We start from the raw sequence: 57,671 nt of genomic DNA, 5'->3' as shown, positions 1-57,671 counted from the left end.
CAAATACTTTTTCGAACCCCAATCACCATAAGGGCCGGGCCACATGGTATAGCCTGCTTTCGAAGAAATTATCAGTTCATCACGATAGGGGCGCAGGTCTTGTTGCAGAATTCGGCCAAAATTCAACTCGGCAGCGCCGGGAGGGGGGCCATAGTTATTGGCTAAATCAAAATGGGTGATGCCATGATCGAACGCACGGTGAATCAGGTTACGGCTGTTTTCATACAGTGTGCTGTCACCAAAGTTGTGCCAGAGGCCCAGTGAGATAGCCGGAAGTTTTAATCCACTGCGACCACAACGATGATATTCCATCTCTTGATAGCGGGAGGGCGATGCTTGATAGACCATGATGACCCTTATTGGCGAGTGTCAATAACGCTTCTACTGTATGCGTTTTCACTCTCCATGCAAGATAGCGGGATCACAGTATTATCCCCCTAAATTAGCGCACGGTTTATGGAACCAACGTACGCGTCAGGAAATAGTGACAATATTAGCCAATTAGATATTTATAAAACATTAGATATATTGATTAACTGTTCAATACTTAATGAAATATAACCCTAATTAAGGCTGGTGTAATTATGAGCGGCAGCTACAAAGTGGCAGATTACCTACTGGATCGCTTGGCACAGGTGGGCATTCGCCATTTATTTGGTGTTCCGGGCGATTTCAACCTCCAGTTTTTAGACAGTGTTATTAGTCATCCGGTTATTCAATGGATGGGGTGTGCTAATGAACTTAATGCATCTTATGCCGCCGATGGTTATGCCCGAGTCATGCCTGCGGCAGCCTTGCTGACCACCGCGGGGGTTGGGGAGTTAAGTGCGATTAATGGTATTGCAGGTAGCTTCGCAGAATACCTTCCGGTAGTGCATATTATTGGGACTCCAGCATTACGCTCACAGAAAGCCGGTGAGCTACTGCACCATTCGTTGGGCGACGGTGATTTCAGTCATTTTTCGCGTATGGCAAAAGAAGTCACCTGCGCGCAAACCAGCTTAACTGCAGATAATGCAGCGGCGGAGATTGACCGCTTACTGGCGGCGGCGTTGAGTCAGCGTCGGCCTGTTTATCTGCAACTCCCCAGTGATGTCGCTGAGGCTGCGGTATCTGCCCCATCGGGTGTGCTGGCGCTTGCTCAACCGATGCTGTCACTGACATCACTTCAGGCGTTTATCGAGGCTGCGCGAGTAAAATTACAATCAGCTCATCGAGTTGCGCTATTGGCCGATTTTCTTGCTAGTAGGTTTGGCGCACAACAACCCTTGCAACTGTTACTGGCGGAGGTGGATATTCCGCATTCGACACTGATGATGGGAAAAGGATTATTAGATGAGACACATCCAATGTTTATCGGTACTTACGCGGGGGCTGCCAGTGATGCGTTCGTCAAAGAATATATTGAGGAAGCTGATGTTCTAATCACCGTCGGGGTATGGTTTGTTGATACCATTACCGCAGGATTTAGCCAGAATATTCTTCGGGATAAAGGTATTGATATTCAACCGGAGCAGGTGCGGATTGGGAACACTATTTTCAGTCAGATCCCAATGGCGGCAGCGGTCAGCGCCTTGCATCAGTTGGGTAAAGCCTTGCAAAGCGAATGGCAACAACCGCGGGTCACGCGCCTCCTGCCCGTATCCTTGCCTGATAATCCGCTTAATCAGCACGCATTTTGGTATCACATTCAGCATTTTCTGCGTGCAGGCGATATTGTTATTACTGATCAGGGGACTTCAAGCTTTGGGGCTGCAACATTAAGTTTACCTGCTGATTGTATCTTTATTAGCCAGTCTTTATGGGGTTCGATTGGTTTTAGTTTGCCTGCGGCCTATGGTGTACAGGCCGCGTTGCCTGAACGCCGGGTCATATTGATCGTGGGTGACGGTGCTGCTCAACTGACGATACAAGAACTGGGATCTTTGTTGCGCGATGGGTTAAAACCGGTGATTTTCCTATTGAATAATCAAGGCTATACGGTAGAACGGGCTATTCATGGGCCACAGCAGCCTTATAACGATATTGCCGTATGGGATTGGAGCCAAATACCGCGGGTATTCGGCATGAGGAACGCTATCTTAACACGCAGCGTCACTGAGGTTGATCAACTGCAACAAGTACTGGAACAGCTTGAAGAGTGTGATCAACTGGCCTTTATCGAGGTGGTGCTGCCGCCAATGGATGTCCCTGAGTTATTGGCTAATGTGGCAAAATCGATTCAGGCACGCAATGCAGCAATCTAAATTTAGCTGATATTGTTATTTCCACCGGTCAATTGATCCAACAGCCAATAGCCTGCCGGCCCCGGCGGGCTTTTTTTCGACCAAACGGCATCAATCGAAATCATTCTCGGCCAATCCGATACTGGCAGTGCGACCAATTTTTGATGCCCGAACTGTTCTACCAACCAGCGAGGCAAAATAGCCCAACCAAAACCTTGCTCCGCCATTTCCAGTAACATTAAGTAGCTCGGTGCAGACCAGATAAGGCCTCTTGATTGATTACGCTCAGTTCGGTTATAGGTATTCAGGCACAATTGTCGGGTGGTTGCCAGTTGCTCGGCGTGTACTCGTGGCAAATTTGTCAGCGGGTGATGACGCAATACGAATATCGCCATTTCAGTCTGCGCCGGTAAACGGCTGGCCGCAATATCAGGCGGATAGTGATGTTGGACTTCCACCACGCCGATATTGGCGCGCCGAAGCTGTAAAAGGTCGATAACATCATTATCTTCGGCGATCAGGCATTCAAATTCGATATCCGGGTATCGCTGTTCAAAACGACGCAGCAGGCTTTCATGGTGTGTCGGCTGATAAGTATCGGACAATACGAACGTCAGCCGCGTTTCAACCTGGCCGGCCAGACGGATGGAGAGATTATCCAAACGCTCGCTGGCAGCCAATATCTCTTGCACATGAGCCAGCACCCGGCGGCCGTTATCGGTTAACACCGGTTGACGGGCCTGCCGGTCAAACAGCGTCAAACCAAGGTCTGCTTCCAGATTGGCAATAGCCGTACTGATAGTTGACTGACTTTTACGCAGTTTGCGAGCTGCTGCTGAAAAAGAGCCAAGTGCGGCAGATTCGACAAATGCGACCAATGCTTCAGGGGAATAATGCATGATGTATCTATTTAATCGATGGGTTCTATTTTTAATCTATCTTAAAAAGCGATGATAATCACCTTCGACAATCTGTTATCAGTTAATTTAAGTGGGTGTTTTATGCAAGTTCATCACAGATCTTTCTTTGAGCGAGTTATCCATGCTATTGGTTTTGAAGCCATTGCTGTCGCTATTTGTGCACCTGTTGGCGCATGGCTGCTGGATCGTTCAATGCTGCAAATGGGGACTTTGGCGGTGATCCTCTCTTCGGTGGCGATGTTGTGGAATATTGTATACAACAGCCTGTTCGACCGCTTCTGGCCCGTCAGTCGGGTCGCGAAAACATTGCGGGTGCGGGTATTTCATGCATTAGGTTTTGAAGGCGGGTTTATTCTGATTGGTTTACCCATCGCGGCATTGGCCTTGGGTATTTCGTTGTTACAAGCATTTATGTTAGAGATTGGTTTCTTCCTGTTCTTCCTACCCTATACTCTGCTTTATAACTGGGCCTATGACAGCCTGCGTATGCGAATTATTCATGCTCGTCAGCCTGTGGCACTGAAACCTGCATCTGAAAACGGGCGCAGTTCACGCTAAGTATTTACCGGTTATTCACCTTTAGCCGCAGAGAACAGCGCGGCTGAAACGTTTTTATGTGACTGTCTTCACAAAGCGAAAGGGTTTAGTGCATTGGGATTGTTGTTTCTCTGGTGTGATTTTACAGTGGATATCGTTGACGTTAAGTATCGCTGTAATGGAGAAGTTTCTGATGACGACCTATGCCCTGGTGGGCGACGTTGGTGGCACGAATGCCCGTTTAGCGCTTTGCGCTGTAGCAACGGGCGAAATATCACAAGCAAAGATATATTCAGGATTGGAATACGACACACTGGAAGATGCAATCAAGCAATATCTGTCTGAGCACCCGGTTAATGTTGCGGATGCCTGTATTGCTATTGCCTGCCCGATTACCGGAGATTGGGTGGCGATGACTAACCATAGCTGGGCATTTTCTATTGCGGCCATGCAGCAAAGCTTGGGGCTGAATCATCTGGAAGTGATCAACGACTTCACTGCGGTATCGATGGCTATTCCTGTGTTGTCGGCGCACGACGTTCTGCAATTTGGTGGCACTGAACCCAAACCGGGCAAACCGGTGGCGGTATACGGCGCTGGTACTGGGCTGGGAGTGGCCCATTTAGTCAATGTGGCGCGTCGTTGGATAAGTTTGCCGGGAGAGGGCGGGCATGTGGATTTTGCGCCAAACAGTGAAGAGGAAGACCGAATTCTGGCGGTGCTGCGTAAAGAGCTAGGGCATGTCTCGGCTGAGCGGGTGTTATCCGGGCCGGGGCTGGTGAATTTATATCGTGCGATCGTGATTTCTGATGAGCGGCTGCCGGAGAATCTGGCACCGAAAGATATTACCGACCGTGCATTGGCGGATAATTGTACTGATTGCCGCCGCGCTTTATCGCTATTTTGCGTTGTTATGGGGCGTTTTGGTGGCAATTTAGCGCTTAATCTCAGCACGTTCGGCGGTGTTTATATCGCAGGCGGTATCGTGCCTCGCTTTATGGAATTCTTTAAAGCATCGGGTTTCCGTAGTGCTTTTGAAGATAAAGGTCGTTTCAAAGATTTCCTGCAAGATATTCCGGTCTATATGATCACTCATCAGCAACCAGGGTTACTGGGTGCAGGAGCCTACTTGCGTCAAAAGCTAGGGCATGAATTATAAGCTTTTTGTTCGCAACGGGAGAAACAAGAAAGCAGAGCCAAGGCTCTGCTTTTTGACTTAATAACATCACCCATTACGCATGGCTATTAGCCGTCACGCCCGCCGCAGCAGTTGGTGTGTTTTCAGCCTCAGTAGCAGCATCTTTTGGTGGTTTGATGATAAAGGTCAGAAGCAGAGAAAGCACTGACAGCACGGTGATGACGATAAAGGTGGCGTGATACCCGCCCAAGCGTGCGGCGATAAACGACCCTGCCAGCGCGCCCAGGCCGAATCCCTGATAGATAACACCGTAGTTCTTACTGTGATTTTTTAAACCAAAGAAATCGCCAACAATCGCTGGGAACACGGTGATATTGCCACCAAAACAGAAGGCAATGGCACCGACACACAGGAAGAATAGCGCGTGAGTCAGCGGCACAAAGGTCAATACTGATACCGCTAACGTAGTGACCAGCAAGGTAAAGCTGATTACGCGCAGGCGGCCCACTTTATCAGACAGCGCGCCAAGGATGATGCGCCCGGCGGTGTTGAAGATAGCAATAGCGGAAACGGTATTGGCTGCGGTGGCAAGATCCATTCCAGCCAGTTCTACGCCTAAGTCTTTCACGATACCAATCAGATACAAACCACCCATACATGCGGTGAAGAAGATCATAAACAGGAAGTAGGACTCTTTCACTGCCAACATCTCTTTGACACTGAAATCACGACCCGTTCCGGCAGGTTGCAGGCTATTTGCAACCTGTGGTGCGGCCACTTTTTCCCGTAACAGGAATGAACCGGCTCCCACCAGAGCCATCACAATAAGGCCCCAATAGAAGAACGCCAGCGATACGCCCTGATTGGCAATCAAACTGGTATTCACATATTTGAATAACAGGCTGCCAGTACCAAATGCCCCGACAGAAATACCAGAAATCAGCCCCTTACGTTCCGGGAACCATTTAATGAGATTCGACAACGTGGTGATGTAGGCTGTGCCATCAGCAAAACCAACCACAAAACCGGCCAACAGATAAATCATGCCCAGTGAGGTGGCAAAGGCGCTGGCAATCAGCCCCAAGCCAAGAATGATGCCAGAAATTAGCGTCAGTTTGCGGATACCGATACGCTCTTGCAGGCGGCCGGCAAATAAGGTGGCGAAGGCCAAAGAGAAGCTGGTGATGGAAAACGTGGTCGCAACGGCCCCGAGTGACCAACCGAATTGTTCCCCCAGAGGTTGGTTAAATAGGCTCCAAGTATAGATAGTGCCCAATCCCATCTGAACAATGATGGTACCCACAACAATTAGCCAACGATTAACCGGTTTACTGCTCATGCCGGACTCCTTAAACATCAACACAATGTGGCCCGAATAGTGGCTATTGATGACAATAGCGTCGGATGCCTAAAAATTACGTGCTGATAAATCACCGGAGATATTGCTGTGACGTGTTATCAGCCCGCCCAATGAAACCAGTATACGGGCGGGCTAACCAGGATAGATCAAAACGGGAATGAGCTGCATTGCAGCAGGAATGAAATGCCTCTAAAGGCGCATCAACTGCCTGAACTCTTTTATCTTGCTACGACTGACGGGGACTTCAAAATCCAAATCGCTGAGCCGTAAAATATAGGTGTTGTTAAACCACGGCACGATTTCACGGATTTTGGATAAGTTGACACAATAGGAGCGGTGGCAGCGGAAAAAGTATTCATCCGGTAAGCGGCTACAAAACTCGGTAATATTCATCGGCATGATAAATTCGGCTCGCCGGGTATAGACCAACGTCACTTTTTCTTGTGCTGCGGCATAATAAATATCATTGATATCCGTTACGATAATACGCTCATCTTTCATCAAATTGATGGTATGGGCGGCAGGACGGTGGCTGGCGTTATTATTCGCTTCACCCTTCTGGTTGTCACGCCGATGCAGTGCTTCCAGTTTTTGTAACATGGTGACGATACGTGATTCGTGATAAGGCTTCAAAATATAGTCAAATGCTTCAATTTCAAAAGCTTCGACCGCGTGCTCTTTGTAAGCAGTGATAAAGATAATATAAGGTTTATGGGTGAATTTACTGATGTTCTGCGCTAACAATACACCATCCAGCGAAGGGATATTGATATCGAGGAAGATAGCATCGACCTGATGGTTTTGCAGATATTTAAGGACATCCAACCCATCTTCAAAAGTTGCTTCAATCGTCATGCCGCTGTGCTGGCGAATAAGGTAACTTAGCTCTTCCTGAGCCAGAAACTCATCTTCAACAATAATTACTTTCACGGATTAAACTCCGGCTGAAATACGCGGTTCTGCATGGAGCTTGCCACCATTTTTACTGATATAAAAAGAGATCTCAGTTCCGGGTTCCATACGACGTATCTGTAAGCCCGTACCATATAATAATTGCACCCGGTGATGAACATTCAGTAAACCGATCTTATTGCCCGGCATCTCATTATTTGCCACGCTATCTATGGTTTCCTGATTAATTCCATTACCCGTATCTTTTACCGAAATTTTTATTTGATCGTCGTGGTCTTTCACCGCAATCACCACGACACCTTTACCGCGGCAGGGCTGAATACCGTGTACGATAGCGTTTTCCACCAAGGGCTGAATCAGCAGACTGGGGATCTTCAGCGAGATATCGTCGTCAATATCGTAAATCACGGTCAACTTGCTGCCAAAACGGGCCTGCTCAATGGCGATATAGTCCTGAATCTGATGTAGCTCTTTACGAATATCAATCTGCTCATCATTCAATTCCAAGTTGTAGCGTAAATAGCGCGATAAATTAATAATTAGCTGACGTGCGGTATCTGGATTAATGCGAATTGATGACGAGATAGCATTTAAGGCATTAAACAGAAAATGTGGATTTATTTTGCTTTGCAGCGCTCGCATTTCCGCTTTATTGGCCATTTCACGCAATTGTTCAATGCGCGAGACTTCCATTTGCGTTGAAATAATTTGCGATAGCCCCACAGCCATCACTTTCAAAGAATAAGTGATTTTATGGGCATGGCAGTAATAGATTTTTAGCGAGCCGGTTACTTCACCTTTCTCCCATAATGGGATAATGATCATCGAGTGAATCTGCGGGGTGCGATTCATTTCATCGTTGTTACGAATGGTTATTTTACCACGCTGAATACTCTTTTTGGTGATATCACTGATGATTTCATGACCGATATTATACTTTTCAGCGCCGACACCAACGTAAGCCAGAATATTTTGTGTATTGGTGATGGAGACGGCGTCAGCTTTAATATCGTTGCAAATAATCTCACATACGCTACGTAATGATTCGCCGTTGATATTACGAAAATAGGGCAGGGTTTTATTAGCAATATCCAGCGCCAGTTTTGCTTGCCGCGCCGCAATGCCTTCTTTTTCATCCTCGACACTTTGCACCAGCAGCACAATCAGCCCTATACAAACCGCACCTAAAATCATTGGAATCGCGATTTTAGACACAATATCAATGCCTAATGCTGTCGGTTTGGCCCAAAGTACCACCAATAGCATGGTGAGTGATTCACAAATCATGCCCGCCAGAATACCCATACTCCAGCGCCGCTCTTTCTTTACTTTTAGGTTGATATAACCGGACATCAGGCCAGCAATAATACTGGTTATTAAACAAGGGATTGATATTATACCATCTATATCAATAAGATAACGGTGGGAGCCAGCAATAATACCGGTAATAATCCCCACCCACGGGCCGAATAAAATCCCGCCCGACATCACCGCAATAACCCGAACGTTAACCAGAGAGCCTTCGACGTTAATCCCGGAATAGGTACCGAAAATAGCGAACAACGAGAAAATAGCTGTCACGGCAGCCAGTTCCAGCGGCGTGTGCTTCTCTTTTTGCAACAACTGACGGAACAGGTGGGTGCGGGTCAGGAAGAACAGGCAAATTAACATCAGTGCGGCGCGATCAAATACCGCCAGTAACATTTCAAATATTTGGTGCACGCGATTTTCTCTTGGCGATCGCCTTGACGTTTACACTGGGATCAATGGGAACCCTGTGCGAATAAGCGACTAACTAATTTATTCGGTTAACTATAAGGAAAATGGTGGCTGGCGGCTACTTTATCCGTGCGATTTGTCTGATGACGGGCGTGGATATCTGCCGTAGCGGAGGCTCCGGCAGTGTGGAAAGGTGTGATACGATTATTCGGCCATGCCCAGTTGTTGTTTACCGGTGGCCGTCAGGTTGTTGACTGTCGCTTTGCCGCTAAAATCAACTTCAAAATCATCGGCTGCAAAGTCTGGTGGGGAACGGGCGTCAAGAAAACTGGCAAGCTGGCGCGGCAGGTAAGCGGCATTTTTTTCACACCACGGTGCTGCGGCGATATACATCACGTTGCTATCAAACTCACCGTTATGTTCATTTTCCACGGAATGAATTACGTCGCAGTGCCAGAACACGGTGTCACCGGCCTCCAAATCAGGAATAGGGGAAATAGCTTCGAGTAAAAGAGGATGCCACTGTTCGGTGGCTGATAGCGCACGGCCCGGTGCCGCACCGCACAAATCATCATCAGCCACATCATCTTGCAAGGCGCGCAGCAGGATGTAAGCCATTGCATTAGCAATCGGAATGACATTTAGCGTACCCGCATGGGTGCGTTGTGGTGTCAATGCTGTCCAGCCTTGGAAGGTACGGAACATTGAACATACCGCCGGCGACGGGAACTCACGCACTTCTGGCCGGCCATCAGCGGCAAATGGGTCATATTTCTGCCACTCGCCGGAGAAAACATGGCGGTAGACATGACGAAAGTTTTCATCCAACCAGCGCTCAATCGATCCGCCATCGACATGCGGTGACAGGCCAAGTGATGACGATTTGGGTGGGCGGCGACGGGTACGATCAGCATAAGCCACCACGCGGTTAGGATCAAAATGTTGCTTGCCGTTGCTCTCGGTTTGCCACAAATTATTTAAGAATACCTGCACCGCATTCATGCGTTTATCCTGACGAGCCTCGACTTGTGGTGTCGACCAATAAATCCCGTAAATCTGTGGTTTACTGGCAGCCAGCGTGCCGAAGTAATTGTCTTCAGCGGCATTTTTCAGGCGCTCAACAAAGTTATTGCGATCCAGATAATCCCCGATTTCACGGTTCCAGGCCGCCGCTTTTCGGTTGGGAATACCCCGAGGATGGCACAGCAGCCTCGCTGTCTTATTTGTGCTTTTTGTTCCTCTGTCACTTTGCCATTGATAATATCATCGGCGTGAATACGCGGAACCGGGTTCTCACCCCGCGACAGGCTGCGGCGGATCTCCGCGACTTGCTGGCGAATATTATTTTCCACCGACTGGAAAACCTGCTGATAATCAGGCAGTTCCTGACGTAACTGTTGCTTCACCGCTTTGATTGCTGCGGGAATATCGTCTATGTGTAATGAAGCCATAATGCTGATTCTCCGATAGCTGTAGGGTTGAGGGCTGTCGTAAAAGTGAAGCTTTGCTGACCATTTGTGTGTTTTTTGTTATCTTGAAGTGAACATTATTTAGCTAAAATAGAGAACAATAAAGGGATGAGGTTAGGTGAAAATTTCCTCTTTAATTTCAATTCTTCTATTTATCACCAACCGCTGCATATTGAGGGAAGAATGGCACCAGTTATTCCGATGTTTAGCTGTCCCCCTATTTCATTACGGACGCCTCGATTGCGGTTAGATAGCCTTGTCGAGCAGGATTGGCCACTGTTTTTACAGCTATACCAAGACCCGGATGTCCAGCGGTATATTGCCGATAAGATGGATGTGGCTGAAATTCGCCGCCGTTTTGAAGCCCGCCTGATGCCTTGGGTGAAAACTTCAACTCATTGGTTATGTTTAACTATTAGGGAAAGAGAGAGCGGGCAGTCCATCGGACTTACCGGATTTTTACCTGAATGGCTGCCGTTACAACAAGCTGAAGTGGGATATGCCATGTTGCCACCATTTCAGCGAAAAGGATTTGGCAAAGAATCATTGATGGCCGTGTTGGCTTTTGGTTTTCAGCAATGCCAATTTCATAAAATGAAAGCCACTGTTACCGTCGGGAATGATGCGTCGCGGCATCTGCTGGAGCGCTGTGGTTTTCAACTGGAAGGTACTTTGCGTGATAACTTTCAGCTCGGCGGGCAGTGGTGCGATGACTGGGTGCTAGGAATGCTTGAGTGCGAGTTTGCGCTATAGCGCAGAACTCCGATGAGTTAGATAATTATGATCAGCCACTCGACACCGGTTCGGCGCTGGGATATGTTCATAAACAGACCTTTTGCGGGTCAGCGTCGCTCGGACGGTCCGGGCGCTTACGTATTCCGAGGAAATTATGGCTGAACACCCTGCTCGTCGTTTTACCCGTATTGACCGCCTTCCACCTTATGTTTTCAACATTACATCTGAGCTAAAGATGGCCGCGCGCCGTCGGGGTGAAGATATTATTGATTTCAGTATGGGTAACCCGGATGGCCCAACACCGCCGCATATTGTTGAGAAAATGTGCAGCGTCGCCCAACGTGAAGATACTCACGGTTATTCAACCTCTCGCGGGATACCACGCCTGCGCAGGGCGATTTCGCGCTGGTATGCTGATCGCTATCAAGTGGAGATCGATCCTGAAAGTGAAGCCATTGTCACCATCGGTTCGAAAGAGGGGCTGGCCCACCTGATGCTGGCAACCCTGGATCACGGCGATACTGTACTGGTGCCGAACCCGAGTTATCCGATTCATATTTATGGTGCGGTGATTGCCGGGGCACAGGTGCGATCCGTGCCGCTAACTGAAGGTATTGATTTCTTTGGTGAGTTGGAACGGGCTATTCGTGAAACTATCCCTAAGCCGAAAATGATGATCCTCGGATTCCCCTCCAACCCGACGGCACAATGTGTAGAGCTGGATTTTTTCGAGCGTGTAGTGGCACTGGCAAAACAGTATGACGTGCTGGTAGTGCATGATCTGGCCTATGCCGATATCGTTTATGATGGCTGGAAAGCACCGTCAATCATGCAGGTGCCGGGGGCGAAAGATATCGCGGTGGAGTTTTTCACTTTATCGAAAAGTTACAATATGGCGGGCTGGCGTATTGGGTTTATGGTCGGTAATCCGGAACTGGTCAATGCACTGGCGCGTATCAAAAGTTATCACGACTACGGCACATTTACTCCATTGCAGGTCGCTGCCATTGCTGCACTGGAAGGCGACCAACAGTGTGTCCGTGATATCGCTGAGCAATATCGCCAGCGGCGCAATGCATTGGTGCGCGGTTTGCATGAGGCAGGCTGGATGGTTGAAAACCCAAAAGCCTCAATGTATGTTTGGGCTAAAATTCCACAACCTTATGCGCATCTAGGTTCGCTCGAATTTGCTAAACGCCTGCTGGCTGAGGCGAAAGTCTGCGTCTCACCGGGGATTGGATTTGGTGATTATGGTGATACCCATGTGCGCTTTGCTCTGATTGAGAATCAGGATCGCATTCGTCAGGCAGTGCGCGGAATTAAAAATATGTTCCGCGCTGATGGCTTGCTGACATCGGGTAAGTGAGTGTCGCCAGCACCTATGTAGTTTGAAGTATGACGGGTATATTCTGGCCGGTGACTTAAGCTGCCGGTCAGAACAGAATACTTATTCTTCACCCGCGCTTAATGTTCTCTTCATCTGTTTGCACCATACTGACTTATTATGTGTGACTTATGCGGAGCACTGCCATGAAAAATCACTATTCCTTATCTCAAATAACCCTGCACTGGTTAACGTTGCTAATGATTTCTTTGACCTATTCAGCAATGTTACTCAGTGATTCTGTGCCGGATGAAGATCGAGCATTAGTGAAAAATCTGCATTTTAATTTTGGCATTTCGGTCTGGATATTGATGCTGGCGAGGCTTTGGCTACGTCATCGCAACCCTATTCCGCGGATCACACCACAATTACCTGACTGGCAGCTGTTAGGCGCTCAGATTCTGCATTGGGGTTTATATCTTATGTTTTTATCGCTGCCGGTACTGGGGGTTTTAGCGCAAGCTTATGGTGGAAAGACCTGGTTCTTGCTGGGATGGCAGGTGCCGCAGTGGGTGATACCCAATGATGAAGCGCGTTCTTATCTGAAACAGACACATGAGCTAATTGCCAATTTAGGTTATTTTGTGATTGGAATACATGGGGTGGCGGCGCTTTATCATCACTATATTCGCCGCGATGATACCTTACGTAGAATGATGCCAGGTAAATAATCTGCTCGCATAAAATGATAAAGGGCGCGAATGCGCCCTTTATACTATGTCAGGTGATCGATGATTTGAGCCATTATTACTCGACCATTATCATGAAGGTGCCAACCCAAACCACCAACATAATCGAGATACCCATAAAGAAATACTTCACTGAACAACTCCCTTTGGAGCTACTTCGCCAGTAACAATCCAAATTACTATGCTGAGTATCAAATGTGAATGAATGACTCTTCAATCAATTGCTGCTATTTCACCATAACCGGCTCGCTATCAATCTGAGATACATCCGAAATGTCGATCCAACCCAGTGAGGGGCTACGACAGGATCGCGCTAATGTAATCCCAATGGAGTAGAGATTTCAATACTGTAATTTTATGCATCAGATCACAATTTCATACAGAAACTGTAAATAATGTTAGCCAATATATTGAAGTGTGACGTTATTAACGTTTTTTTAAATTATCGTCAAATAACAATTTGTTACTCTATTGGCTAATCTTTATGCCAACCTCGCGGATATCCACCAAGTCAGCCGATTTTCCGTACGGTCACATCAGCCTCTAAACCCAGTAAATACAGGGCTTGTTCCAATGCTTCAACTTTAGATGCGTAGAAAATATCCAGCAGGCGATCCATTTGCGCTGCGTTCAAGCCAAGTTTGCGTGCCATATCAGCTTTACGGGTGTCAGTGCTTAACATGGCATTATGCAATTCGGCTTTCAGGCGCACCAGAATAGGTACATGGACGGCGATATCCTCGGGTTGCAGTGCTGATGGAGCCGGAACGGGGCGACGTTCTTCCATCTCAGCGGCGATACCGTTTTTAATGCCATCCTGCGCTTCCAGCTCAATGTCTTCGGAGGAGTAGGTCACCGATTCCAATTCAGGGAAATCGCGGTAGTGGATATGGTATTCTCCGCTGGTTTCATCAAAAGTATAACTGGCTGGATAACTGAACACGGCGCTCACTCCTGTGGGGAAAATACGATAAGTTGCGGCATTGTACTGGTATTTATCCAAATCAGGTGACTTATTTAGTGTGTTGATTTACCCATGCCGTAGAATATTGGCGTGTGATTTACCCTGTTAATTGTAGAAAAAACATCCAGAGGATGCTATCGAAATGTATTGAGCATATAACATGGCCTCATACGATTTATCCACAGTCAGAGGGTTATATAAAGTACAATGATAAATAATTTACTTTAAATAAAAATAATTTTCCTATGATTAATCTAAACGTTCATGAAACCATTGTGGTAAAAAATTCTAAATAGAATGCAGATCTGTTATTATTCCGCAACCAAAACCCTTTCAAATAAAAGATAAAAATTACCGTCGTCGCTAATAGTGACGTGTAGTTACTATCTATTTTATATCTGAAAAGAGATGTTTGTTGTGTTTAAGCTAAATTTAAAAACATTCATCTTATTTAATTGTGATTTTTAGTTTTTTATTGAGGAATTTCTGTCAATGATGAAAAGAATACTATTGAGTTCTACATTTATAGTCACATTATTATTGAGTGGTTGTGCTACGGAATCATCGCGAACGCTAGATGTTGCTAAAGTTGCTTCCTACGGCACGCAATATAGTGGTCCTCGCAGCCCTATTTCTGTGGGTAAATTTGATAATCGTTCAAGTTATATGAGCGGATTATTCTCTGATGGTGTAGATCGGTTGGGGAGCCAATCAAAAACTATTCTGGTGACACATTTACAGCAAACGGGTCGTTTTAATGTATTAGAACGCACCAATATGGAAGAGCTGAAAACAGAAGCCGCAATTTCAGGCCAGAGCCAGCAGCTAAAAGGTGCAACGTATGTGGTGACCGGGGATGTGACTGAGTTTGGCCGCAAAGAAGTGGGTGACCGCCAACTATGGGGCATCTTAGGTCGCGGTAAATCTCAGGTTGCTTACGCCAAGGTTAATCTGAATATCGTCAATGTGAAAACCTCTGAAGTGGTGTTCTCTTCACAAGGTGCGGGTGAATATACACTTTCTAACCGTGAAGTGATCGGTTTTGGTGGCACTGCCAGTTATGACTCAACGCTGAATGGCAAAGTATTGGATTTAGCCATACGTGAAGCCGTAAATAACTTGGTCGCTGGCATTGAATCGGGCACCTGGCAGCCTGCGAAATAACGCTAACTATAATGTGTATGGATACCGAAATATGAAATTAATACCCAAATTGTCTTTGTTGCTGGCTGCTGCTGTTTTAGCCGGTTGCGCTACCGCGCCGAAGCCTATTTATAACTGGGAGAACTACCAATCAACGATTTATGAATACTATAAATCTGATGCCAGCCCTGAGCAGCAAATTGCTGCCTTAAAAGAGAATATTGAGAAGTCTCGCGCTAAAGGTATACCGGTGCCTCCGGGCTTACATGCCCATTTGGGGATGTTGTATGCCAATACTGCCCACCCAGACCTGGCAATAGCTGAGTTTAATCGGGAGAAAGCGGCCTTCCCTGAGTCTGCGCCGTTTATGGATTTTCTCATGAGCAAGGATAAAGGGGCATTTAAATGAAATCTCTTTTTGCGTTATGCGCGGTTATGATGGCGCTACTACTGACCGGGTGTGCCAAGCCAATTCAGGACTATTCTGCCTTTAAACAGAGCAAACCTAAAAGTATTTTGGTGTTGTTGCCAGAGAACCAATCCCCTGAGGTTGAAGCCAGTCACGGCATGTTGTCGCAGGTGACTTATCCGTTATCTGAAGCCGGTTATTATGTGCTGCCCGTTGCGGTTGTTGAGGAAACATTCAAACAAAATGGAATGACTCATGCGGGCGACATCAGTGCTGTTAGCCCCGCGAAGCTGCACAAGATTTTTGGTGCTGATGCGGCGCTGTACATCACTGTAGTGCAATATGGGACGTCTTATCAGGTGATCACCAGCGACACCCGCGTCACAGCTAATGCCAAACTGATCGATCTAAAAACAGGCAAATTGTTGTGGAGTGGCAGTGCGACCGCTTCCAGCAATGAAGGGGATAATTCATCTGGCGGTATCATTGGTTTGCTGGTGCAGGCAGCGGTGACGCAGATTAGCAATACCATTGCGGATAAAAGCCATGATATTGCCGGTATTACCAGTACCCGGATGCTGTCCGCAGGAACGCCTAACGGGTTATTGTATGGCCCACGTTCACCACAATACGGCAAAGATGCTAAGTAAATATCTTTAGCTAATGACGCCCAAAATACCTGGGCGTCATCATCAGTTTATTCACCCGTGGCTGAGCTTTATTGTTGTTTCGCGTCACGTCACTTTGTGGCTAGAGTGACAACCTGACTGACAATATTAGTGCAATTCGGCGGGGAGCAGCCAAACACAAGATGTATGGGTGACCTGGTTGAAAGCAGTAATTACATCCTAATATGACTACTGAGTTGGTGAGTGATATTTGACTAATGTGGTGCTTTAACCTTCACCATTCAAGCTGTTATCCTATATTCAGTTGAGGGTTTCACCGACTGGCTTGTAGGAAATCAACGTTATGTTGAATATGAACGAGAGATTTGATGGTAAAAATAGCGCTGGTGAGCAGAATATCCACGCCGCTTTTGAGTTAAGTTTACTGCTCAAAGCGATACTGGCAGTGATAGAGATTATCACCGGTATTTTGACTTATTTTGTCACACCGCAGTTCCTGCTAAATATTTTGCATCGCATCACGCGGGTCGATTTTATCGAAGGTCATGGTGATGTGGTCGTCAATTACCTGCAACATGTGGCGCAAAGTCTTTCTATTAGCAGTTTACATTTTGCCGCATTCTATCTAATTATCCACGGTGTTGTTAAATTATGGATTATTATCGGATTATGGCATGAAAAATTGGGTTACTATCCCGCAGCCATTGTTATTTTTAGCTTATTTATCGTTTACCAACTCTACCGATATACCTTTACGCACTCAATGCTGCTACTACTGATCACCGCTTTGGATGTTATGGTTATTGTACTGACTTTGCTGGAGTATCGCAGGTTGCGGCATCAGTCTAAAAATCTCACCGAGACGCAATGAATTATTTCAAAAGGGATTAAACCGGCATAGCCTGGCTATCCTTCAATGGCGCTGCGTCAGCGAAAAATTAGCTACGAGATGGATAAAAGAGTCTCCTAAATTATAAAGCGAATGATATTTACCAGTAACAACATCATCGATTAGGGAATACATGTGCCTGACCAATAATGGTCAGATCAACCATCAAGCCAATATTAATACCTTCCCGGCTGACCGTTTTGATTTCTACGGTTTCGTCGCTGCCAACGATATGCAAGGTGAGTGTCGAGATAAACCCGGCAAAATCAATATTGATAACTTTTGCCAAACAATGGGGTGTGTATTGATGTCCGGTAGGCAAGGGCGTTATGGTAATTTGTTCTGGTCGCAGCATAATCCGCGTAAGACCACGACGTTGCATGTCGTCAACACTCACCTGACCCAATACGCAATCAGCCCAACCCGCGTCGATATGTGCTGAGAGAATCAGTGTCTCGCCAAGGAATGTTGCGGTCGGTTCATCAACGGGCCGCAGATACAGTTCCTGCGGCGGGCCAACATGTGCCAGCTTGCCAGCACGCATTACCGCAACTTGTGAAGCGAACGACAGGGCTTCTGTTTGATCATGAGTCACCAGAATTGAGGCGATATTGGCCTGCGCCAATAGTTCGGCCACGGCCTTACGGGTTGAGGCGCGTAACGCGGTATCCAGTGCTGAGAAGGGTTCATCCAGTAGCATTAGCACCGGGCGCTGAGCCAGCGCTCTGGCGAGAGCGACGCGTTGCTGCTGCCCACCAGAAAGCTCATGGGGCCACAGTGCGGATAATCGCCTATCCAGTGACACCATCTCCATCAGTTCACCAATCCGCTGTGTTTTTTCCTGTTTTGTCCCTTTCAAGCCGTAACCAATATTGCCTGCTACGGTGAAATGTGGGAACAGAGCACCATCTTGTGGCACAAAGCCAATGCCTCTTTTATGCGCGGGTACATGGGTTGAATTATCAAATACCGATTTTCCCTGTAAGATAACCTTGCCATGATCGGGGGTTTCAAACCCCGCAATGATCCGCAACAGCGTAGTTTTTCCTGAACCGGAAGGCCCGACAATAGCAGTACGGCTCCCCGCCGTTACGTGCAAATCAATGTGGTCCAAAACGGTAACAGATTGGTAAGACTTACCGATTCGCTGGAGTTCAAGCGTGCTCATAATCCTGCCGTACGTTGAGATTGAGAATAAAGAAGCCAGGTTAACGGCAGTGAAAGCGCCACCATCAACAGTGCATAAGGGGCTGCGGCGACGTAGTCAATTTCGCTGGTTAATGCCCAAAAACCCGTCGCCAGTGTGCGAGTACCGTTCGGTGATAAGAGTAATGTGGCCGTCAGTTCATTGGATATGGCGAGAAACACCAGTGCAGCGCCTGCTGCAGCACCGGGGGCCGCCAGCCGCATGGTGGTGCTCCATATCGCTTGAGTGGGTGTTTTCCCCAAGCTGCGGGCGACATTTTCCAGTTCGACCGGTGCTTGTGCAATACCGGCCCGCAAACTGATTAAGGCGCGTGGCGTAAACATCAATAAATACGCCAGCAAAATAGTAAACTCGGTTTGATACAACGGACGAGCAAGTCGGATGGTGATAGTGACCAGCGCCAGTGCCACGACAATGCCCGGTAACGAACTGGTCACATAGTTACACCCTTCCATCACACGATATAATCGGCTTGGATAACGTACTGACAGCCAGGCCATTGGCACCGCGCACAAGGTGATAATGGCCGCACCACTCAAGGCCAATATCAGGGTTTGCCTGACCGCAGGTAGCAATTCAGGATTTAACCAGACATCGATGCCCCCAATATAGAGCCAACGTATAAGGGTTATAAAGGGTACGCCGAGCGAGAGTGCTGACAGTGTCAGAGGCAATAGCAGGCACAGTAAGGTGGTAGCTCCCCTCATCGTGTAAGGCGTCTGGCTTCTGGCACTACCAGAACCGACCCGCGCATAGCGGTTGTAACCTCGGGTGGTGGCCTCCATTAACAATAGAGCCAGACAGCAAAGCGCCAGAACCCCGGCCAACATATTTGCCGCAGGGCCATTAAATGTGGATTGGAATTGGTCGAAAATCGCGGTGGTAAAGGTATCGAAACGGATCATGGCATACAGCCCATATTCCGCTAATAGGTGCAGAGCTATCAGTAGTGAACCGCCCCAAATCGCTAATTTTAACTGGGGCAGCACGACACGAAAGAAGACTGTCACGGGTTTACTGCCTAAGGATGCCGCGGCATCTTCAATCCCTGGATCGAGGCGGCGCAACACCGCCGCAGCAGGTAAGTAGATAAAGGGCACATAAGCAATGACTGAAATGAAGACGCCGGCGGCAAGCCCATGCATCGATGGTACCAGGCTAATCCATGCATAACTTTGTACGAACGCCGGTACTGCCAACGGTGCGATAGCCAGTAATGACCAGATACGCCTGCCGGGTAGGGTCGTTCGCTCGGTAAGCCAGGCTAGCGCAACGCCGAGCGTGGCACAAAGCGGTAAAGTGAAAACCACCAGTAAAGCGGTATTGGTCAATAGTTCGCCCACTCGAGGGCGAAAAACCAGAGCTTTGACCGTTGACCAGCCAGTATCAATTGCAATACCAATAACAAATACCAATGGCAGCAATGCTACTAATGAAAGCAGGATAGCAATAACTACCATCCCGGTTGCCGGGCGGTGGTTATGTTGCCGAAACGTTGTATTACGGCCTGAAAACGCAGCAGTATCGGTACTTATATTGGCCATAATAGGTGAAGACGCTCGGCTGGTTAAACGCCAGTCTGATCACAGAACCGGCGGATGTTTAAAAGTATTTTTATCAGTCAGTTGGCTGCCTTACAGCAAGCCCGCTTCAGTCATGAGTTCAACCACTTTTTTGCTGTTCAGATTTGATGCTTCTACTTTCGGAGCATCCAATTCTTTCAGTGGAACCAGTTTAGGATTCGATGCCGCATCAACGCCAACAGCATATTCAAAGGCATTGTTAGTACGTAAGACTTCCTGGCCCGATTTGCTGGTTATCCATTTTACGAATGCTTGAGCTTGCTGCGGGTGCTTACTAGAGGCTAATACACCGCCGCCAGAAACACTGACGAACGCGCCAGGATCCTGATGTTTGAAGTAATGCAGCTTAATTTTGTCGCTATTTTCGCCAGTTTTCGCCTGATCAACAAAAGGATAATAGTGATAGATAATGCCGCCATCAATTTGGCCCGCATTGACCGCTTTCATTACCGTGCTGTTACCTTTATAGGCGGTAAAGTTGTTTTTCATGGCTTTTAACCATTCTAACGTGGCTTTCTCGCCCTTCAACTCTAGCATGGCACTGACAATTGCCTGGAAGTCTGCACCTGATGGTGAAGCTGCCCAGCGGCCTTTCCACTCCGGTTTTGCCAGATCCATGATTGATTTAGGCAACTGCGCTGCGCTGATTTTTTCCGGATTATAGACAAACACGGTGCTACGCGCGGCAATACCGACCCAACGGCCATGTTCAGGCCGATACTCTTTAGCAATCTGCGCCTGCGTTGCCGCGTCCAGAGGGGCGAACAGTTTTGCATTATCCACCAGAACCATTGCCGGGGAGTTTTCGGTCAGGAAAACATCGGCAGGTGATGCGCTGCCTTCCTGAACCAGTTGGTTGCCTAACTCGCTGTCTCCGCCATTACGCAGAGTGACTTTGATGCCGGTATCTTTGGTGAAACCCTCAACCCAGGATTTTACCAGATTTTCATGCTGGGCATTATAAACCACAATGCCTTCATCGTTTGACGCAGCATTCACAGAAAATGCCAGCAATACGGAGGACGCCAGCAGAGCGATAGGGGCGAGAGAAAAGAAACGTAACTTCATAGCGACATCCTTTTAAAAGGTCAGAGAAGTAAACTGGGTTGCCAGGCAAAGACAAAACACCACAATTGTATAGAAAGAAATTCACAATGATAGTGAAAATGATTCCTATTATTGTCGTGGTGTTTCATTTTTAACGCGGTTATCTGAGGTGAATAGGACGTGGGAATGTACTGAGTCTTGGACAACACCACCGGTATTGCATCGCAGTATATTTGTAAAAAACTCATCATATCGCAGCATTTTCCTGTTTGTTCGCGCCAGACAATGACTTAACATAGCTATCACATTTTTGCATGGTTTATGGATATTCAATGCGCTATCTGGCTGTGGTTCTCCCCTTACTCATTTTGCTGTCAGCCTGTAGTAGCAAGCCGACGTCTCCTGTTGCGGCTACACCCTCGGGCGGCCTGGTTCAGAGCGGTTTTTTACTTGAGCCACAACATGTAGGTCATGTGAAAAACGGTGATTTTGCCTATAACGCGGATACCGCCCGTTTTGTGGATAAAATGGTGCGCGAACATGGCTTTGAACCTCAACAACTGCATGATGTATTGGCGCAGACTCAGAAGTTAGATTGGGTCATTCGCCTGATGGATAAACAAGCGCCATCGGCAGGGCGGCCTTCCGGCCCGAATGGGGCCTGGAACCGCTATCGTAAACAGTTTATTACTCCTGATAACGTGCAAAATGGCGTGAACTTCTGGAACCAGCATGAAGAGGCTTTGCAACGTGCGTATGAGGTATACGGCGTGCCGCCGGAGATTATTGTCGGTATCATCGGGGTTGAGACGCGTTGGGGTCGGGTTATGGGTAAAACCCGCATTATTGATGCACTGGCAACGCTCTCCTTCGCCTATCCACGCCGTGCGGAGTATTTTACCGGTGAGCTGGAAACCTTCCTGCTGATGGCCCGCGCTGAGGGTAATGATCCGCTCAGTTTGCGTGGTTCTTACGCCGGCGCGATGGGCTATGGCCAATTTATGCCATCGTCATTTAAAAGTTATGCCGTTGATTTCAATGGTAATGGTCATGTGAATTTATGGGATCCTGTGGATGCAATCGGCAGTGTTGCCAACTATTTCAAATCGCATGGCTGGACCAAAGGGGCTGTGGTCGCGGTGCCTGCCAATGGGCAAGCACTGTACCTTGATAACGGCTTTAAGACTAAATACCCTATATCAACATTATCAGCGGCAGGGTTAAGCCCAGCCAACTCGCTGGGGGATTATCAGGAAGCCAGCTTGCTGCGTCTGGATGTTGGCACGGGGTATCAGTATTGGTATGGTTTACCTAACTTCTACACCATCACCCGTTACAACCACAGCACCCATTATGCGATGGCAGTGTGGCAGTTAGGTGAGGCCGTCGGCAGCGCGCGCCGCGGTTAATACCTGTCATCTTTCAAGTTGCAGGTGTGTCGGCTGCTCTAGATAACCCGAATTACTTACTGGTTGTTGAACTTACAATAAATAGACTCATCGGGATTAATGAGCCTCATCCTTGAGGCTCACCCTGCGGGCTAGCATAAATGCTGTACAAATCGGTTCCCGACCAATTTGTATCTTGCTTGCTGCCTCCCTGCACCCTAAAACCTATAGGGTATTGCGGACAAAGTTAAAACCAAGTGGTCGCCTATCTAATCGGTTTATAAACTCTTTTTTTCATTACAATAGATGCGAAATATCATCCGGATTCACTGATGGCGGCGATTTTCGCCAGCCGCGCGTCAGCCACAGCAAGTAAATAAAGCCCGCCAGTAGCCACAGTAAGCCCACTTCAAGCGCGCGCTGCTCAAGATGGAGCCACAGCCAGACTGACATCACAAACCCCAGCATTGGCAGCAACCCGTATTTGAACATGGCAGCCGCGCCACGGCGTTTCTCATTGATAATAAAGTGTTTTATCACGCTCAGATTGACGAAGGTAAACGCACCCAGTGCACCAAAACTTATCATCGATACCACTAAATTCAGGTCAAGGAACAGTGCCAGCAATGAGATGGTTGCGACAAACAGGATGGCCCGCCACGGGGTATGAAACTTGCGATGCAGATGGAAGAACACTTTGCGCGGCAGCACCCCTTCACGGCCCATAGCATAGAAGATGCGCGAAACACTGGTCTGCGCGGTCATCGCCGAGGCATAAACACCGGTGAGGTAAGTGGCCATAAAGAAGTTATACATCCACTTGCCACCCACATGCTCTGAGATAATCAGGCTGGCCGTATCCTGATAGGGAATCAACGACTTCCAATCGGGATAAACCAAATGCGCGGCATAGGAAACGGCGATAAAGATGGCACCAGCGCTGATGACGGTAAACAGAATGGCGCGTGGCAGCGTTCGCTTAGCATCATGCGCTTCTTCTGCCATCGTAGCGATAGCATCAAAGCCAAGGAAGGCCAGACAGAGCACCGCCGCGCCAGACAGCAAGCCGGAGAAGTCACCGCCATTCACCAATAATGGCTGCATCAGTGCCTCAGGGCTTAAATCTGCCTGACTAAACGAGAGTGCAATAAACAGCACAATAAAGATCATCTGTGCGGCAATCAGGGTAAAATTCACTGAAGTGAGTAACCGCACCCCGAGAATATTGAGCAAACTGACACTGACGATAGAACCAATAATAAAGACCGGAGCGGGGATAGCCGGAAATGCCTCGTGCAAGAAAATGCCTAAAACCAGGTAATTAAGGATGGGCAGGAACAGATAATCCAAAATTTGCGCCCAACCCACCAGGAAACCGGTTTTCCACCAAAACTACGCTGAACGTAAGAATAGGCAGAACCTGATAACGGCATGGCGTTGGTCATCCGGCAATAACTGAGGGCGGTAAACAGAATGGTGACGACGGTCACCAGATAGGCAACGGGGAGGTGCCCCTGGCTTAATACGGTCACCTGTCCATAGGTAGTAAAGATGCCTAATGGCACCATGTAGGCAAGCCCGAAAGCGACCAGCGCGGGGGTTTTAAGCACTCTGCGCAACTGAATATTTTGTGGCATTACCGTATCATCTCCTGGCGAAAACAAGCACCGTTAAGTTGCATTTTTATGCAACTGTAAAATACAAAGGAGCGGATTTTGACACAAGGGCAGGCGCTTTGAAAGCCCATCCCCTTTATGGTTGGCGCCGCCACGTTATTGGCTACGGGCGCTCCCCCTAATCACTGACTTGTATCAATGATTAGGGGGGATTAACTGCCGTTTATTGAATCGAATCAGTGGCCTGATAAACCACTTTACCGCCAACCAACGTCGAGTTCACCTGAGTTTGGTAAATCGTTTCCGGTGACTGCGCAAACAGGTTATTTTCCAGAATAATGATATCGGCGAATTTACCGGCTTCCAATGAGCCGATGTATTGCTCTTTCGCAATCATATAAGCAGCATCAATAGTTGCTGAGCGTAATGTCTCAATTAGCGTCAGGTTCCGATCATTATCCAGCCGAGGGCCTGCCAGATTGCCGTCAAGATCCCATGCGCGGCGCGTCATACCGACTTGCAGGTTGTACCACTCATCAAGTCGGTCAATCGGCCAGTCACTGCCATAAGCTATACGCGCACCTGCATCGAGGAAACGAGCGGCTGGCTCCATATGCTCGAAACGTGCTTCGCCGAGCATTTCGCGCTCCTCATCAATCAGCACACCCGGCAATCCTCCCCACTGGAAAGAGAGTACGGCAGTCGCACCGAGCTTGGCAAAACGGCCATATTGATGCGCGGCCACCAGCTCGTTATGTGCCAACCCTGGGCGGATATCTTTACCGGGCAGTGCGGCACGCATCTGTTCCACCGCGTCCAGTACCATCTCGATAGCACCGTCCCCCACCGTATGGGTATGAGGATGAAGCCCCGCGCGGGCGCATTCCACAATCACTGCATTGACCACGGGTGCTGTAAAATAGAGGTCACCATAATGGTCGGTATTTTGCCAGTCAGGCTGTTGGGCGGTGCCACAATTGGCGCGGTAAGGCTCCAACAGCGCGGCGGTCATGGTCGGTGGCTGTAACACTCCGTCAATAAACAGTTTGAGATGGTCGACGGCAAAACCCGGTGCAGGAACCCATTCACGGCACCCCCATTGGCGGCCAAACTCAACTACGTCCTGAACCACGCGAGCCGCATCCTCTGGCCCTTGCAGGCTATCTGGCGTCACTTCTTTGGCGCCAAGCACCCGCAGCGTCAATTCATCGCGCTCATGCAACTTACTGAAAGCCAAAAGTTGTTCGGCAAAAACACGGGTATCCATTACGGTGGTGACACCCTGCGCGTTTAGCACTTGCTGTACATGGGCGGCGATCTGCACATTTTTTTCAGGCGTCGCGGAGGGAATGCTGTCAAAGGCGCGCATGGCGGGCGCATCTTCCAAAATACCGGTCAATTTACCGTTCGCATCGCGAGCAATTTTGCCATCGGGTGGCACTGGGGTATTTTCGTCAATACCCAGCAACTCCAGTGCACGGCTGTTGGCCGCCAGTGTGTGGCAGTCATTCGAGAACAGGGCGACCGGGCGGCGAGTATTGAGTGAGTCCAGCGCGGCGCGGCTCATATCGGCACCGACCGGTGTCATCGCCTGACGCTGCCAGGCGCGCACGGTCAGCCAGTCATTCTCGCCTTTGAAAGGATCGCCATCAAGGTGCTTTTGAATAATATCCAGTGTCTGTTCAACACCTAGCGCGGCATAATTTAGGTTACAACCAATCAGTTGTTTACCGCCCCAGAACGGGTGCATATGGCTGTCAATAAGACCGGGCATCATAAATTTGCCAGCCAGATCGATCAGTTGGGTTTCTGCTGCGGCGAATTGCTGTTTAATTTCATCCCCGCCGGTTGCCAGAATGTAGCCCTGACCTAGCGCAATTGCGCTGCAAACCGTGTTATTCGTATCTGCCGTGTAAATCGTGCCGTTGTAATAAATAACATCGGCGACAGGAGTCTGTTTAGTCATGTTATACACTTCGTAAAAAATAAGAGGAATCAAATAGCTATTATAGCCTGCTATACCCACTAAAACTCTCCGACGTTAACTTCTGGCCGGAATAGCTATTTTGTTGCCAACAATGCGCTTTCCATCATGGCTGTGAGGTGACGTAGAATTTCCGCTTCAGAAAAGCCTAATTCTATAAACTGGGTTAGTCCATCCAAACCACAAACCAGCCCAATCAATCGCCAGGAAATATCACTGGGGTTTATGTCTGAGCGAAATTCATTGCTGGCAATACCGGCATGGATCACCTCAACGGTGGCCGAATGCCAATCTGACATTGAAGCGGCGTAAGCCTCTTTTATTAGCTCATCCCGTTCGGCCAATATTGAGACTTCATTCCACAGGCGGGTTTCTCTTTTACCGGCTTCATCTTGCGGATAACCCAATACCTTTTGTAGCCGTTCAACTGCCGGCACATGTTTGCTGTTTTTTGCAAACGCGCTTAAGGATTGTTTTACCAATAGTTGAAAAGCATCTGCCCGTAAGCGTGAAACCGATGAAAAGTGATGATGGACTTGCCCGACCGCTACACCGGCTTCACTGGCAACGCGCCGGACAGTCGTTGCTGCCATGCCCTCAACCATTGCCACCCGCATCGCAGCCTGCAAAAGGGTGTCGTGGCGTTCTTCACGATTCAAATAGGCCAAAGCAACTCCTCTAATTTGGCGCAACAAGTTATTCACCATTATGTGACGAATTGGACGAGCGTTCAACTTTCCGCTATTATTGCCATATTGAACATCTGTTCAACATTAATTAGTACCTTATTGAGCACGACAGTATGTCTAAAAAGTGGATGATTTTTTACGTTATTATTCTGATGTATCTCCCTGTTTCTATTGATGCAACCGTATTGCATGTGGCCGCACCACGGCTGGGGATTGCATTGTCGGCTACCGGCAGCGAATTGCTGTGGATTATCGATATTTACTCACTGGTCATGGCGTGTCTGCTTTTGCCAATGGGAGCGCTGGGGGATCGCATTGGATTCAAACGGCTGGCTTTGCTGGGGTCGATACTGTTTGGCCTGGCTTCGTTGGCGGCAGCATTTGCGCCGTCCGTTGCCACACTTATTGCCGCGCGTGCGTTGCTGGCTATCGGGGCTGCGATGATTTTACCTGCAACACTCTCCGCCGTGCGCAATACTTTTACCGATGAGCGGGAAAGGGCGTTGGCGCTGGGCATATGGGTTGCGGTCGGGACTTCGGGTGCGGCGATGGGGCCGCTGGTGGGCGGGTTATTACTGGAATACTTCTATTGGGGATCAGTATTCCTGATCAATATTCCTATTATCATCGCTGTGGTGATTGCCACATTGGTGGTTATCCCCAAGCAACCTGTTCGCCGCGAACAAAGCTGGAAATTGGCACCGGCCTTGGTGCTGATTGTTGCTGTTCTGCTGTTGGTGTATGCCGCTAAAAGCGGGTTGCGCGGCGGGGGGATCCTGTTGTCACGTCACTGACCGCATTGATTGGCGGCGGGATGCTGTTTGCTTTTGTTCGGCATCAGCTATCAACAGCGGCACCGATGATTGATTTTCGACTGATCAGTCAGCGTGTTATTGCTATCGGTATGATGATGGCATTGACGGCGATGATAACGCTGGTGGGTTTCGAGCTATTGCTGACGCAAGAATTGCAGTTTGTCCTTGGGAAAAGCCCGCTTGAAGCCGGTATGTTCCTATTGCCATTGATGATTGCCAGTGGCGTCAGTGGGCCGATATCCGGCTGGCTGGTGTCTACATTGGGGCTGCGCACAGTAGCAAGCGCGGGTATTGCACTGAGTTCATTAAGTTTTCTTGGGCTGGCCTGGACCGATTTTGCCACTCAGACCTATGTGGCGTGGGCTTGGATGGCATTACTCGGTTTCAGCATCGAAGCTTCATTGTTGGCATCCACCGCCGCGATTATGAGCGCTGCACCGCCTGAGAAAGCCGGTGCAGCCGGTGCGGTTGAAGGGATGGCTTATGAGCTGGGGGCCGGGTTGGGTGTGGCAATATTTGGCCTGATGCTATCACGAGCGTATACCGCGTCTATTGTGCTGCCAGCGGATTTACCTGCCAGCTTGGTTGAGCAGGCGAGTGCCTCGATCAGCGAAGCTATTCAGGTGGTCAATAGCTTGGGTGGGAACGAATCGTTGCTGGCGAGTGCTAAGTTGGCGTTTTCTGCCTCACACAGTTTGGTGTTAGGCACGGCGAGCGGCTTATTAATTCTGCTCGCCGGTGTCGTGTGGTACACCATGCCGGGGAAGAATATGCGTCAATGGGGGAAACAGAGCGCCACACATCACTGATTAACGAGTTGTTGAAGTGTCATTCATTAAACAGCCATTACTCTTACTTAAGTGTGTGATATACCTATTTAGAGTTCGACACAGGTAAGGCTTATGCAATGACAGAGCAACCGTTCTCCGCGCAACTTGATATTGATAGCTCAGTTCAACCCCCTCGAGTTTATATCAGGGGGGAGTGGGTACTGGCGCATTACCGTTTTTTGGAGCCAAAGGTGGCTCAGTTGCGTGTGGATTTACCGGCGTCGGCCATGTTTGACTTCAGCCAGTTAGGTGGGTTGGATACTGCTGGCGCCACGCTGCTTGCCACACTTCTTGGGGAGCTGCGAGTCAGCAATTTGCGTGAATTGGCACCGCGCCTGCCTGATGAACGCCGGGTGTTATTGGAGACCGTCAGCCAGGTTTTACCTAATCTGGTTCCTCAATTAACGGTAAAACCTCAACCTTTCTGGATTGGTCTATTAGTACCTATCGGCCAGTCGGTGGACAATTTATGGCAAGATTTCAAGTCATTGCTCGGTTTTGTCGGCCTGACACTTGAAGCACTGCTGGGGACAGTTTTTCGCCCTGCTCGCTGGCGGGTCACTTCTCTTATCGCCAATATTCAGCAAATTGGCTTGAATGCCGTTCCTATCATTATGCTGCTGACTTTTCTGGTCGGCGCAGTTATCGCTTTTCTTGGTGCAACCGTTCTGACCACTTTCGGCGCGGGTATTTTTACCGTCGATTTAGTGGTGTTTTCTTTCCTACGAGAGTTTGCGGTTCTGCTTACGGCTATTTTGATGGCGGGGCGAACAGCCAGTGCGTTCACCGCTGAAATCGGGCTGATGAAAGCCAACGAAGAGATCGATGCCATTCAAACGCTGGGGCTTAACCCAGTTGAGTTACTGGTGCTCCCTCGTGTATTAGCGTTATTGATTTCACTGCCGATGCTCACGTTTATCGGTATGATTTGTGGCATTTTTGGCGGTATGGTGGTTTGTGCGTTAGCACTGGATATCTCCCCGACGATGTTTTTAACGATTATGCAAAACAGTAACGGGTTGCAGCATTTACTGGTGGGGATCAGTAAAGCGCCGATTTTCGCGTTCTTGATCGCCATTATTGGTTGTCTGGAAGGGTTTAAGGTCAGCGGCAGCGCTGAATCCGTCGGCATGCATACTACCACCAGTGTCGTACACTCAATCTTTGTTGTTATCTTGCTCGATGCTGTTGCAGCGCTGTTTTTCATGGAAATGGGGTGGTAAGTCAAGTGACAAAAAATGCGATCATCCAAATCCGTGAGCTGGTGAATTGCTTTGGTAAACAATGTGTTCACGATGGCCTTAATCTGGATGTACACCGAGGGGAGGTGCTCGGTGTGGTTGGTGGTTCGGGCACCGGCAAATCTGTTCTACTGCGCAGTATCGTTGGATTACGTCGCCCAACTGCGGGTGATATCCATGTTTTTGGTAATGATTTAATGACGTTATCCGGTAAGGAGCGTTCGATGGTGGAACGACGATTCGGAGTCTTGTTCCAACGGGGGGCGCTGTTTAGCTCGCTTACCGTGACTGAAAACGTGGCGTTGCCATTGATAGAAAACGCTGGTTTACCGCGGGCTGAGGCCGAACGGCTGGCGCAGGTTAAACTGGCCTTGGCTGGTTTACCACCTGACGCGGGCAGCAAGTATCCGGCATCGCTGTCTGGTGGCATGGTAAAACGGGTTGCTTTGGCGCGTGCACTGGCGTTGGATCCGGATATTCTTTTTCTTGATGAACCGACCGCAGGGCTTGATCCGATTGGGGCGGCGGCTTTTGACAGTTTAATCAGAACATTGCGTGATGCGTTGAATCTTACCGTGTTTCTGGTAACGCACGATTTGGATACGCTTTATACGCTTTGTGATCGCGTAGCAGTGCTTTCACAAAAGAAAGTGCTGGTGGTCGATACGCTAGATACCGTTGCGGCGACCGATGATGCCTGGATTCAGGCGTATTTTCATGGCCCTCGTGGCCGCGCGGCATCTCAGGCTGCAACGCACAGTGTAGAGAGGTCATAAGATGGAAACCCGTGCTCATCATGTCATCATTGGCTTGTTCACTCTTATTGTGGTCAGCGCCGCCTTGCTATTTTGCCTATGGCTGACAAACGCGGGTTCTAACCGCCAGTTCAGTCTATACGATATCGTGTTTAACGAAGCTGTCAGCGGGTTATCGCAGGGCAGCACTGTACAATACAGCGGAATTCGAGTCGGAGAGGTAATACAGTTACGGCTGGATAAAGATAACCCAAGCAAGGTCTGGGCGCGGGTCCGCGTGTCAGCTTCTACACCTATTCGCCAAGATACCCAAGCTCGCCTGACAGTTGCCGGTATCACCGGTATGTCGAATATTCAGTTCAGCAGCGGTAGTCAGGACAGCCCGTTACTGGAGGGGGAAGATGACGAGATCCCGGTCATTGTGGCAACCCCGTCGCCGATGAGCCAGTTGCTGGCTAATGGTGAGAATTTTATGAGTAATGCTAATGAAGTCCTGGTGCGGCTGAACCAGTTGTTGGCACCGGATAATCAACAGCGGCTGATAAAAACGTTAGAAAACCTGGAGCTGGTTACTCAGACGGTGGCAGACCAACGTGAGGATCTTCGCACAATGTTGCAGCAATTGGCACAGGCCAGCAAACAGGCTAATGACACATTGGCACAAACCGATCGTCTGCTGCGTAATGCCAATGGGCTAATGGAAGGGCAGGGGAAACAATTGGTTAGCGATGCAGCGAAGACGATGGTTTCATTGCAGAATACCAGTGTCATTCTCAATAAATTGGTGAATGAAAATAAAACATCCCTCAATAACGGTATGCAGGGTATGAATGAACTGGGGCCAGCTGTTGATGAACTACGCAGAACGTTGGCCACATTACGCGCCGCTGTTACTCGTCTGGAAGAAAATCCTGCGGCCCTACTGCGTGGTCGTGAAAGAACACAGGAGTTTACGCCTTAATGGTTTCTCTTAAATTGATTCGCTTTTCAGGCCGTCACGCGTGGCAGGTGTTATCACTGCTGCCACTGGCGTTGCTCTCAGCCTGCACTATTTTGCCCAGCGCACCGATATCGCAGGTCTACCTTTTACCCGCTCAGACAGCAACGGTTACGCCACGGGCGCAGACGGTTGACTGGTCGTTGCGGGTATCTCAACCGGCGACTAACCAGTTTATTAACAGCACACGTATGGCTGTACAACCACAGGGACAGGAAATTGCTGTCTACAAAGCCTCACGCTGGAGTGATTCAGCGCCTATTCTGCTGCGTAATCGTCTGATTCAGGAATTCCGTGCTGATGGCCGTGTCCGTGCAGTCAGCAGTGACGATGACAGTCTTCAGGCCGACGTCGAGTTGAGCGGTGATTTGTCCGCGTTCCAGGGGGTACATAGCAGTGATAACAGTTTGGTACTCATTCGGTTTGATGGCCGTTTGGTCAGAATTTCAGACCGACGGATTATTGCTACCCGCCAGTTTGAAATTCGCCAACCGATAAAAGGCACTGAGATGAATGAAGTGGTTCAGGCGTTTGGTGTCGCCAGCGATCAATTGGCAGCACAGGTGTTAAACTGGACGTTGCAGCAGGCACCACAGTAAGCGTAAATAATAGTGCATCAGCGATTGTAGCTAATTTTGTTGGGGCCGGTTTTTGATACGGAAATTTGAATTTTATCTGTTTTCCTCCGGCCTATCTTCCTGAATGGCGCTCCTGATTTTATCAGGAGTCGCTTTTCTCCTTCTTTATTAACGAATCGCTGACGTTTTTAATAAGAATATTGCACAATTAATGTGCAGCCACAATCCAGAGCATATAAATTCTTTATCCAGTAATTAGCGCATCTTTAATATGTGACTGAATCAGTATTGATGCTTAACAGCAAACATACGGCTTCGAGTTGCCCAGTTGTCAGATAGGATTACGATAGCGCGCCTGACATCTGCATTTTGTGTTGAAGGGGAAATTATTCTCTTTATTATTTTGTGACTAGCATCTCACTGGTAGTATATATTAAACAGTATCATGCAACTAACCATTTGATATAATTCATTTTTTATTTTAAATTCAGTGGATTTTTTATTTTATATAAAGAGAATTAAATTCTCCTTATATAGAAAACAAGAGTTAAGTATGAAAAGTATTTCTCTTAACAAATCTCTAAGATAAAAATAAGTAAAAATCATTAGTAAAAACATCAATGAAAAAAATAACACATCAACAATTTCTCAAATGGTTAAAAAAAGAAGTTAAACTTTCTTTAGGGTGTACAGAACCCGTTGCTATCGCTTTTGCCGCAGCTGTTGCAGCCAAATACCTCAATGCGCCAGTGTTAAAAATAACAGGGCAGATATCAGATAATCTTTATAAAAATGCGATGGGAGTCACCATCCCCGGAACCCATTATTCAGGGGTTACTCTGGCAGCAGCAATAGGGGCTATAGGTGGAAATGCCGAAGCAGGTCTGGAGGCATTAAAAGGAATTACTGCTGAACAAATTACCTGGGCTGTTACCTTTAATCAAAACGGTAATATCAGCCTACAACCTGTAAATTCGACTGACTTTATTTTTATTGATATGACTTTGCACAGTGTTAATGAGCAGTGTCGGGTCGTGATTCAAGGTAACCACACTAATGTCACGGAAGTTTATATTAATAATATTAAACAGGTCCACGTCAGTGGTCATATTGCGGGTTGCAGTGAGGAGGTATTGCCTAAGTTCTCTCTCCGAGATGCATTCGATTTTGTGAGCCATGTAGCGGCTGATGATATTGCTTTTATATTGGAAAGTGCTGAGGTGAATAGTGCGCTTTCTGATGAGGGAAAAAGGAAACACTATGGCTTAAATGTAAGCGGAGCACTATTGCTGGCTAGAAAAAATGGTTTTATGAGTAGGGATTTACTTAGCCAAATGCTGATCAATACGACCGCAGCATCAGATGCCCGCATGGGCGGAGCACCGCTTGCCGCCATGTCAAATTACGGTTCAGGTAATCAGGGTATTACGGTGACAATGCCGGTGGTAACGCTCGCAAAACATCTTGATAGCGATGATGAAACTCTGGCCAGGGCGTTGGCGTTGGCTCATTTGGTGGCAATTTCAATTCATGAGCGTTATACCCGCCTCTCTGCATTATGTGCAGTATCTACGGCGGCAATGGGGGCAGCTGCTGGGATGAGTTGGTTATTGACTCGAGATTATCTGACTGTTTCTTATGCTATAAATAATATGATCAGCGATATTAGCGGTATTATTTGTGACGGTGCGTCAAATAGCTGTGCCATGAAGGTTTCCACTGCGACGGCCTGTGCATTTAAATCGGTAGTAATGGCGCAACAACATAGTGTTGCGGGAGAGTATGACGGTATTGTTTCCTGCGACGTAGAAAGCTCAATAAATAATCTATGCAGACTCGTATTATCGCCAATGAGACAAACAGACAAAGAAATTATCGACATAATGACTCATAAATAAAATAAATCTCACTCTTTAGTTGAGATACGGAACATCATTCTTAACAATGATGGGACTTTTTACAGCCAAAATTTAAAGGAAAGACGAATGAAAAAGACAAAATCTATTGCAACTCTTGTTATTCATGCCGGAGATCAAGTTGATCGAGGTAATAATGCTATCTTTCCACCGATCACGACTGCCAGCTCATTTATTCAGCCCAATTTAGGTGAAGAGGGAGAATTCTGTTATTCCCGATGCAGCAATCCGACAAGATATGCCTATGAAACCGCGTTAGCAGAGTTGGAAGGGGGAACCTATGCGACGGCAACAGCTTCAGGTATGGCAGCGACCGCACTCATATTGGAATTACTACCTAAAGATTCTCATGTATTGGTCATGCACGGCGTCTATGGGGGGACGTATCGATTATTTGAGAGACTGCGTAAGCAGACATCAGGCACTACATTCAGTTATATTGACCTGAATGACCTTGAGGCAGTAAATAATCATATTCAAGAAAATACTCGCTTAATCTGGATTGAAACGCCCACCAATCCACTGTTGGAATTAGTTGATATTGAAGCAGTATGTCAGGTAGCTCGGGCCAGAAAGGTTATGACTTGCGTGGATAACACTTTTGCCAGTGCGTGGAATCAACGGCCTCTTATTCTTGGTGCAGATATAGTGATGCTTTCAACCAGTAAATATATTGGCGGGCATTCAGATTTAATTGGTGGTGCAGTTATTACTAATGTACATAATATTGCTGAACAATTGGATTTCTGTAAAACCACTGTGGGCGCGATAGCCTCTCCATTTGATGCCTATCTGGCTCTACGAGGCATGAAAACTCTTGATGTTCGTATGGATCGTCAATGCAGTAACGCTCTAAAGATTGCTCACTTTTTAGAGCAACATCCTAAAGTATTGGATGTTCATTATCCTGGGCTGGAATCACATCCTCAGCATCAATTATGTAAAAAGCAGATGCGTTCAGGTGGTGCTGTTGTCAGTATTCGCTTGAAAGGAGATATCACGGAGGTAAAAACTTTTATTAGCAAGCTGAATTATTTTGTTTTAGCAGAATCGTTGGGTGGGGTGGAAAGTATGGTTAACCATTCAGCATCAATGTCTCATGGTTCGATGAGTAAAGAGGAGAAAGAAAATATAGGTATATATGATACTACCCTGCGCCTTTCAATAGGCATTGAAGACATTAACGATTTAAAAGACGATTTAGATCAAGCCCTTTCCTTTATACAATAAATAATAGGGTGGTTATATGCATGATTATGGCGTATGGACGATTATAACTCCATTAGTAACCATTTGTTTGGCAATATTTACCCGCCAGGTCATTTTATCGTTACTTATGGGGATTGTTGTTGGATTTACGGTCATTAATGACCACAGTATAATCCAGGGAATCAGTGGTACGCTAAATGGCATTATTGATACATTTTCCTCACCGGGTAATACGCGAACGGTTATTTTTATGGTGATGATTGGTGGTATTATGCGCTTAATTGTCGTCACCGGAGGGGTGCGAAGTCTAGTCAGATTATTAACAGAAAAGACGCAGTTTGTTACTAATAAAAAAGCAGTGCAACTGCTGGCTATGGTTATTACCTCAATTATCTTTATTGAGAGTTCTATAAACCAACTCATTGCCGGCGCATCAACTAAAGACTTGGCAAAAAGATACGGTTTATCACCAGAAAAAATGTCTTACATTATTCAGACATCCTGTGTGTCGGTCTGTTCTTCGGCTATGATTAATGGCTGGGGGGCGGCAATGATGGGGGTTATCGGTGTCCAGATAGCTAAAGGCTATATTGAAGGGCAGCCGTTTGAAATATTAGCCAGTTCTATGGTGTGGAATCTCATGGCGTGGTTTTCACTGGCTTCGGTGCTATTCTATATCTTCTCTGGTGCGTCTTGGGGGCCAATGAAAAAAGCAGAGGTGAACTTCGTCGGTAAACAGGAACATCATGTTGAGGCAGTAAAAGATGAGGTTATTGATCATCCCGCAAGTAATTCAATACTGAATTTCCTCATCCCCATCCTCTCGACTGTACTGGCTGTACCTATTGCACTCTATGTTACCGGGGATGGTGATTTTACCAAAGGCAGTGGCTCTATGTCGGTTTATAGCGCTGTAATGTTTGGTACCACCGTTTCTTTTGTTTGGTTCTGTGGGCGGAGAATTCTGAATATAGAATCTTTCTTTAAAGAGCTATATATCGGCTATGCCAGTATGGTGAAAATAAGCTCCATTATGGTGTTGGCATTCCTGATGGGCAACGTATCAGCAGATCTTAATACCGGGCAATATATTGCGACAATTACCTCAGGTATTATTTCCCCCGGATTTTCCATTGGCTTTGTTTTTATTATCAGTGCCATTATGTCGTTGGCGACAGGAACATCTTGGGGAACCTTCGCTATTATGATCCCTATTGGCGTGCAACTCGGTGTCTCTGTCGGAATGCCTATCGAGTATATGATAGGTGCGGCAATTGCTGGTTCAATTTTTGGTGATATGACTTCGCCCATTTCTAGTGATGCAATTGTGGCATCTATGGCGACTGACTGTGATCATATTGAGCATATTCGAACACAGATGCCTTATGCGATTGTCACTGGCAGCATTGTGCTGGCTATCTATCTCTATCTTGGCTTTACCGTATAATGTAATAGCTAGTGGCATCTCTGATAAATGAACATGTCTAACTGATACCATCTCAATTAATACCATTATAAACTATTAATAATGGTATTAAATTTTCTGCTCGCGTCTTATGTTTATGTCAGGTTAAGTAAAGAACAACAATTAAACTGACTGAGTAATTGCTGACTTCCGCAAAATAACTGATAACTCTTACAAAGTTATATCTTATACTAAATAAGTGTTGATTTTATGTTTCATAATGTTTGACTATTGTTCTATCAGTTAAGCAAAAGGGAATAGTTATGCTTTGGAAGAATACCAAGGAGCAGTTTGGGCGAATTAGCATCAGTATCCACTGGTTAGTTGCATTAACAGTATATACATTATTTGCTTTGGGCTTATGGATGGTGACGCTCGGCTACTATGATGGTTGGTATCATCAGGCTCCTGAAGTTCACAAAAGCATCGGGTGTATACTCTTTGGTGTGATGTTATTTCGGGTGATATGGCGTTTTATTTCACCGCCGCCTAAGCCATTGCCAACGTATAGCCGTTTCACACGAATCAGTGCGATACTCGCTCATTTTGCTTTATACATTGTTCTATTTTGTATTATGTTCAGCGGTTATTTGATATCGACGGCTGACGGACAACCTATCAATATTTTTGGCTGGTTTACGGTACCTGCAACACTGACCGGGTTACCCGACCAGGCGGACACTGCTGGCACTGTACATCTTTATTTAGCTTGGGCCGTGGTCGTGCTTTCACTCTTGCATGGCTTGGCTGCACTTAAGCACCACTTTATTGATGGTGATATTACTCTTAAGCGGATGCTGGGACGTAGCACCGATTAACCAACTGTATTATGGAGAATTAAGTATGTTTAATAAGACCCTACTGGGCCTGACCGTAGGCGCACTGATGTTTACTGCCGGCAGCGCCGTAGCAGCCGACTATAAAATTGATAAAGAAGGTCAACATGCCTTTATCGAATTCCGGATTAAACACTTAGGCTATAGCTGGTTATATGGCAGTTTTAATGATTTCGATGGTTCTTTCACTTTTGATGAAAAAAATCCCGCCGCGGATAAAGTGAATGTCGTAATTAATACTAATAGCGTTGATACGAACCATGCAGAGCGTGATAAACATCTGCGTAGTAAAGAATTCCTAAACGTAGCAAAGTTCCCACAAGCGACATTTGAGTCAACTGAAGTGAAGAAAAATGCAGATGGCTATTCGGTTGTTGGTAATCTGACGTTAAATGGCGTCACTAAGCCAGTGACCTTGGAAAGCAAACTTACGGGGCAGGGTAATGACCCGTGGGGTGGCTATCGTGCTGGGTTCGAAGCTAACGGTAATATTAAGCTGAAAGACTTTAATATCACTACGGATCTGGGGCCAGCATCGCAAGAAGTTGAATTGATTCTGTCCGTCGAAGGTGTCCGAGCTAAATAGTATTACGAATCATCAAACTAAAGGGGCTTTTGGCTCCTTTTACTTTTTACCACTATTCAGTATCGTTTGGGCTAAACAGGCCGATAATTAACGGAATCCCAGATTATTAGCTCAGACTGAAATATGTTCTCTTTTGATAAATCTCCACCATCCAGAATATTTAACATCCAGAATAGAAATTAAGCGGTTTATCACTTCGTTTATTATTTCACTAACCAGATCTTTGACACTGGCCAGTGATGGGCCATGAAGGGAGGAAATAGGGATACCGTCTATAAAGATATCTTTGGTAGCATTATCAACAAGAGCGTGTTGCTACTTAGAACCCTCGTGTTGATTGTGAGTTGGACCTTTTTTCAGTTGGAACATAAAATCTTTAAACGATGTGCCTAACGAGGCAAAGAGTGGATGTTTGCGGTTTTCCATCATGGTTTCTGAAAACAGTTTTAAACCTAATGCAAATGCCGCGGTTTTCTCTTTACCAAAGTCCAGATCTTCGCGCGCCTGTAACCGTTCGATGATGCTGAGGATCTCATCGTGATTCTCCGCTTCGAATGTGACCGGCGCTTTATCTATGGCTGCCCCCTTGCGGTCAGTTAATGGTTCAATGGTGATTCGATAACGGTAACCGGGCATCAGTTTTGCTCCTGCTGAGTTTCGTCGGCTGCTGGTTGGATTGTGTTAGGCGCCAGTTCTTTCTCAATGGTTTCTACCGCTGACACTAATGCAGTATTAATGCGCACCACCTGCTCAGGAGTGACGTCTAAACGCATCATATTGCTACGTAAAATGTGGCGTAAACGGTGCATTGCATCGGAAATACCTTCAGCCATATTCCCCTCAGGGTGGCGATTTATCTGTGCCAACCGAGAAAAAATGATATCGACCATCTTCTGGTTCTGGTGCAATTCCGCCTTACCCGCATCGGTTATTTGGTAGCTTTTACGGCCATTGCCAGTGGCCACCGGTGTGACAAAATCCTGTTCTTCCAGTAGTGTTAGTGTTGGATAGATAACGCCAGGGCTTGGAACATACAGGCCCGATGATGCTTCTTCTATTGCTTTAATCAGTTCGTAGCCGTGACTCGTTTTTTTATCAAGCAGAGCGAGTAATACAATACGTAAATCACCGTGTTCGAACAAACGATGCATTTTCTCACCGCGCCCACGTTTACCGCCCCGTAGCGCTACGCCATCTTCGCCCATCATATGATGGCGGCCACCACGATGCATTCTATCGCTACAGCGGCGATGCCCTTCATGATGATTTTCATCATGGCAACGACTACGTTTTGAAAATCCAAACATAAGTACTCTCCATTAGATATATCGAAACAATTTAGATATATCTAATTTAGATCGATATATCTAAATTGGCAAGGGGAGTGTGTAAAAAGATATATCTAAATTCACAATGGTGACAAATTGCAGTTGATTTCGTTAGTGCCAACACTCTGAGACTATTAAAAAAGCCCTCTAATAGCGTTTTTGTGATGTATCGATATTTTATCTTAATTAAAGGCCTACTTTTAAATAATGAGCATTTTTTGTCGCTAAATATCAATATAAAATGTGGTTATACTCCACTATCTCTTCATCCGCAGGATAAATGTTATCCACAATTTACATTCATAAACTGCTTAAAAATCAGATAAAAATGAAAAGTTCTACGTTACTTGTATTGCTTTTGGCAGCACTCATATCGCCATTAACGTTGGCTAGCGTACCTGTTTCAGAAACTGCTACTCAGGAATTGATAGAACGCTCTGCTAAACCTGAGTTGGTGAATCAAGATACTCAAAGTAACACTCAACGTAAGGTCATCTCAGTTAAGGCTGTGCCCGTGCAGGAGTCTACATTTTTGCCTTTTTGGGGAGATGAGGCTCGGGCCCGCGGCTATGAATTACCCCTGCCGTTTGGTGTTAGCATCAGTCATATGAATATTCGCCAGAATATTGATGTAGATAGTATCAACTTTGATGGGTTGGGCTGGGACTCGTATCAGATGCCTTCCAGCCTATTTGATATCCAAGTGGATAAAACCCGTCAGAAAAGTAAAACCGATACATTGAAATTAGATTTGTGGTTGCTGCCATTTATGAATATTTATGGAGTTGTGGGTCAAACCAAAGGCAGTTCTTTATCGAAAGTTTCTGTTAACTCAGATCCATCTAATTATAAATTCGGCAGTATGAACTGGATTATTTCCAATATTATCAAAGGTATGCACGATAACGGTCAGCTAAAGGATCTTGATTTTAAATTGGATTTTAAAGGTACCACCTTAGGAGCAGGGACAACATTTGTCGGTGGTTATGAAAACTGGTTTGCGACGCTGGACATGAACTACACCCAAACACGTTTCGATATTTTGGAGGGGGAGATTGATGCATTTACTCTGTCGCCCCGTGTGGGCTACAGCTTTACGATTCCTGCGATTGATATGCTGAACATGTCACCCAGTAAGCTGAATGTATGGGTAGGGAGTATGTATCAGAATGTGCAGCAGGAGTTTAAAGGTAGTTTGTCTGACCTCAATATGCCGCCTGATTTAGCGGGATTAGTGAATATCGCGGATCCTGATGGTAAGGGGCGTTTTGATGTTAGACAGCATCTGGAATCGCCGTGGAATGTGCTGCTAGGTGCGCAATACGAAGTGACACGTAACTTTAATTTGATCACCGAGTTTGGTTTTGCTGAACGCAACAGCTTCTTTGTTTCCGCGGAGTATCGCTTCTAATGTGTTTTATATGCAGGCTAGGATTCGTCTGCTGGTTAGGTCTACCTTGTTTGGTGCAGGCAGTAGATATATTGCCTTCACATGAACATATTGATGGCTGGTTACAAGGGTTGGGTTCCGATAATAAATTTGATGCGAATAAAGGCATTGATTGGGGAGTGATGCCGGGGCCATTTTATACTCCAGAATTGGGCCTGGGGATTGGTGCGGCCATTGTCGGCATGTATCGCCCGGATAAAAAAGAGAAGATAAGCCAAAACTCTACGCTATCATTCAGCGGTTTTACCAGCTCGACAGGGGCTTTTGGTATCGGCATTGCTAATTACAGTTTTTTTGCTAATGAGCAGTGGCGCTTCTATCTCACCGGTGCCATGAATAATATGCCGACCTACTATTGGGGAACGGGCTTCACTGCGGGTCGCGACGACGCTAATAAGCAAGAATATACCTCGCAAGAATTCAGTGCCAAACCCGAGTTACTTTATCGCATCGCTCCTGACATTTACTTTGGTGTTGGCTGGTCATTCTCTTCTGTTAATGCCGCATCGATACAAGATAAAGACAACGGGATGTTGGCGCGAGAAAAGGCTGGCCCCTCGGTGTTAAGCTCTGGGGCGAGTGTGACGCTAACTTATGATACCCGCGATTTCGTGCCTAACCCTCGTAGTGGGCAGCTCGCGAATCTCACTTATACCCACTTCGCGCCAGAGCTGGGCAGTGATTTTCGTTTTGAATCAGTAGAAAGCCGCTATGCGCTGTACCATGCGCTGGATGAGAAAAACGTATTGGCATGGGAAATCGATGGGCGTTTTACCCAAGGTGATGTGCCGTGGAATATGTTGCCGCTACTTGGGGATAATCACCGTATGCGTGGTTATTATGAGGGCCGTTACCGTGATCGCAACGTCTTGAGTACTCAGCTTGAGTACCGCCGAAAACTGGACTGGCGGCATGGCGTCGTCGCCTGGATAGGGAGTGGAACGATGAGCCAGACCATCAATGAACTTGGCAAAAGTAGCTGGCTGCCCTCGGTGGGGGTGGGTTATCGATTTGAATTCAAACCACGAATGAATGTTCGGCTCGATTTTGGCGTGGGTAAAGACAGCACGGGGTTCTATTTCCAAGTTGGAGAAGCATTTTGAGCTTATTTTTCAAGTATGGTCTGGCTGGCCTAATATTGCTGGCATTACCCTGCCTGGCGGTGGTAAAGGTGCCCGTCACTCCTGATCTTTCGATAATGCCTCATCAGCAAGCAACCCGTGCCTGGCCGGTGACAAAAAAACTGTCTTCGCCAGATGGATTGCGCCCTTGCTGTGCGTTTGGCTATAACTTAAGCGTACAGGTTTTAGGTGTTCCGGTACCTTTTTACCATCTTGACAATGTGGTTGAGGCTGACTCGTTGGGTGAGCACCACTATAACGATACGCTATTAGGCGCAACGAAAAATTTACTGGGTGTCAGCAGTGAACATGATGGAATAATTTATTCCGCTCATGGTGGGTTTATCGATATTGCCCATGTCCGTGATTCAGCTGACATGACTTTTTTCCTGTTTAGCCACATAGTTCCACATCTGGGGCAGGCGCAGAACATAGCGCTGAGCGAAGAGCTGGCACAACGGCGGATTGCACTTTTTGCATTTATCCCACCGCAGAATGAGGCCGAGCACTATTCATTATCCGCTTACCTTGCGGGTTATTTGGCCTATCAGGTCGCGGCCTGGCATGAAATTGCTCAGTGGTATGGTTTCGAGTCGGTGGTGGGGTTTTCTGAAGGCATATCGGCATTTTCACCGGAGGATCTTTATTCCAACCTTTTAGGCACCCGGTTGGCTATTTCACTCATTCTTACGGGACATGCCGGTTCGGTAATGCAGTTTAATGTGGCAATGGATGAGATATTACCTCAGGCGCTACATCAATTAGGGGCTGTCTCGGCTGACGAAACACGTTTTCAGTTCGATATGTTAGATGGCAACTGGTGGGACAGCCATCGGGCGGTGCCGGAAAAGTTTTTGTTACTCAAGCGTAACTACCAAACTGAAAGTGATCGTGTTCCCACACCAGTACCGGGTGAATCTGCGATACCCCGTAGATTACAGCTTCCTGTGCAGTTGAAGGGGTTTCAGATGGATAAATTAGCTGAGTTGCAACTGTGGCCGGGGAGCACAATGAAGCAATTACCGCTCCCAACGCCGTACTATACGTTGCATGATTTTCCTGGACTGGCTATGTTCGCAAGAGCGCAGGATGCAGGTGAGTTGTCCAGGTCGAAATAGTTTATTAACATTTGAGACAATGCTCTGTTTCTCTTGGCGGTGATGTGGCAGGTATCACTTACACGGGGAAAATAGCGTTGAATTGCCAGTTTAAGGTAGTAATTTAATACTTTTCATCCTCGAACACGGCCTGTCAGTCTTTAATTTTTACCTGTACTGGCCGCGGGTTTGCTTTTTTTACATCCTCATACACATCTTGACATTCGTTGCTCTATTCTCTGTTTGTTTACTCCACTTTATTGGTGATACTTATGAATAACTTGATGCAACAATTACAATCAATGCTTGGGCAGGCAACGAAGAAGAACGGTGACGGCGCTTCTGGCCTGAGTAGCATGTTAGTGCCTGGCGCATTGGGTGGCCTTGCCGGTTTACTTGTCGGGAGTAAATCATCACGCAAACTGCTGAGCAAATATGGCAGCAGCGCACTATTAGCCGGTGGCGGCGCGGTGCTGGGGAGCGTGTTATGGAGTAAATATAAAGACAGAGTTCGTCAGAGTCATCAGGATGAGCCACAGTATGGTCAGCAAGTAGCACCGGCAGATCAACGCGTACAGCGGTTGGTTATGGCACTGGTGTTTGCGGCCAAAAGTGATGGTCATATTGATGCGAAAGAGCGCGGTATTATCGAGCAGAATATGCGCGAAGCCGGTATCGGTGAGCAAGGCGAGCGTCTGGTTCAACAGGCGATTGATCAGCCTTTGGACCCTCAATTACTGGCGCGTGAAATCAAAAATGAAGAAGAAGCGTTGGAACTCTATTTCCTCAGTTGTGCGGTCATTGATGTAGACCATTTTATGGAGCGCAGTTATCTGTCCGCATTGGGTGATGCTCTGAAGATCCCACAAGATGTTCGTGATGGAATAGAACAAGATATTCAAAAGCAAAAACAAAGCGTTATTGACTAACTTCTTTTCTGATGGCCTTTTGGATTTTCCAGTAGGTCATCACAAAACACTCTCATGATATTATTTTACAAAATTATTTTGTTAGTTGAATCTGAATGAGGTCAGAGAGAAGAGGTTATGGTCCCTACCGGAATCGAACCTGCATATACAGTTTGTTTTTTATGATATTTTGTCAGGAAATATCTCGAATAATCCGGTGTTAGGATAACTGTAAGCATCATATCAATTCTGCCGTTGCCGCTCTATCATAAAAAAAGAGTGCTTACTTAAAGCACTCCGAAAAATAAACAAATCATACAATTTTAGTGGCACATATCGATATTCGCACTTATGGATTTACGTGTAAGCAATTAATACATCACTACCGAATTTCATGCTCTCTCCATTAATGAAAATATCAGACTTCTTTCCGAGATTATAAGAACAACGGCTGAAAATGATGAGATCAAAATCTGGTTGTATTTTTATAATACTCTCAAAAAATTTGTTACTGTATGTATAGATAGCAGATGTTGGATACTCTATATCCTTTGTCATATGATTGTAAAATAGACGAGCCTCAGCGAACAGTATTTCTTTATATTCCTCAAAAACATGAGTCTCACATAATAAAAATAATTCCGGTTCATAGATTTCTATAATAACAGAAATGCGCGAGTGGTATGGAATGGCTACAGATATCGCCAAATCAAGTAATACTCTTGAACCTCTACAGAAATCTGAAATCAGTAGGATATTATTATATGCCATTGCTTATCGGCCATTTTTTGATGGACATCAAACGAAAGTATCCCTTGCCTTAAAATTGATAATTTAAGGCAACAGCAACCATGTTATCTGTTGCAATATGTGCATCTCTTGTGAAGTTGTTGTCGTGAAGTAAATTGATTTGATAATCGGCATAGGCGTACATATTACTATTAAAGTAATAGAAAGCACCAATATTAATATCTTTATAAATATCTTGAGCACCATACCCATCTATTTCTGTACCGCGAGACTGCTGATAACCAATTGATGGCCTAAATCCACTGTCAAATCCATATTGAATAACTGCTTCAATATTTTGAGATTTATCAGCAAAACCATAGACTGCACTATCATTTCTTCCGAAGCGAGTTGCGTTATATGCCTGAGTGTATATTATTGCGGCGTAATATGAATTATCATCATACTTTAATCCTACGCTGTAAGCCTCAGCATTACTCCCCCTCCCGATAATATCCTTATTAATGGACCCATTTTGCTCATCAGTTCTTTTAACATTAAAGAATGCTCCTGATATACTAATATCAGCGCCAATATCATAATCAATAGATATACCATAGCCATCACCATTTTGAGCCAATACGCCACGTCCATTATTTGTTTCACTTGGCCCACCATTGCTGTTTATGTACTGGATCGCAAATTTGAGATCATCATTCACTCCAAAGAAATCATTATTCCTATAAGTTAGCAACCCATTAGATCTTTGAAACATAAAGTTGTCAGCCCCGTAGGTGTTACCGCCAAATTCAGGCATGACGTCTGTCCAGGCTGCGATATCGTAAAGAACACCATAATTACGACCATAATCAATGGACCCATAATCTTGTAGCTTTAACCCAGCAAAACCTACACGAGTAAAGTTTTTGTTATCTTCGCTTTCAGGCCGATTGAGATTCGCCTGATATTCCCATTGCCCATACCCACTCAATTGAGTGTTGATCTGTGTTTCCCCTTTAAAACCAAAACGTAAATAAGACTGATCGCCATCAATTCCATTGTCGCTTGAGAACCAATGCATTGCATCAAATCTTCCGTACAAATCCAATTTGTTACCATCAGAATTATAGATTTCGGCAGCATTTACCGAAGGGAGGTAGGTTGATGTTGCGACTAAACCTAAAAACACCACTGCATTGATCTTCATTTTTACTCCTAATCTACAAAGATTGATTTTTATTTGCGCCTCTGTACTGAACGGAAAGTCTCTATCCTTAAGGCCATTTTTATGTGCATCAATGACTAGCACGCTACTAATCTACATTAGTTATAAATAGCAAGCTAATGATCTCGATCAATGTTTATCATCATTAAACTCGTAATATTTATATACATAAGATGATTCAGTCATTATTTGAGCCATCGGTGATGGCTTTATAGGTGTGTTATTTAATGAAAAGAAGAGAATTTACTATCGTTGTTTGTGTGCTGTTTTTTTTCATTGCAGTTGTGGCAATATCATTACTTTTCAGGGCATATAGCAGTGAAGTATGGTTACAAGGGGAAGTTGATGCGCCAGAAGTGATTATCTCTTCAAAGGCGAAAGGGCGAGTTATAGATCGCTTTGTCGAAAGAGGTGATGATGTAGTTGAAGGCCAGAGGCTAATTTCTTTGGATAGCCCAGAATTAGTCGCGCAACTGAAAAAATATGAGGCATTAAGAGATCAGGCTAAATCAAATTTAGCCATGTCACAAAATGGTACACGAGAAGAAAAAATTCGTTATGCAAAAGCTCAATTACTAGAAGCAACACAGAACTTTAAAAATTCTGAGCAAACATATCAAAGACTCAACAAACTCCTACAGAGAAATTATGTTTCTAAGGATGAATTAGATGAATCATTCCGTAGTCAAGAGTCTGATCGGCAGAAGTTAAAATCGGCTCAGTCGCTTTTAGATGAGGCATCGAATGGTGACCGGATTGAACAGCGCCAAGCTTTTGAAGCGATATTACGCGCGTCAGAGCAAGAGTTGAATGAAGCCTCTATTATAGTGAATGATTTACTCGTCACATCCCCCATCAATGGTGAAGTGGGTACTATGCCCGCAGAGAAAGGCGATTTATTAAATGCACTTTCCCCTCTTTTAGTTTTAATTAACCTTGATCAATCCTATTTTGTTTTTGATATCCGTGAGGATATACTTTCGGGTCTTCATAAGGGTGATAATGTTACACTGCGTGTCCCTGCATTAAATGATAAGTTAGTCCCTGCTACAATAAAATATATAGCCCCACTTGGTGATTTTTCAACGAAAAGAGCAACACGCGCAACCGGTGATTTTGATCTGAAAACTTTTGAGATCAGATTATATCCATTAGAGCCAATAGAAGGGCTACGCCCTGGAATGAGCGTATTATGGTCATGGAAGTTATAAAATATAATATTGGAGTCTGTTTTCAGTTAGTTATTAAAGAACTAAAAAACTCCTTTAAAAAGCCGATATACCATTGGCTATGCTGGATATTTCCATTACTTTTATTTGCATTGCTCAATGCAAGTTTCTCTAAAGGAACACTGTTGGATATACCGGTTGCCGCTGTAGATAATGACCATAGTCATTTATCTAAAAAGATTATGCGACAACTTAATGCTGCTTCTCATGCACAAATAATTTCATATGGTGATGACCTGGAAAATGCAAAACGTGCTCTTGAACATGGGGATGTTTACGCCATACTTTATATTCCACTTAAATTCGAGAAAAATGTACTTTCAGGTAATAGTCCAAATGTTGTTTTCTTATACAACGCGCTATTCTATGCTTCAGGTAGTTACTCATCTCAGGATTTCTCAGGATTAGTTGCTGAACTTAATAACACTTATCGGCCAATACTAAACGCACATAATGAACAGCCGGCAATAAAGTTATCTAAACTTCATCTGGTCTATAGCAGTCTTTTTAATCCTAGTGGTAGTTTCGTATACTATCAACAATTTGCAGCCACGATACATCTTATACAATTATTTGTTGTTACAACAACTATTTATATTCTTGGTCACACAGGGAAAACTAATTCGCTGGTTGGTTTCAATACTATGATACTGTGTAAAATAATCCCCTACACAGTTATTTTTACTCTATTATTAGTTTTGGAACTAGCGATTCTTATTACACTTTCTGATGCGAAAATTAACGGAAACCCTCTCTATATATTGTGCGTAGGGTTCTGTTATATTCTTGCAGCTCAGAGCCTAGGACTAATACTTTACACTTTCACGCCCTCGACTAACATGGCATTTACACTGATTGGCTTGCTGGTCAGTATTGCATTGAGTTTCTCTGGCCTGGCTATGCCGGAATTTTCTCTTAGTACTCTAGGAAAATTGGTCTCAGAGCTAGAACCCTTAACTCACGCACTTAAAACAATGTTCGATATTTTTTTACGTCATGTATCCGCAACGACCATTATGAAATCATGCGGGATATTACTTATTTATCCCATTGTGACTTTTATTCTTATTCGCCGTCGGCTCTATCTTAGAATAAAACTTAATCTCAAGGTGTAATAATGATTGAATATTGGAAGGCGTTCTGTCATGTATTGATTCATTTGATAAAGAAACCGTTATGGTTACTGGTATTGATTTCGCTTTCTATGATGAGTTTAGTCTATGGAAATCATGTATGGAAATTACCTGTTGCACTGGTGGATTTAGATCATTCAAATATGAGTCGCTCACTAGCCCGAAAGCTCAATTCAATGTCAAGACTTGAGATAATTCACTATTCAGTTGAAATGGATACTCGAAAAGATCTTGCAAACAAAAAAATATTTGCTGTCATTATTATTCCAAAGGATACGGAAAAAAATATTCTGAAAGGTGAAGATATATCTATTCAGGCATCCGGTGATGCGACTAATCGATTACCGAATGGGCTAATACAGAAGGATATATTATCAGTATATGAGGATACTATTTTTGAATACAATAAATCCTTGGCAATGAAGAGTAATTGGAGCAGTAAAGATTTTTATTCATTTTTCCAACCAATTAATCCAACGCTTATTGATCTCTATAATGCAGGCATTAGTTTTTCTGCCATTATTTTCCCAGGACTGGTTTCGATGATCCTTCAGCAATCTCTTCTTGTTGCCTGCGTAACGATTACTTTAGGATTAAAAAGGGAGGATGGGGACTTAATGTTATTTCGGGAGTTTTTGGGCGGTGTTAGTGCTACATTTCCAATCTGGATTATTTTATCTTTCGTCGTATATATTATTCTACCGAATGTTCTCGGTTACCGACAAACTGCGAGTATAATGGATATTTTAGTCATAACTATTCCATTTATTTTTTCTGTAATAGGATTAAGTCGTATTATAACTGAGTGTTTATTGCATTCTGGATTAATATATCTAACATTACCTTTTATAACTCTTCCTGTGTTTTTTATCTCTGGTACTATTTGGCCCCTTCAGGCAATGCCAGTCACTGTGCGTTTCATCGCATATTTACTTCCATCAACATGGGCAACCAAAGCGATGGTGGGTATTAATCAAATGTCTCTGCCACTTAATGATGTAGCAAAGGAAATTCTATTTCTGTTTATTCTTGGTAGTATATATCTCACTATTGGCGAGGTTATATATCGGAAAAGAAATCGATTGCGCTTACGGTTCATGCCGAGGCGTGTTTAAAGGTAATGATGATAGAATTACATTTATATTTATTAATATGATGTTTTATATGATTATCAAATCACTATTTAAGGATTGTTTTATGAAAAAATATATATTTCCATTACTGTTCATGGTCTATGCTAATTACTCATTCTCTGCTGTAGAGATCAGTAAAGTTCAAATTCATAGTTTACATAAAATGGGGCATATATCAGTACATGGTGACACTACGATTCTTTCACCTGAAGCAGCAAAAAGTGTACTTAATAAGAAGGCAGATAAGCTTGGTGCGAAATATTATTATATCGTTGCAATGGGAACTGCCGGTGACTCCAGTGTGTATAATGCCGATGCGATAATTTATAATTAACATCTCCCCGGTTATTAAGATCTCATTCCGTAAACCATATATAGTGGTTTACGGAAGTCTGTATTGATATATATAGTTGCTAATTATATCCATTGGGAGGTGTTGTCGATGGAGTTAGTGTTATACGCAATCCTATACACATATATGCTTAGATTCCACTAAACATTATGGGATCTCTTTAGACGCCAAATGCCTATTCGTCATTGTTTTAACAGGGTTTTATGGGCTTAGTGAGATGTGCTAATGGTGTCCCCGACTGGAATCGAACTTTTATCTTAATTATGTGTTTTTAGTGCTTATTTTTACTTTTAAGTTAATTGTTTATACATATCGCTATACGTTTATTTTCGGGCTTATAGCGATATGACTGATAATCAGTTTTCACATGACTAATTCTAATCGATAGAAACTTCACGAATTTCTTGATTTTTACTTACTGTCCTTCCCTGTCCTTTATTAGTATTCATTGCCCTTCAAAATCAGTCCCAAAAAATCACTCATACAAGATAAACTCATTGCCTGCTTTTTATACTAAAATCACTTGTTTTATTCCCGCAAAAAACTAGTAATCTAAGGGCGTCCGATAGACTCTTAAGCAAACCAATGGAGTATTCAGTAAATTGTTGTTAATTTTACAAAATGTTACATTTATTTTTTCAATAAATTTCAGCTTAATTAACTGAAATTTATATTAACTCATATTAACTCGATACAAATAAATACTAACTGATACTAAGTAATACCAACTCAATGATGAAAAACATTGGATGTTTTTATTAAAAAGTAAAAACACAAGAAATAGTTTTGTTGGGAGTACCAAGTCATGAACTTTACAGAAAGCATATTGCATGTAAGTCTATAGGTATCCGAGGGGATTTAGCTGTATCGCTCTCAGATTATAGTTATTTACGTTTCTTTACGAATGAGGCTGCTCACCCATATTCACCTATATTCATCAATATTCGCTCTTAGCAGTACAAAAAATGACCATAAACTAATGTGTGATTTGGCATGGTTCTCTAACCCTATATTTACATCGGTTAGAGGAAATGTAAGTCTAATAGCGTCTTCACACATTTATACAAATCTATTAAAGGATAACTTTATGGAGCGGGATTCTATTGCCATAAATAATATGGCAAAAAGGTTAATACGATTACCCGATGTAATGTCTATTACCGGGTTAAAGCGTTCTACTATTTATTTCAAAATGAAAGAAGGGAACTTCCCTAACAATATCCCTATCGGAGAACGATCCGTTGCATGGGTAGAGGGGGAAGTAATTAATTGGATTGATGGAAATATTTCAAAGAGAGAAATGAGATGCTAAAAGAATTGTCACTAACTAAATACGATGAAGATATTAATACTATTGCTACATATCAGCCAATACCATTTACCCCTGAGCAGGGTGATGCTGGCTATGCAATCCGGGTAATCGAAATATATCGATTAAAGAAAATGGCTCCCTTATTGGAACAGTTCGAATTATTAACAGGTTATGCAACCTCTCGTTCAAACTGTACACCTTGTGAAATAAATACACTAATTGAACGTGGGCAACAAATTTGTAAGCAAGAAGAAATAAAAGTGAAAGCTGTAGAGCATGAAATCTCACAGCTCAATATTGAGCTAAATAATGCTCAGCGGGGAGTCAGTAGCCTGTCCAGTTATAATGGTAATATTCGAGAGTTAATGTCTAATCTTAATGACCGTGTGGAGAATGCACAGCTAAGGTTAGAAAATACTAAAGCCTCAGTCTCAGCACGTAAAGGATTGTTAGGGCTTCTGCGAGGACAGGTTGAGCAGATGCTGAGTGAGGGAAGTAAAGGTTTTAAAGGTAAAGTCATGGAGCTATTACCAATGGATTCTCTGCCATCACAAACCTATCAGGGGGATAGATTTAGCAGCGGGCTAACATCCCATCAGTATGTTTGGAAAGAGCTAAATAAATTAGAATGTGCGTTTAAAAGTATATTAGAAAAATGCACTGTACCTAAAGATAAATACTTACTAAGTAATGGAGGAGAAGAAATTGCTATGTTAAGTAAACAGTATTATCAAATCGAGTCTGAAAGTATGAGAAGTAAAATGTCTCTGGATGATTTTGTTGGGCTGATGAAAAAGAAATCTAGTTGGCTCACTGATAAAAAACGAGCAATAAAAAACTCACTTTAATAATAAATAAACTTAAATTATATAATATAAGGTAACACTAATGGCCAGAGTCAATCCTCCTGCTATGGCAGGACAGTTTCATGCCAATTTTATTGGCAGTATTAGTCAAGCATTCGATAATGAAAAGAGTTTTTCAATATCTGAACCGGCTGAAAATCAGTTACGTATGTCTATGCTGGAATCAGGCTGGATGATGAATAATATTACGTTACTGGATGTGGAGGAGTTGCAAGGGCAATGTATTGAAATAGGTGAATCCACTTTATATACCGGGCGCTCTATTAATGGGCGTTTTAATCGCGAATTAAAAGTTGCAGGCACTGATTATTCGTTGGCTGATACGGATTCTTGTGCTTCGCTATCTTATGAGCGAATGGGCACGATTGCCAATATTGGTGGTATTGAGCACTTTACTCAGACTGTTTCTGATTTCTTCGGTATGGCAATTTCATTGGATATGTTGCGGGTGGGCCTTAATGGTCAGCGAATTGCTTATCCAACAGATCCTATAGCTAATCCAAAAGGGGAGGACGTTAATATTGGTTGGCACACCATAGCCAAAGACTTTAATAACGGATCTCAGATTATAACTGATGAATTAATCCTTGGTGAAGGGGGCGAATTTCCACATTTAGATGCCCTGGCTAACCATTTAATTACGGAAAAAATCCCCGAAGCCTACCGGGAAGATCCCCGCTTAGTGGTCATGGTGGGGGCAGAACTGGCGGCAGCGGAAAGGCTACGTTTATTTAATGCCGCAGACCGCCCGGCAGATACAGCAGCGGCACAAATGCTAATGGGTTCAGTTGCTGGTCGTTTTGCCTTTGTCCCGCCATTTATGCCCGGTAAACGCTTGGTGGTAACTACATTGAGCAATCTGCATATTTATACACAGAAAGGAAGCCGCCGTTTTCGGGCTGAATTTGTTGAAGACCGTAGCGCCTACGAACATAGCTACCTGCGCAATGAGGGTTATGCCTTGGGTAATGGTTTCTTGTATGCCGCCGCAGATGAAACCGCTATTACTCTGGTTAAGAAGTGAGGTAGCAAATGACGGATTCGCAATTAACTACCGGTTGGATATGTATCGCCACCGAGGGAACTACCATTGATGGCCGCAAAATTGAATCCCAGTGGCTGCTTGATATGGCCGAAACCTACGACGTACGCACTTACACGGCATTGATTTGGGAAGAACACAAACGTGACCGGGATAATTTAGGCGAGGTGCTGGCGCTACGCAGTGATAAGCAAAGTGGTATTGTTCATTTGTATGCCCGTATCCGGCCCACGGCCAAATTGATGAGTTATAACGAACTGGGGCAAAAGCTGTTTTGCTCCATCGAAGTGGAAGAAGATTTTCAGGACAAAGGTCATTTTTATTTAAGTGGTTTGGCGGTTACTGATAGCCCTGCCAGCATTGGCACTGACCGGTTACGTTTTAGTGCTAACCGTTCATATTTTTCTAAGCGTGGTGTTAAAGCAAAAATAAGTAAGCCGAGGGAATTTAGTTTATCAGACGCCACTATTATGGCTGGTAAAGGCTGGGTTTCCGCAATAGCGCTAAGTTAATTCTTATATTACAGATAAGAAATACCCGGCTGCTGGGCCGGGTATGGTTCTCTACTATCGGAAAATAACAATGATAAATAATTCAATTAATGCTGATTTGACTATCTCATTCACCGTTATTTCCGTCAATAAAATAGGTTCGGATATATACGGTTATATTACTGACAAAAGTATTTATGCTTTAGGTTCTATGCCACGGCGTTTTAATTCCTGCCGGGCTAGCTCTTTAAACCAATTACCAAGGCTTACGCCATCTTTAGCCGCTTCCGCATTAAGTTGTTCACGCAGTTCTGGCGCGATACGAATTTGGAATGTTGGCGATAGACCGTCACCTTTCGGGCTTTTATCTCGTTTTATAGTTGACACGTACGTACATAACCTCATAAGCTGTCTTTCGTTAGGTACGTACGTTAACACGGCGTACCGACAAAATACAGCGGCCCGTCAAGGTGCTACCAACACCAAGCCGGGCCTGACCATCATGTTAGAGGAACTAACGCAATGGCTACGTCAAAGTGTACCTACATCTTTGCGGCGATCAACCGCACCCAACAGAAAATTAGCCCTGTCATGCTGCATATCACCGCAGAGAATGAGAAGACGGCCCGCCGCCGTTATGCCGCAGATTACATACTGCTTTTTGCCGGGCGTTTGCCTGTGCAGGAGGCATAACATGACGACTAAATATAATTTAGCGCAGGGAAGTGTAGATAAGGTTCTACGGGCCATGCTGGTTTCAGAATTAATGAGAGAGTTGTTGTACTCAAAAAATGAAACCCCACAGCCTCATGTTAATTCAGTCAATATAGCGGCTGTCTTTGATTGTATTTATGAAGATTTAGATTCTGTATTGGATAACGAATTTGACAGGGGAAAGAATGAGCGCCGTTAATTTATTCCCGTCACTGTTATTTCTTTTCATATTTACGATGGAGACGCCGCGATGAGCAATCAATTTGTCTCTGAAACGCTGCAAGCGGCCCGTGGGCGTTGGCTGCATATTTTGCCAGCGCTGGGTATTACCGTGCCGGAGAATGGTAAACACGGTGCTTGCCCGAAGTGTGGCGGTAGTGATCGTTTCCGCTTTGATGATCAAGAGGGCCGTGGCACATGGATTTGTAGCCAGTGCAGTCATGGTGATGGGTTGGATCTCATTCGTTTGGTATCTGGCAACGGGGCATTTCAGGCGGCAACTGAGGTGGCCAAGGCGCTAGCCTTACCGAATGCACCGCAGGAAGCGATTAAGCCTGCCAGAAATGAAATTCCCGAAGAGCGCAAAAAGGCGATGGTGGCCAAGGCTTACCACGCTTTGCTGGCCCGTTGCAGCAGTGGAGAAAGCAGTTATCTGGCTGATAAGGGGCTGTCTGGTCATAGCCAATCTATTACGCAGGATGTTCATAAAACGGGAGGGATGGACTTCCCGGCAGGCTCTTTGTTGTTACCGCTAACTGATATCGACGGCAGGTTAACCGGTGGCCAGCTTATCAGCCCGTTAGGTGACAAGCGGTTATTGCCCAATACGGTGCTTAAAGGGGCGTTTATTGCGGTTCACCCATTAGAGGCAGGGGATAACCCGGAGCTGGTAGTTATCACTGAGGGTTATGCCACAGCTTTAACGCTGGATATGTTAACTGATGGGCTGGTTGTGGCGGCAGTCGCGGCTAACAACCTGCCGAACGTGGCGCAACACCTGCGCCATAAATGGCCCGATGCGCGGTTGATTATCGCCGGGGATAACGATTTTGATGATGGTAAAGAGAACACCGGTAAGCAGTGGGCCGAGAAAGCCGCCAAAGCGGTAGATGGTTGGGTATCACTACCCCCAACCCGCCATAAAGCGGATTGGGATGATTACCGCCGTGATAACGGGTTGGAACGGGCCAAAAAAGCCTTTCGGGAAGAAATGATCCTGTTTGGTAAAGGCAAAACCAAACTGCCGCAGGGGTTCCGCTTAACGCAGGAATATCTCTGGTATGACAAGCTGGTGAATAAGTCTGATGGTGATACCGAGATCCGCAATATCAAACTGTGCAGCCCGGTAAGAGTCACGGCGATTACCTGCGATTCTGACGGCGGCAACTATGGTCGTTTGCTGGAGTGGGAAGACACCAACGGTATTAGTCGTAAGTGGGCCATGCCGATGGAGATGCTCAGTAGCAGCGGGGAAGAGCTGCGGCGCATTCTGTTGAGCAATGGCCTGTCTTATATCAGTACCACCGGGCAGGCGCGGGCGCATTTGATGGAATACCTTTCCCTGTGCAAGCCAGAGCGCAAGGTAACTTGTGTTAATAAAACCGGCTGGCATGGTTCGGTTTATGTGCTGCAAGACGAAGTGATCGGCGTTGGGGCCGAATCGGTAATCTTACAAACCGCCAGCGTACAGGGCCGGGATTTCAGAACTGCTGGAACACTGGACGAATGGCGCGATCAGATTTCCCGTTATTGCGTCGGTAATGGCCGGGTGGCGTTTTCTGTCAGTCTCTCTTTTGCCTCACCACTGTTAAAACTGGTCGGTGTGGGTGGCGGTGGTTATCACCTGAAAGGGGAATCAACGGACGGTAAAACTACCACTATGAAAGTAGCGGCTTCAGTCTGTGGTGGCACTGACTTCTGGCATACGTGGCGCTCAACCGGTAACGCGTTGGAAGGCACTGCCAGCCGCCGTAATGATGCCACCTTGATGTTAGACGAAATACGGGAAGTGGATGGCAGAGAGGCCGGGAATATCGCCTATATGCTGGCGAATGGCCAAGGGAAAGCGCGGGCGCGTACTGACGGCAGTTTGCGCGAGGCTAATCGCTGGTGTCTGTTGTTTCTGTCTACTGGTGAATTGTCGTTAGTCGAACATGCGGCCAATGCCGGGGAGCGTACTTATGCCGGGGTGGAAGTACGGATGGTACAGATCCCCAGTGATTCTGGTAAGCATGGTGTATTTGAAGAGTTGCACGGCTTTGCCGGAGGTAAAGCCCTGTCGGAGCACTTAGAACAGGCGGTTGCTTCCTGCTATGGCGAGCCGTTCCGTGCTTGGCTGAGGCTGTTAACCGCAGACCTGACCGGCATGACCAGCAAGGCCAAGATACTGCTAAAAGAATATACCCGGCTGCTTACCCCGGAGAACGCCGGTAATCAGGTGGGCTGTGCAGTTACCCGTTTTGCACTGGTGGCAATGGCCGGAGAGTTGGCCACACAAGTGGGGATCACCGGCTGGCCAGAGGGTGAGGCGTTTCGGGCAGCACAAACCTGCCTTAATGCGTGGATGGGGGATCGTGGTCACACCGCCAATCAGGAAGACGCTGCCGCACTGGAGCAGGTGAAAGAGTTCATTACCCGTAATCAGTTCAGCCGCTTTGCTGACTGGCATGACGAGCGCAGCCGCCCGGCTAACATGGTGGGCTTCCGGCGAGTGGATAAAGGCAATAACAAAGAAGATGCGGTGACGACGTTCTTTATTTTGGCCACCGGCTGGAAAGAAATCTGCAAGGGCTTTGATGCCAAGAAAGTGGCTCAACTCTGCGTCAAGGCCGGTTATCTCGATGTGCCAGAGGATGCCCGGACACAGAAAAACATTCGCCTGCCAGAAATGGGGCTGAAACGGGTCTATCAGTTCAATAGCACGGTTTTAGGTTAATACACTTACGCGAGTCTTATTGAGAACTGGTAACACTGGTAACAGAGGTAACAACCATAAGCCGCAAGGGGCAGGGCTGTTACCAGTAGTAGAGGGCTATTGGTAACACTGGTAACAGAAATCAGCCTGTTACCACCGGTTACCAGTTGATATTGCTCAGTGGTAACTCAGTTTATCTATATAAATCAAAGGTGTTACCAGCGTTACCACTGATACCAGTCACAGGCGTAAGAGACAATATAAAAACGAGTCAGTTCGAGGCTTATTTTCTGGCTGGCGGTTCTGGCTTTAAACAGAGGGCCATATCAATATGCGAGTTTTTAAAGTTATTTGTCCAGATTGTGGTACACCCGCTCATATTCGTAAAACTAACCGCAAGCATAGCCATATAGCGGATCTCTATTGTGCTTGTACTAATGTTGAATGTGGCCATACCTTTGTGATGAATGCGACCTTTTCCCATACCCTTAGCCCCAGTGCGTTAACGCATAGCCGGTTAATTAAGGACTTGGTAGACCATATATCACCGCAGGAACGGCAAGAGGCTATCCGGCTATTGCAAGTGGCCCATAAAGATGAGGAACAACAGCAGGCAATCAGTGACGCAAAACCGCAAATTACGCGCAGGATGAGCAAGGATTACGTGGCCAACCGTTAGCCCGGAGTTACCACTCTGGCGCTCGATTTTCTTCCCGGCCCTGTACTGTGTTTTTCAGTTAGCCCAAAATGACCTTGCCCCGCT

At 45.7% G+C, this 57,671-nt stretch carries 53 protein-coding genes and 4 pseudogenes (1 of these 57 running past the window's edge); 37 read left to right on the top strand and 20 right to left on the bottom strand.

The annotated features are described in order from the left end of the window. Positions 1–348 carry the 5' end (the start) of an aldo/keto reductase gene (locus tag YALDO0001_RS12960; protein ID WP_004703851.1) on the bottom strand. 642 nt of this gene lie to the left of the window's left edge, so the window shows 348 of its 990 coding nt (coding positions 1–348); it begins with the start codon at positions 346–348; the stop codon falls past the left edge of the window. A gap of 236 nt (positions 349–584) precedes the next feature. Here YALDO0001_RS12960 and YALDO0001_RS12955 point away from each other — a divergent pair, with 236 nt between their 5' ends. Beyond that, a complete protein-coding gene (locus YALDO0001_RS12955) occupies positions 585–2,246 on the top strand; it encodes an alpha-keto acid decarboxylase family protein (protein WP_004703850.1) in 1,662 nt (553 codons plus the stop codon). A 2-nt stretch (positions 2,247–2,248) separates the two neighbouring features. On the opposite strand, the gene YALDO0001_RS12950 is transcribed toward YALDO0001_RS12955, so the two are convergent. Further along, entirely contained in the window at positions 2,249–3,124 is an 876-nt protein-coding gene (locus YALDO0001_RS12950) for a LysR family transcriptional regulator (RefSeq protein WP_004703849.1), read from the bottom strand. 102 nt (positions 3,125–3,226) lie between these two features. On the opposite strand from YALDO0001_RS12950, the gene YALDO0001_RS12945 reads away from it, so the two are divergent. Further along, positions 3,227–3,703, top strand: a complete 477-nt coding sequence (locus YALDO0001_RS12945; RefSeq protein WP_042840018.1) for a multidrug/biocide efflux PACE transporter — start codon at positions 3,227–3,229, stop codon at positions 3,701–3,703. 172 nt (positions 3,704–3,875) lie between these two features. Next, positions 3,876–4,841: a glucokinase gene (gene glk / locus YALDO0001_RS12940; protein WP_042840017.1), complete on the top strand. Its 966-nt coding sequence runs from the start codon at positions 3,876–3,878 to the stop codon at positions 4,839–4,841. Positions 4,842–4,914: 73 nt separating this feature from the next. Here the strand turns inward: glk and YALDO0001_RS12935 are convergent, their stop codons facing one another. From YALDO0001_RS12935 to YALDO0001_RS12920, 4 genes and pseudogenes are all read right to left on the bottom strand, one after another. Then, positions 4,915–6,159, bottom strand: a complete 1,245-nt coding sequence (locus YALDO0001_RS12935; RefSeq protein WP_042840015.1) for an L-lactate MFS transporter — start codon at positions 6,157–6,159, stop codon at positions 4,915–4,917. A gap of 210 nt (positions 6,160–6,369) precedes the next feature. Continuing rightward, positions 6,370–7,110 carry a LytR/AlgR family response regulator transcription factor gene (locus YALDO0001_RS12930; RefSeq protein ID WP_004703845.1) on the bottom strand — a complete coding sequence of 247 codons (741 nt, stop codon included), beginning with the start codon at positions 7,108–7,110 and terminating at the stop codon, positions 6,370–6,372. Between the two features lie 3 nt (positions 7,111–7,113). Then, positions 7,114–8,814 carry a sensor histidine kinase gene (locus YALDO0001_RS12925; protein ID WP_004703844.1) on the bottom strand — a complete coding sequence of 567 codons (1,701 nt, stop codon included), beginning with the start codon at positions 8,812–8,814 and terminating at the stop codon, positions 7,114–7,116. Between the two features lie 201 nt (positions 8,815–9,015). Beyond that, positions 9,016–10,262 (bottom strand): annotated as a pseudogene (locus YALDO0001_RS12920) (DUF1479 domain-containing protein). 219 nt (positions 10,263–10,481) lie between these two features. Here YALDO0001_RS12920 and YALDO0001_RS12915 point away from each other — a divergent pair. The 3 genes from YALDO0001_RS12915 (at position 10,482) to YALDO0001_RS12905 (ending at position 13,070) form a co-directional block, all read left to right on the top strand. After that, positions 10,482–11,033: a GNAT family N-acetyltransferase gene (locus YALDO0001_RS12915; protein ID WP_231583068.1), complete on the top strand. Its 552-nt coding sequence runs from the start codon at positions 10,482–10,484 to the stop codon at positions 11,031–11,033. 136 nt (positions 11,034–11,169) lie between these two features. After that, positions 11,170–12,381 carry an alanine transaminase gene (gene alaC / locus YALDO0001_RS12910; RefSeq protein WP_004703840.1) on the top strand — a complete coding sequence of 404 codons (1,212 nt, stop codon included), beginning with the start codon at positions 11,170–11,172 and terminating at the stop codon, positions 12,379–12,381. 164 nt (positions 12,382–12,545) lie between these two features. Then, on the top strand, positions 12,546–13,070 hold the full coding sequence (locus YALDO0001_RS12905) for a cytochrome b (RefSeq protein WP_004703839.1): 525 nt from the start codon (positions 12,546–12,548) through the stop codon (positions 13,068–13,070). A gap of 76 nt (positions 13,071–13,146) precedes the next feature. Here the strand turns inward: YALDO0001_RS12905 and ypdK are convergent, their stop codons facing one another. Both ypdK and YALDO0001_RS12900 read right to left on the bottom strand, forming a co-directional pair. Further along, complete coding sequence (ypdK, locus tag YALDO0001_RS21320) at positions 13,147–13,221, bottom strand: membrane protein YpdK (RefSeq protein WP_086017141.1); 75 nt, start codon at positions 13,219–13,221, stop codon at positions 13,147–13,149. A gap of 378 nt (positions 13,222–13,599) precedes the next feature. Further along, positions 13,600–14,031, bottom strand: a complete 432-nt coding sequence (locus tag YALDO0001_RS12900; protein ID WP_004703838.1) for a type II toxin-antitoxin system HicB family antitoxin — start codon at positions 14,029–14,031, stop codon at positions 13,600–13,602. A gap of 513 nt (positions 14,032–14,544) precedes the next feature. Here YALDO0001_RS12900 and YALDO0001_RS12895 point away from each other — a divergent pair. The 4 genes from YALDO0001_RS12895 to YALDO0001_RS12880 all read left to right on the top strand — a co-directional run bounded on the left by YALDO0001_RS12895 (position 14,545) and on the right by YALDO0001_RS12880 (position 17,104). Beyond that, positions 14,545–15,216 carry a CsgG/HfaB family protein gene (locus tag YALDO0001_RS12895; protein WP_042840012.1) on the top strand — a complete coding sequence of 224 codons (672 nt, stop codon included), beginning with the start codon at positions 14,545–14,547 and terminating at the stop codon, positions 15,214–15,216. A gap of 31 nt (positions 15,217–15,247) precedes the next feature. Beyond that, on the top strand, positions 15,248–15,604 hold the full coding sequence (locus YALDO0001_RS12890) for a DUF4810 domain-containing protein (RefSeq protein WP_004703836.1): 357 nt from the start codon (positions 15,248–15,250) through the stop codon (positions 15,602–15,604). Beyond that, on the top strand, positions 15,601–16,254 hold the full coding sequence (locus tag YALDO0001_RS12885) for a DUF799 domain-containing protein (RefSeq protein ID WP_042840010.1): 654 nt from the start codon (positions 15,601–15,603) through the stop codon (positions 16,252–16,254). The genes YALDO0001_RS12890 and YALDO0001_RS12885 overlap by 4 nt, the downstream gene beginning before the upstream one ends. A 322-nt stretch (positions 16,255–16,576) precedes the next feature. Beyond that, entirely contained in the window at positions 16,577–17,104 is a 528-nt protein-coding gene (locus YALDO0001_RS12880) for a DUF2127 domain-containing protein (RefSeq protein WP_004703834.1), read from the top strand. Between the two features lie 133 nt (positions 17,105–17,237). Here the strand turns inward: YALDO0001_RS12880 and YALDO0001_RS12875 are convergent, their stop codons facing one another. The 3 genes from YALDO0001_RS12875 to YALDO0001_RS12865 all read right to left on the bottom strand — a co-directional run bounded on the left by YALDO0001_RS12875 (position 17,238) and on the right by YALDO0001_RS12865 (position 20,980). After that, entirely contained in the window at positions 17,238–18,290 is a 1,053-nt protein-coding gene (locus YALDO0001_RS12875; protein WP_042840008.1) for an ABC transporter ATP-binding protein, read from the bottom strand. Then, positions 18,287–19,873 carry an ABC transporter permease gene (locus YALDO0001_RS12870; RefSeq protein WP_004703832.1) on the bottom strand — a complete coding sequence of 529 codons (1,587 nt, stop codon included), beginning with the start codon at positions 19,871–19,873 and terminating at the stop codon, positions 18,287–18,289. Before YALDO0001_RS12870 ends, YALDO0001_RS12875 begins: the two co-directional genes overlap by 4 nt. Before the next feature lie 90 nt (positions 19,874–19,963). Beyond that, a complete protein-coding gene (locus YALDO0001_RS12865; protein ID WP_004703831.1) occupies positions 19,964–20,980 on the bottom strand; it encodes an iron ABC transporter substrate-binding protein in 1,017 nt (338 codons plus the stop codon). A 311-nt stretch (positions 20,981–21,291) separates the two neighbouring features. Between YALDO0001_RS12865 and mltB the strand changes: the two genes are divergently transcribed. After that, positions 21,292–22,368: a lytic murein transglycosylase B gene (gene mltB, locus YALDO0001_RS12860; RefSeq protein ID WP_004703830.1), complete on the top strand. Its 1,077-nt coding sequence runs from the start codon at positions 21,292–21,294 to the stop codon at positions 22,366–22,368. Between the two features lie 276 nt (positions 22,369–22,644). On the opposite strand, the pseudogene YALDO0001_RS12855 reads toward mltB, so the two are convergent. The 3 genes and pseudogenes from YALDO0001_RS12855 to YALDO0001_RS12845 all read right to left on the bottom strand — a co-directional run bounded on the left by YALDO0001_RS12855 (position 22,645) and on the right by YALDO0001_RS12845 (position 26,615). Beyond that, a pseudogene (locus YALDO0001_RS12855) lies at positions 22,645–23,984 on the bottom strand (APC family permease). 202 nt (positions 23,985–24,186) lie between these two features. Further along, positions 24,187–25,929, bottom strand: a complete 1,743-nt coding sequence (locus YALDO0001_RS12850) for an amidohydrolase (RefSeq protein ID WP_004703827.1) — start codon at positions 25,927–25,929, stop codon at positions 24,187–24,189. 95 nt (positions 25,930–26,024) lie between these two features. Then, positions 26,025–26,615, bottom strand: coding sequence for a TetR family transcriptional regulator (locus YALDO0001_RS12845; protein ID WP_042840027.1), 591 nt, complete (start codon positions 26,613–26,615; stop codon positions 26,025–26,027). 134 nt (positions 26,616–26,749) lie between these two features. On the opposite strand from YALDO0001_RS12845, the pseudogene YALDO0001_RS12840 reads away from it, so the two are divergent. The 10 genes and pseudogenes from YALDO0001_RS12840 (at position 26,750) to YALDO0001_RS12795 (ending at position 37,864) form a co-directional block, all read left to right on the top strand. Further along, positions 26,750–28,260: pseudogene (locus YALDO0001_RS12840) on the top strand (SmvA family efflux MFS transporter). Positions 28,261–28,358: 98 nt separating this feature from the next. Beyond that, positions 28,359–29,504 carry an MlaE family ABC transporter permease gene (locus YALDO0001_RS12835; RefSeq protein WP_004703823.1) on the top strand — a complete coding sequence of 382 codons (1,146 nt, stop codon included), beginning with the start codon at positions 28,359–28,361 and terminating at the stop codon, positions 29,502–29,504. Beyond that, the gene (locus tag YALDO0001_RS12830) at positions 29,498–30,298 is read left to right on the top strand and encodes an ABC transporter ATP-binding protein (protein ID WP_042840007.1); all 801 of its coding nucleotides are present in this window, start codon (positions 29,498–29,500) and stop codon (positions 30,296–30,298) included. Before YALDO0001_RS12835 ends, YALDO0001_RS12830 begins: the two co-directional genes overlap by 7 nt. A 1-nt stretch (position 30,299) precedes the next feature. Continuing rightward, complete coding sequence (locus YALDO0001_RS12825; RefSeq protein ID WP_004703821.1) at positions 30,300–31,238, top strand: MlaD family protein; 939 nt, start codon at positions 30,300–30,302, stop codon at positions 31,236–31,238. After that, positions 31,238–31,873 carry an ABC-type transport auxiliary lipoprotein family protein gene (locus YALDO0001_RS12820; RefSeq protein ID WP_042840006.1) on the top strand — a complete coding sequence of 212 codons (636 nt, stop codon included), beginning with the start codon at positions 31,238–31,240 and terminating at the stop codon, positions 31,871–31,873. The genes YALDO0001_RS12825 and YALDO0001_RS12820 overlap by 1 nt, the downstream gene beginning before the upstream one ends. A 599-nt stretch (positions 31,874–32,472) precedes the next feature. Next, positions 32,473–33,750 carry an L-cysteine desulfidase family protein gene (locus tag YALDO0001_RS12815; RefSeq protein WP_004703820.1) on the top strand — a complete coding sequence of 426 codons (1,278 nt, stop codon included), beginning with the start codon at positions 32,473–32,475 and terminating at the stop codon, positions 33,748–33,750. Positions 33,751–33,837: 87 nt separating this feature from the next. Then, positions 33,838–34,998 carry a trans-sulfuration enzyme family protein gene (locus tag YALDO0001_RS12810; protein ID WP_004703819.1) on the top strand — a complete coding sequence of 387 codons (1,161 nt, stop codon included), beginning with the start codon at positions 33,838–33,840 and terminating at the stop codon, positions 34,996–34,998. Positions 34,999–35,014: 16 nt separating this feature from the next. Next, complete coding sequence (locus tag YALDO0001_RS12805; RefSeq protein ID WP_004703818.1) at positions 35,015–36,424, top strand: Na+/H+ antiporter NhaC family protein; 1,410 nt, start codon at positions 35,015–35,017, stop codon at positions 36,422–36,424. A 281-nt stretch (positions 36,425–36,705) separates the two neighbouring features. Further along, complete coding sequence (locus YALDO0001_RS12800) at positions 36,706–37,260, top strand: cytochrome b (RefSeq protein ID WP_004703817.1); 555 nt, start codon at positions 36,706–36,708, stop codon at positions 37,258–37,260. A gap of 25 nt (positions 37,261–37,285) precedes the next feature. After that, positions 37,286–37,864: a YceI family protein gene (locus YALDO0001_RS12795; RefSeq protein ID WP_004703816.1), complete on the top strand. Its 579-nt coding sequence runs from the start codon at positions 37,286–37,288 to the stop codon at positions 37,862–37,864. A gap of 71 nt (positions 37,865–37,935) precedes the next feature. On the opposite strand, the pseudogene YALDO0001_RS21985 reads toward YALDO0001_RS12795, so the two are convergent. From YALDO0001_RS21985 to YALDO0001_RS12785, 3 genes and pseudogenes are all read right to left on the bottom strand, one after another. Further along, positions 37,936–38,146: pseudogene (locus YALDO0001_RS21985) on the bottom strand (transcriptional regulator); the annotation flags it as partial. A 33-nt stretch (positions 38,147–38,179) separates the two neighbouring features. Continuing rightward, complete coding sequence (locus YALDO0001_RS12790) at positions 38,180–38,500, bottom strand: DUF3861 domain-containing protein (protein WP_042840005.1); 321 nt, start codon at positions 38,498–38,500, stop codon at positions 38,180–38,182. Next, positions 38,500–39,171: a PadR family transcriptional regulator gene (locus YALDO0001_RS12785; protein ID WP_004703815.1), complete on the bottom strand. Its 672-nt coding sequence runs from the start codon at positions 39,169–39,171 to the stop codon at positions 38,500–38,502. Before YALDO0001_RS12785 ends, YALDO0001_RS12790 begins: the two co-directional genes overlap by 1 nt. 301 nt (positions 39,172–39,472) lie before the next feature. Here YALDO0001_RS12785 and YALDO0001_RS12780 point away from each other — a divergent pair, with 301 nt between their 5' ends. The 4 genes from YALDO0001_RS12780 to YALDO0001_RS12765 all read left to right on the top strand — a co-directional run bounded on the left by YALDO0001_RS12780 (position 39,473) and on the right by YALDO0001_RS12765 (position 43,789). Continuing rightward, positions 39,473–40,603, top strand: a complete 1,131-nt coding sequence (locus YALDO0001_RS12780; protein WP_004703814.1) for a hypothetical protein — start codon at positions 39,473–39,475, stop codon at positions 40,601–40,603. Beyond that, entirely contained in the window at positions 40,603–41,745 is a 1,143-nt protein-coding gene (locus YALDO0001_RS12775) for a BamA/TamA family outer membrane protein (protein WP_049595967.1), read from the top strand. Before YALDO0001_RS12780 ends, YALDO0001_RS12775 begins: the two co-directional genes overlap by 1 nt. Then, on the top strand, positions 41,742–42,881 hold the full coding sequence (locus YALDO0001_RS12770; protein WP_427926903.1) for a DUF4056 domain-containing protein: 1,140 nt from the start codon (positions 41,742–41,744) through the stop codon (positions 42,879–42,881). Before YALDO0001_RS12775 ends, YALDO0001_RS12770 begins: the two co-directional genes overlap by 4 nt. 251 nt (positions 42,882–43,132) lie before the next feature. Then, positions 43,133–43,789, top strand: a complete 657-nt coding sequence (locus tag YALDO0001_RS12765) for a tellurite resistance TerB family protein (RefSeq protein ID WP_004703811.1) — start codon at positions 43,133–43,135, stop codon at positions 43,787–43,789. Between the two features lie 336 nt (positions 43,790–44,125). Here YALDO0001_RS12765 and YALDO0001_RS12760 read toward each other — a convergent pair whose 3' ends face one another. Together YALDO0001_RS12760 and ompC are read right to left on the bottom strand one after the other, a co-directional pair. Next, positions 44,126–44,539, bottom strand: coding sequence for an adenine nucleotide alpha hydrolase family protein (locus tag YALDO0001_RS12760; protein ID WP_042840003.1), 414 nt, complete (start codon positions 44,537–44,539; stop codon positions 44,126–44,128). A gap of 49 nt (positions 44,540–44,588) precedes the next feature. After that, positions 44,589–45,704 (bottom strand): porin OmpC, encoded by a 1,116-nt coding sequence (gene ompC, locus YALDO0001_RS12755; protein ID WP_004703810.1) that lies wholly within the window; start codon positions 45,702–45,704, stop codon positions 44,589–44,591. 245 nt (positions 45,705–45,949) lie between these two features. On the opposite strand from ompC, the gene YALDO0001_RS12750 reads away from it, so the two are divergent. The 8 genes from YALDO0001_RS12750 to YALDO0001_RS12715 all read left to right on the top strand — a co-directional run bounded on the left by YALDO0001_RS12750 (position 45,950) and on the right by YALDO0001_RS12715 (position 53,301). Then, complete coding sequence (locus tag YALDO0001_RS12750; RefSeq protein ID WP_004703809.1) at positions 45,950–46,933, top strand: HlyD family secretion protein; 984 nt, start codon at positions 45,950–45,952, stop codon at positions 46,931–46,933. Further along, the gene (locus YALDO0001_RS12745; protein WP_049595968.1) at positions 46,915–48,066 is read left to right on the top strand and encodes an ABC transporter permease; all 1,152 of its coding nucleotides are present in this window, start codon (positions 46,915–46,917) and stop codon (positions 48,064–48,066) included. Before YALDO0001_RS12750 ends, YALDO0001_RS12745 begins: the two co-directional genes overlap by 19 nt. Positions 48,067–48,068: 2 nt before the next feature. Further along, a complete protein-coding gene (locus YALDO0001_RS12740) occupies positions 48,069–49,199 on the top strand; it encodes an ABC transporter permease (protein ID WP_004703807.1) in 1,131 nt (376 codons plus the stop codon). 82 nt (positions 49,200–49,281) lie between these two features. Next, positions 49,282–49,551 carry a YdgH/BhsA/McbA family protein gene (locus YALDO0001_RS12735; RefSeq protein WP_042840019.1) on the top strand — a complete coding sequence of 90 codons (270 nt, stop codon included), beginning with the start codon at positions 49,282–49,284 and terminating at the stop codon, positions 49,549–49,551. Positions 49,552–50,656: 1,105 nt separating this feature from the next. Then, the gene (locus tag YALDO0001_RS12730; RefSeq protein WP_005172029.1) at positions 50,657–50,881 is read left to right on the top strand and encodes an AlpA family transcriptional regulator; all 225 of its coding nucleotides are present in this window, start codon (positions 50,657–50,659) and stop codon (positions 50,879–50,881) included. Then, positions 50,875–51,729, top strand: a complete 855-nt coding sequence (locus YALDO0001_RS12725) for a hypothetical protein (protein ID WP_004703805.1) — start codon at positions 50,875–50,877, stop codon at positions 51,727–51,729. The genes YALDO0001_RS12730 and YALDO0001_RS12725 overlap by 7 nt, the downstream gene beginning before the upstream one ends. Before the next feature lie 40 nt (positions 51,730–51,769). After that, a complete protein-coding gene (locus tag YALDO0001_RS12720; RefSeq protein WP_049595969.1) occupies positions 51,770–52,771 on the top strand; it encodes a P2 family phage major capsid protein in 1,002 nt (333 codons plus the stop codon). 8 nt (positions 52,772–52,779) lie between these two features. Next, complete coding sequence (locus tag YALDO0001_RS12715; RefSeq protein WP_004703802.1) at positions 52,780–53,301, top strand: GPO family capsid scaffolding protein; 522 nt, start codon at positions 52,780–52,782, stop codon at positions 53,299–53,301. Between the two features lie 174 nt (positions 53,302–53,475). Here the strand turns inward: YALDO0001_RS12715 and YALDO0001_RS12710 are convergent, their stop codons facing one another. Beyond that, positions 53,476–53,667, bottom strand: a complete 192-nt coding sequence (locus YALDO0001_RS12710; RefSeq protein WP_004703800.1) for a toxin-antitoxin system HicB family antitoxin — start codon at positions 53,665–53,667, stop codon at positions 53,476–53,478. A gap of 135 nt (positions 53,668–53,802) precedes the next feature. On the opposite strand from YALDO0001_RS12710, the gene YALDO0001_RS12705 reads away from it, so the two are divergent. The 4 genes from YALDO0001_RS12705 (at position 53,803) to YALDO0001_RS12690 (ending at position 57,587) form a co-directional block, all read left to right on the top strand. Then, positions 53,803–53,973, top strand: coding sequence for a host cell division inhibitor Icd-like protein (locus YALDO0001_RS12705; RefSeq protein WP_004703797.1), 171 nt, complete (start codon positions 53,803–53,805; stop codon positions 53,971–53,973). A 1-nt stretch (position 53,974) separates the two neighbouring features. Then, positions 53,975–54,193 (top strand): hypothetical protein, encoded by a 219-nt coding sequence (locus tag YALDO0001_RS12700; protein ID WP_004703795.1) that lies wholly within the window; start codon positions 53,975–53,977, stop codon positions 54,191–54,193. A 51-nt stretch (positions 54,194–54,244) separates the two neighbouring features. After that, positions 54,245–56,929 (top strand): DUF927 domain-containing protein, encoded by a 2,685-nt coding sequence (locus tag YALDO0001_RS12695; protein ID WP_004703793.1) that lies wholly within the window; start codon positions 54,245–54,247, stop codon positions 56,927–56,929. A 310-nt stretch (positions 56,930–57,239) separates the two neighbouring features. After that, positions 57,240–57,587, top strand: coding sequence for an Ogr/Delta-like zinc finger protein (locus YALDO0001_RS12690; RefSeq protein ID WP_042840002.1), 348 nt, complete (start codon positions 57,240–57,242; stop codon positions 57,585–57,587). The last annotated feature ends 84 nt before the right edge of the window (positions 57,588–57,671 follow it).

This window comes from Yersinia aldovae ATCC 35236 (assembly GCF_000173735.1).
Classification (GTDB): Bacteria; Pseudomonadota; Gammaproteobacteria; order Enterobacterales; family Enterobacteriaceae; genus Yersinia; species Yersinia aldovae.
Note: the sequence above shows the minus strand (reverse complement) of the source record. Positions and strands in the feature narration are given on the sequence as shown.

Bases quoted from the DNA above. Each gene is read 5' to 3' on its own strand.
- YALDO0001_RS12955 (WP_004703850.1), top strand. From the start codon at position 585: ATGAGCGGCAGCTACAAAGTGGCAGATTACCTACTGGATCGCTTGGCA.
- YALDO0001_RS12950 (WP_004703849.1), bottom strand. From the start codon at position 3,124: ATGCATTATTCCCCTGAAGCATTGGTCGCATTTGTCGAATCTGCCGCA.
- YALDO0001_RS12945 (WP_042840018.1), top strand. From the start codon at position 3,227: ATGCAAGTTCATCACAGATCTTTCTTTGAGCGAGTTATCCATGCTATT.
- glk (WP_042840017.1), top strand. From the start codon at position 3,876: ATGACGACCTATGCCCTGGTGGGCGACGTTGGTGGCACGAATGCCCGT.
- YALDO0001_RS12935 (WP_042840015.1), bottom strand. From the start codon at position 6,159: ATGAGCAGTAAACCGGTTAATCGTTGGCTAATTGTTGTGGGTACCATC.
- YALDO0001_RS12915 (WP_231583068.1), top strand. From the start codon at position 10,482: ATGTTTAGCTGTCCCCCTATTTCATTACGGACGCCTCGATTGCGGTTA.
- alaC (WP_004703840.1), top strand. From the start codon at position 11,170: ATGGCTGAACACCCTGCTCGTCGTTTTACCCGTATTGACCGCCTTCCA.
- YALDO0001_RS12905 (WP_004703839.1), top strand. From the start codon at position 12,546: ATGAAAAATCACTATTCCTTATCTCAAATAACCCTGCACTGGTTAACG.
- YALDO0001_RS12895 (WP_042840012.1), top strand. From the start codon at position 14,545: ATGATGAAAAGAATACTATTGAGTTCTACATTTATAGTCACATTATTA.
- YALDO0001_RS12890 (WP_004703836.1), top strand. From the start codon at position 15,248: ATGAAATTAATACCCAAATTGTCTTTGTTGCTGGCTGCTGCTGTTTTA.
- YALDO0001_RS12885 (WP_042840010.1), top strand. From the start codon at position 15,601: ATGAAATCTCTTTTTGCGTTATGCGCGGTTATGATGGCGCTACTACTG.
- YALDO0001_RS12880 (WP_004703834.1), top strand. From the start codon at position 16,577: ATGTTGAATATGAACGAGAGATTTGATGGTAAAAATAGCGCTGGTGAG.
- YALDO0001_RS12875 (WP_042840008.1), bottom strand. From the start codon at position 18,290: ATGAGCACGCTTGAACTCCAGCGAATCGGTAAGTCTTACCAATCTGTT.
- YALDO0001_RS12870 (WP_004703832.1), bottom strand. From the start codon at position 19,873: ATGGCCAATATAAGTACCGATACTGCTGCGTTTTCAGGCCGTAATACA.
- YALDO0001_RS12865 (WP_004703831.1), bottom strand. From the start codon at position 20,980: ATGAAGTTACGTTTCTTTTCTCTCGCCCCTATCGCTCTGCTGGCGTCC.
- mltB (WP_004703830.1), top strand. From the start codon at position 21,292: ATGCGCTATCTGGCTGTGGTTCTCCCCTTACTCATTTTGCTGTCAGCC.
- YALDO0001_RS12850 (WP_004703827.1), bottom strand. From the start codon at position 25,929: ATGACTAAACAGACTCCTGTCGCCGATGTTATTTATTACAACGGCACG.
- YALDO0001_RS12835 (WP_004703823.1), top strand. From the start codon at position 28,359: ATGACAGAGCAACCGTTCTCCGCGCAACTTGATATTGATAGCTCAGTT.
- YALDO0001_RS12825 (WP_004703821.1), top strand. From the start codon at position 30,300: ATGGAAACCCGTGCTCATCATGTCATCATTGGCTTGTTCACTCTTATT.
- YALDO0001_RS12820 (WP_042840006.1), top strand. From the start codon at position 31,238: ATGGTTTCTCTTAAATTGATTCGCTTTTCAGGCCGTCACGCGTGGCAG.
- YALDO0001_RS12815 (WP_004703820.1), top strand. From the start codon at position 32,473: ATGAAAAAAATAACACATCAACAATTTCTCAAATGGTTAAAAAAAGAA.
- YALDO0001_RS12810 (WP_004703819.1), top strand. From the start codon at position 33,838: ATGAAAAAGACAAAATCTATTGCAACTCTTGTTATTCATGCCGGAGAT.
- YALDO0001_RS12805 (WP_004703818.1), top strand. From the start codon at position 35,015: ATGCATGATTATGGCGTATGGACGATTATAACTCCATTAGTAACCATT.
- YALDO0001_RS12800 (WP_004703817.1), top strand. From the start codon at position 36,706: ATGCTTTGGAAGAATACCAAGGAGCAGTTTGGGCGAATTAGCATCAGT.
- YALDO0001_RS12795 (WP_004703816.1), top strand. From the start codon at position 37,286: ATGTTTAATAAGACCCTACTGGGCCTGACCGTAGGCGCACTGATGTTT.
- YALDO0001_RS12790 (WP_042840005.1), bottom strand. From the start codon at position 38,500: ATGCCCGGTTACCGTTATCGAATCACCATTGAACCATTAACTGACCGC.
- YALDO0001_RS12785 (WP_004703815.1), bottom strand. From the start codon at position 39,171: ATGTTTGGATTTTCAAAACGTAGTCGTTGCCATGATGAAAATCATCAT.
- YALDO0001_RS12780 (WP_004703814.1), top strand. From the start codon at position 39,473: ATGTTATCCACAATTTACATTCATAAACTGCTTAAAAATCAGATAAAA.
- YALDO0001_RS12775 (WP_049595967.1), top strand. From the start codon at position 40,603: ATGTGTTTTATATGCAGGCTAGGATTCGTCTGCTGGTTAGGTCTACCT.
- YALDO0001_RS12765 (WP_004703811.1), top strand. From the start codon at position 43,133: ATGAATAACTTGATGCAACAATTACAATCAATGCTTGGGCAGGCAACG.
- YALDO0001_RS12760 (WP_042840003.1), bottom strand. From the start codon at position 44,539: ATGGCATATAATAATATCCTACTGATTTCAGATTTCTGTAGAGGTTCA.
- ompC (WP_004703810.1), bottom strand. From the start codon at position 45,704: ATGAAGATCAATGCAGTGGTGTTTTTAGGTTTAGTCGCAACATCAACC.
- YALDO0001_RS12750 (WP_004703809.1), top strand. From the start codon at position 45,950: ATGAAAAGAAGAGAATTTACTATCGTTGTTTGTGTGCTGTTTTTTTTC.
- YALDO0001_RS12745 (WP_049595968.1), top strand. From the start codon at position 46,915: ATGGTCATGGAAGTTATAAAATATAATATTGGAGTCTGTTTTCAGTTA.
- YALDO0001_RS12740 (WP_004703807.1), top strand. From the start codon at position 48,069: ATGATTGAATATTGGAAGGCGTTCTGTCATGTATTGATTCATTTGATA.
- YALDO0001_RS12735 (WP_042840019.1), top strand. From the start codon at position 49,282: ATGAAAAAATATATATTTCCATTACTGTTCATGGTCTATGCTAATTAC.
- YALDO0001_RS12730 (WP_005172029.1), top strand. From the start codon at position 50,657: ATGGAGCGGGATTCTATTGCCATAAATAATATGGCAAAAAGGTTAATA.
- YALDO0001_RS12725 (WP_004703805.1), top strand. From the start codon at position 50,875: ATGCTAAAAGAATTGTCACTAACTAAATACGATGAAGATATTAATACT.
- YALDO0001_RS12720 (WP_049595969.1), top strand. From the start codon at position 51,770: ATGGCCAGAGTCAATCCTCCTGCTATGGCAGGACAGTTTCATGCCAAT.
- YALDO0001_RS12715 (WP_004703802.1), top strand. From the start codon at position 52,780: ATGACGGATTCGCAATTAACTACCGGTTGGATATGTATCGCCACCGAG.
- YALDO0001_RS12705 (WP_004703797.1), top strand. From the start codon at position 53,803: ATGGCTACGTCAAAGTGTACCTACATCTTTGCGGCGATCAACCGCACC.
- YALDO0001_RS12700 (WP_004703795.1), top strand. From the start codon at position 53,975: ATGACGACTAAATATAATTTAGCGCAGGGAAGTGTAGATAAGGTTCTA.
- YALDO0001_RS12695 (WP_004703793.1), top strand. From the start codon at position 54,245: ATGAGCAATCAATTTGTCTCTGAAACGCTGCAAGCGGCCCGTGGGCGT.
- YALDO0001_RS12690 (WP_042840002.1), top strand. From the start codon at position 57,240: ATGCGAGTTTTTAAAGTTATTTGTCCAGATTGTGGTACACCCGCTCAT.